The following is a 56,972-nucleotide window of genomic DNA, read 5'->3' on the forward strand; positions in this document are numbered from 1 at the left end:
GATGTAGATCCGCGGGTCGCCCGATGCGCTCGCAGCGGGAATTAAAGCCGACGGAATACCAGGCTCGCGTTGACGCCCCCGAAACCAAATCCATTGGAGATCGCATATTCCGTCGATATTCTGCGGGCCGATCCGCCGACAATGTCGATGCCGTCCGTTGCCGAATCAGGCTGCGTCAAGTTGAGCGTAGGCGGCGCAAGCTGGTCTCGCAGCGCGAGCACCGTGAAAATGGCTTCCACGCCGCCAGCGGCCCCAAGCAAATGTCCTGTCGAAGATTTGGTGGCTGATACGGCGGGACCTCGACCTGTTCCAAATATCGCCTTAATGGCCGCCAACTCACTGATGTCGCCTACGGGCGTGGACGTCGCATGGGCGTTCAAATGCCCGATCAGCCTGGGTTCAAGGTTCGCCTGCTGGATTGCCAGCTCCATCGCCCGACGTCCGCCGGCGCCGTCCTCGGGCGGAGACGTCATATGGTGTGCGTCGGCGCTCGTGCCATACCCCATCACTTCCGCAAGCGGAGTGGCGCCCCGCTGCAATGCATGCTCCAGGTCTTCTATGACGAGCATGCCGGCGCCCTCTCCCATGACAAAGCCGTCTCGCCCAGCATCGAACGGGCGGGACGCCTGAGCGGGTTGATCATTAAAACCTGTGGACATGGTTCTTGCCGCGGCGAATGCCCCCAGGCTGACGCGATCGATACAGGCCTCGGCTCCGCCACACACGGCAATATCGGCTTCGCCAGCGCGAATCAGGCGCGCTGCGTCGCCAATGGCCTGTGCGCTGGCAGCACAGGCAGTGACCGGTGCGCCCAGGGGGCCACGAAATCCGTGGCGAATAGATATATGGCCCGCCGCCATGTTGGCCAGGAAACTCGGAACGGTGAAAGGAGAAAGTCGCCTTGGACCCCGTTCGTCAGTAGTCCGGACGGCCTCCACAATCGCACCGAACCCACCTACGCCGGATGCCACGATTGTTGCTGTCCTTTGGCGGGCGCTTTCTGTTGCAGGTTGCCACCCCGATTGATTCAAAGCCTCTTGCGCCGCGGTCAACGCAAAGAGGCTGAAGCGGTCCATCTTCTTCTGGTCCTTGGGTTCCACCGCGAGAGCGGGATCGAATCCCCATGGGCAGTCTGATGTCAACACAGGCACGACGCCACCGACCTTCGATGCAATCCCTTCGGTGACGTCGCCAGGCAAACCGGCCAGGCCTGAATGCCCCTTCAAGAGGCGGTTCCATACGGATTCGACGCCACATCCCAATGGCGACACCATACCCATGCCAGTCACAACGATCCGTCTTGTGCTCAAACCATGCTCCCTTTTGACCGACGAAGAAACGCGCCAGAAATTGGCGCAACGCGCCATCTGACCGCTATCGCAAACTTCAGGCGTAGCAGAATTTCCCGATCAGTATAGGCGCAGGGCTAGCAGAGAACTGGCGCATCGCGCCAATCAATGTGCAAAATGCGCCATAATGGACGAACCATGAAATTGTCCTCGCAAAGCCCTCTCACGCTTTCCGCCCACTTCTTGCACGGGATGCTGCGCGTCATTCGTGCCCGTCACGGAGAAGGCGTAGCAGCACAAGCACTCGCCAGCGCCGCCATCCCCCTGTCCCTTCTCAATCAGCCTGACGCTCGAATGACACGTCAGCAATACGTCGCGTTGTACAGGACAGTCGCGGCGACGCTCGATGACGAGATGCTGGGACTATGGTCCAGGCCGATCCGGGGTGGCACGTTGAAGTACCTGATGCTCAGCTTGCTGGACGCGCCTACCGTGCTGGTGGCGTTCAATCGTTTTGTCCGCTTCTGGAATTTGTTGCTGGATGACTACCGGTTGCAGATATCAACGAAGAAGGATCTGGTGCGACTGGCTCTGGCGGAGCGAACGTCTGGCACACAGGTCACGCCACTTGGGCATGAGTTGATGATGAAGCTCGTTCACGGCATCGCATCATGGCTGCTTGGCAGGGAGATCAACCTCCATCGAGTCGAGTTCAGTTTCGCCAAGCCGAGGCATGTAGAGGACTACGCATTCTTGTTCCCAGGTCCAGCGCACTTTGATTCAGAGGCGACGAGCATTTATTTCTTGTACCAGGATTGTGCGGAGCCGTTCAAACGCGAGAAACACGAGCTATGGGAATTCCTGAAGCGTGCTCCCGGTGACTGGACATTCACCGCACTTCACTACGGATCCATTGTGGCTAAGACGCGCGAGTATCTTGAACAGAATATTGCGCAGCCGGTGACGATACAGGATCTTGCACAGGCGCTGCACACGTCTGTACGCACGCTCAACCGCAGATACGCAGAGGAAGGAACGCATTTCCAGCTGGTGAAAGACGGACTACGACGGGATATCGCAGTCCATCGGCTGACAAACTCGAACACGAGCGTGGCCGCGCTCGCATTTGATCTCGGCTTTTCCGACGCCACCGTTTTTTGCCGCGCATTTAAACACTGGACCGGCAGTAGTCCTACTGACTATCGCAAAGGCACCCGGCAGGGTGAATGACGTGGCGGTCCACACGCACAGAACAGCACTGCACGCCACGCCGTCCCAGGCGGGGGCGGCGTGGGACTCATCGCCTGACCAGGTCAGACGAAACCGCTTGTGACCCGCCAAAGAACACCGGCCTCAATCGAAGATCAGGCTTGTTTTGGCGCCGCTCGCTCGCGTTAGCGCGCGGCTGCCCTCGGGCCGAGGTAGTCGGAAGTGCGGCGACATTTCCTGACCACTCCTCCCACTCTAAATTCGCGCGCACCCGCTCGCCTCCATCACTTGATGGAGATCGACCAGAAATGCGCAGCATGGCGTGCCTGCATTGATCATGCCTGGACGGTTGGCTGGAGCGGGTGCCGCCGACGTTCGAGAGCTTCTCTTTCGACATCCTGAATAATCTCACCTCAGTTGGGTGCCGACGGTTTTGACCCTCCAATCTACAGATCAATTCGCTGCAAAGCGGCAAACGTCGATGGCCGCAGCGAAAGCGGGTGTTCGACTGGTTGATCGTGCGACTTTGCGCTTAAGATGAACTTCTGCGCGCATCACCTTGTGCACGCCCGCGAATGGCGGGAGCCAGGGCAGCGCCTGGATCAACGCCAACAGGTGTTTTCATCATGCATGCGAGCGTGCCCGCCGCGGTCGCCGGTCGTGCGGCTGCAATGAGGCCAAGGAGCGCGGCGCTGGCGACGTTTGGCCTGCCTGGCTGGTCGGCCCGGCTTCGCCACGCCTTGCTCGCAGCGGCATGCGCGCTGGGCGCGGCACCGGGCGCGCTCGCCGACACACCCGACAATACAGTCGATTCGGCCCACACGGCGGGCACCGTCACCACCGCGAGCCGCACCGGCCCCACCGTTTCGCCACGAGACGCCGCCGTGCGCCAGGTCGTGCTCGGAATCATCAGCTTTACGCACTGGCCGACGCCGCCTGGCCACCTGCACCTGTGCGTGACGGGCCGGCCCGACTACGCACAAGGCCTGGTCGACACGCTGCAGGCCGGCTCGACGCCGCTCGAGGTGCAGCATTTCCCCTTTGATGATTCCGCCCTTGGCGCAGCCTGTGAAGTCGTCTATCTCGGCGACCTGAACGGTGCCGAGAGACAGCGGGTCAGCGCCACCGTGGCTGGCCGCCCGGTCCTGACGATTGCGGAACACGATCCGACCTGCACCGCGGGCAGCATGTTCTGCCTGAATGTCGATGGCGAGCGCGTTACGTTCGACATCAATCTCGATGCCGTAGCGCGCAGCGGCGTACGCGTCCAGCCCAATGTCCTCAATCTCGCGCGGCGGCCGGTGACGCCATGAGACGGCCCACGCCCCCCGCTTTCCCTGCGCGCCCGACGCTGCAAAGCGTATTGCGCCGCGCGCATCTGCGTCTGGCGTTCGTTGCCGTCACGATGGCCGCAGTGTCGTTGATCATGGTCGCCGTGATCGCATTGCGTGCCTATGCCGGCAACAACCTGAACCTGCTGGCCCGCTCGCTCGCCTATACGGTCGAGGCGGCGTTGGTATTCGGCGACCGCATTGCGGCGACCCAGGCGATCGTGCTGATCGCCAAGGAAGAGGACGTGGCCGAGATCGTCGTCTCGGACAGCGCGGGTCGACCCTTCGCGGCATGGCAGTCGCCAGCCGCCAATGCGATCGCCAGGCTCGAGCGGTCGGTCGCCGACATTGCGCTGCCTGGCCCCGTCACCGTGCCGGTGGTCCACGACGGCGTCGTCGTCGGTTACGTCGAAGTGCGTGGCCAGGGGCACCAGTTCTTCGGTTTTCTGCTCGGCGGCGTCGGTGGCATCCTCGCGTGCCTCGCCGTTAGCGTGCTTGGCGCTTATGTCAGCTCGAAGCGCGTGCTGCGCAGCATCGTCGCTCCGCTGCACGCGCTGGCAGGCGTTGCCCACGCAGTGCGGCGCGAGCGTGCGTTCGAGCAGCGGGTCGAGCCCGCGGCAATCGCTGAACTTAACGAGCTCGGCAACGACTTCAACGCCTTGCTCGACGAATTCGAAGACTGGCAAAACACCCTGCGCCACGAAAACGCGTCGCTCGAACACAAGGCGACCCACGACGCGCTCACCGGCCTGCCCAATCGTTGGCAATTCGAGGCTCGCCTCATGCGTGCGCTCGACGAGGCCATGGTGACAAGGCAGCGCGTCGCCGTCCTCTATCTCGACTGCGACCGCTTCAAGGAGATCAACGACGGCCTCGGCCATGAAGCCGGCGATGCGGTGCTGATCGGTATCGCGGCGCGGTTGCGTACGCAGTTGCGCGAGGTCGATCTGGTGGCACGCCTCGGCGGCGACGAATTCGCCGTGATGCTGGCGCCGATGCGCGAACTGGCCAGCGCCACCCGTATCGCCGAGGACATACTGTCGAGCATGACACCGTCGATCACCCTGCCCGATGGCCGTACGGTGGCCACCATGATGAGCGTCGGGATTGCGCTGTATCCCGATCACGCGTGTGACGCGAACGGCTTGCTGCGGGCCGCAGATGCGGCGATGTACCGGGCCAAGCGAGCGCGGCCGGGCTCGTGGCAGTTTGCTGAAGGTGTCGCAGGACAGGCTTGACGTTATGGCATGGTCCACCAGCCGGATCTGTCGCAAGAATTTGCAACCGTGCGCGCAACGCCGGCGCGTTCGAGGGGAATGCGATGAAAAAACACTCGTCTCCTGCAGGTAGCTGGCGGATGGGCATCGGGAGCGCACTGCTCCTGTGTATGCTGCTTGGGGCCTGCAAGACGCCGCCGCTTTACCGTGGTCTGACGCAGACGCAAGTTCAGGCACTCACGTCGGCGGGCTTCGAGGAGACCGAGCAGGGTTTCGAGTTCGGCTCGACCGGACCCATTCTGTTCGACTTCGACCGCTATAACCTCAAGCCCGACAGCCGCAGGATTGTCGAGCACATCGGCCATACGCTTATGTCGGCGGGGCTGACCAGCGTGCGAGTCTATGGCTACAGCGACGCAGAAGGCGCGAATGCCTATAACTTCGAGTTGTCCAGACGCCGTGCGGAGGTCGTGGCGCTCGAACTGATCGACACCGGCCTGCCTGCCGGGGATGTCGAGATCATCGGGAAAGGTAAGCGTGATCCGGTGGCGGATAACCGCACGGAAGCCGGCCGGGCTCAAAACCGCCGGGTCGCGATTGTCGTCTCGCCACGCTGAGAGTCTATGGAAAATAACCGATTGCTCCAGTTCACGCAGACCTCATTCCCTGGCTGCCGGTTTCACGATGCCTTCCAGTTGATAAAGCTCGATCTTTCGATAAAGTGTGCTTCGCGAGACACCGAGCGCGCGTGCGGCTTGCGCGAGGTTACCGTGTGTATTGTGCACCGCGCGTGCAATGGCCAAACGCTCGGTTGCCTCGAGACTTGCCGCCTCGTCACGCAGCGAGGGGATGGCGCCGGACATCGAGATTTCGTCAAGCAATTCGACAGGCAAATCGTCGAGTGAAACGGCAGGTTCGCTGGACGTCAACAGCATATTCTCGATTACGTTGCGCATTTCCCTCACATTGCCGGGCCACGAGTAGGCACGCAGCACGGCCATCACCTCCGTGCCGAGTTGTCGTTCGGGGACACCATGGCGCAAGGCAAGCTTGCGGTTAAAGTGCTCGACTAGCAGATCGATATCGATGTCCCGTTCGCGTAGCGGCGGAATACGTAGGCGCGTAACACTGATCCGGTAATACAGATCGCGGCGAAAGCGACCGGACTCGACCTCTTCGCGCAGATTGCGATTGGTCATTGCCAGCAAGCGCACATCCACGCGGCGCGGTTGCGTATCGCCCAGGCGGTAAATGACGCCCTCTTCCAGTACGCGCAACAGAACGGGTTGAAGTTCGAGCGGCATTTCACCGATCTCGTCGAGACAAAGCGTCCCGCCGTGAGCCAGTTCGAAACGGCCGGGCCGCCCTTCCGTTGTCGCGCCGGTAAAAGCGCCACGCACGTGACCAAACAGTTCGCTGGCAATCAGTTCCTTCGATGCCGCACCGCAGTTATACGCGACAAACGGGCCGGTGCCGCCCTCTTCACCATGAATCGCGCGCGCGAACAACTCTTTGCCAACGCCCGTTTCACCCTCGATGAGCACCGGAACACGCCTGCTGGCAAGCTGACGCCCGCGATTGACGGCAGCCTGCATCGCGGAACTTTGCCCCTGGATTTGCGCGAAGCCGTTGCGCTGTGGATCAGCTTCGCCGCGACCGCCGAGTCGCACACTCACAGGCCGCGTCCTGGCCGGCACGACCAGCATCGCCCCAATCGGGCTGCCGTCGACGACGACAGGGTTGAACCATTCGGCGCTCAAGCCAGCGGGCAAATGCTGCGCCCAGTCTTCAACGGCAGAGGTCTCGCTCATGCCAGGAAAACGCTCGCCAATACCGACCGGCAACGTGACTCTGCCAGTGGTATGCACGAGCCGGCCACTGCGATCGATCGCGACCATCCCGGTCGCATCCGACGACGACACCCGCTGCAGGCAAAACGCCAGCAAACGCATATGTTCGCGAGCGGCCTGCTCGGCGAGCACCATTTCGATTTGACGCGCGGCGGTCACCGCCAACGTAAGATTGTTGATCTGATAAGTGGAAGGCGGCCCGGAAATATCGAGTACGCCGATCACTGCGCCCGTGCCCGGCTCGCAAATTGGCGCGGCCGCGCAACTCCATGCCTTGATGCCTTCGCAGAAGTGCTCCGACGCATGAATATAGGTCGGCTCGCGCGTAGCCAGCGCGGTGCCGATACCATTGGTGCCCGCACTGCCCTCGCACCAGTCGCCGCCAATCGTCAAATGGATTTTTTCGCCGGCCGCCTGCGTGCGCAAATCGCCGGCTGCTTTCAGGATGACGCCGTCCTGATTCGTGAGCAGCAAGATTGAATGTGAATCTGCGAACAGGTCGGCTGTGACAGTGAACAGGCGATCAGCCGCGGCCAGCAGATCGCGATGGCGCCAGAGCAGCGCCGCGACTTCGTCGCCATGTACCGCGATAGGCGCTGAAACCGCAGTCGGACTCACGCCTGAGCGCAAGCTGCGTTGCCATGAGTCGATGAGCGCCGGGGGAGCGGAAGTCGAGGATTCGCCCGCCAGAAAGCGCTCCCAGGCGAGCATCGTGCCCCGATCGGAGTGACGGAGGTTAGCGCGCTGCGCGTTGGCCACGATGCCACGCATCGCAGCCTGATGACCAGGATCCGACATGCTGCCAAGCTGATGTCTCCTCGCCACAACGTCCTCCTGGGCGATGGGTCAACGCGGAGCCGGGCCCTGCGGCCGGCTTCGTCATGACTAGCTAGAATATTGTGGCTGGACGAATCTTGCCGACTTCTATTTTTCAAACCCAGCAGCGAACGCGCTCGCAGTATATGCCTGAATTCTCAGCAAGTCTTTTGGGGGAAACACGGTCAGCAAACCGCGTACCCCGCCTTGCCTGGCGCTTTCGTTAATCTCTTTGTCACGCGTTTGTCAGCTCCCCCAACCGGGAATGCCAACGCCACATGTTTGCAGCACCAGCACGAGGTTGAACGATAAAACCACCAGCGCGGCCAAGGTGGCGATGACCGTCGTAACAGTGCGATTTGCGTAGTCGCCCATCACTGCATCGCAACGCGTAAACCACAGCAAGGCCGCCATCGGCAGCGGCAGCGCGAGACTCAAAACCACCTGACTCAAGATAAGTGCACGGGTTGCGTCGACACCGAGCGCCACCACGGCGAACGCGGGCACCATTGTGACGGCTCTGCGCAACCACAGCGGAAATCTGAAACCGACAAACCCCTGCATGATCATCTGGCCCGCCATGGTGCCCACCACCGAACTGGATACGCCCGAAGCAATCAGCGATATCAGAAAGATGCTCGCCGCGCCTGCGCCGAGCAGCGGCGCAAGCGTGCGGTACGCGTCCTGGATTTCAGCGACCTCGGCATGGCCATGATGAAACGCACTCGCAGCCATGATCACCATTGCCATATTGATGACGCCGGCAATGCTCAGCGCGACCATCACTTCGAGGTTCGAAAACTTCAATAGTTGCTTACGCTCCTTTCCGCTGCGCGCGACCACGCGATTCTGAGTCAGGGCCGAATGCAGGAACAACGTATGCGGCATGACCGTTGCACCGACGATACCGACCGAGATCGTCAACGCATCCCTGTCCGGCAGGCTCGGCGAAAACGCATGGAACAGAACGCTCGGCCAGACCACCGGCGCGATGAACAACTCGGCGAGATACGAGAGGCCAATGACGCCCACCAGTGCGCCGATAGCGAGTTCAAGGGGCCGAAACCCGGCGCTTTCGAACAACAGGAGTCCGTACGTCACCAACGCCGTAATCGCCATTCCCACGAGCAACGGCAGATGAAACAGCAATGCGAGCCCGATCGCGCCGCCGAGAAATTCGGCCAGATCGGTGGCCATGGCTGCGATCTCGCTCGCCCCCCACATCAACAGCACAACCGGTTTAGGGAACCGTTCCCGACACAATTGCGCGAGGTTTTTACCCGTGACAATGCCAAGTTTCGCCGACATCGCCTGAAACAACATGGCCACGAGGTTCGCCAGCACCACCACCCACAGCAACGTGTAGCCGTATCGGGCGCCCGCCTGAATATTCGTCGCGAAGTTGCCGGGGTCCATGTAGGCCACGGAAACGACAACGGCCGGACCGGCAAACGGCAGCAGCTTCAAGGCGCCACGACGGCGCCCTTCCAGCACCGCTCGCGCAGCAAGCATCGTGCGGGCAGTACTTGCCCCCGACGTCGCCAGGCTCTCTGGTCGAACGCGATCATCCATGCGTGCGCTCCCGTTGTTCCCGCGATTCGCAGGAGCGCCCTCCCGGGCAGGCAGGTATGGCGATCACGCTATGGCTTTGAGGATCGCACTGGCAACGCCGTGCATCAACGCAGCGGTCGTTGCGCTCACATCGCATAGCAAAACCGAAAGCCCACACAGCGTGATGCTCCAACCCAGCGTGACCTTGAGCACGCGCATCGTGGGCATCGCGCCAACATGCCGGACCGTCGTCGCAGTCGCACCGAAGTGACGGCTGGTATCTCTCGCCATTGTTCGTCTCCCCACGGCGGCGCCTGCCCGGTCTGCGCGGGCCGCGGCCATGCCAGACCGGCCTCCGGATACGGAAAGCCGGCTACGCCAGTCTTGTCTTCTATGCCCGGCCGAGCCGCTCGGCGCCTGCGCCCAACGCGGGGCCGGCGGTCGGATCGATCGTCTCCGGCTTTTTGGCGATCAGCGTCTGGGTGGTGAGAATCAGCCCTGCTACCGAGGCCGCATTTCGCACCGCACTGTAGCTGACCTTGACCGGATCGATGATGCCGGCTTCGGCGAGGTTCACGAAGGCGCCGCGACGCGCGTCGAGCCCCATTCCGGGTTTTGCGCGTACCGCTGCGCTGACGATCGCCGCGCCGTCGAGGCCGCAATTCGTGGCAATGTGAAAGAGCGGCTTTGCCAAGGCGCTTTGCAAGAGCCGCGCACCTTGCTGCACGCTGCCATGGCTACGCGCGATGACACCCTCCAGTTCGGACGAGACCTGCAGCAAGGCCATGCCGCCACCCGGCACGACACCTTCGGCAATCGCCGCGCGCGCCGCGTGAATCGCGTCGTCGATCAGATGCAGCCGGCGCTTCTGTTCGACCGGGGTTGCGCCACCCGCGAGAATCAGCGCGGTGCCGCCCGACAGCTTGGCGAGCCGCACCTGAAACTTGTCGCGCTCGACATTCTCCGGCGCCATCTCGTACTGGCGCGCCACCTGTTGCCGGCGCGCTGCTACTGCCGTGGGATCGCCGCCACCTGCAGTGATGATGGTCTGGTTCGACGAGATGCGTACCTGGCGCGCGCTCCCCAGGTCGCCCAATTGCGTGGCTTCGAGCTTTCCGCCCAGGTCGCGGGCAACGACCTTGCCGCCTGTCACGATGGCGATGTCTTCGAGCATCGCCTTGCGCCAGTGTCCGTACTCCGGTGGATGAATCGCCGCTACGGGCATGCCGCCGTTGTCGCGCCATGCGAGCAGCGTCATCACGCAGGCTGGCGCCACCTCTTCGGCGATGATCAGCAGCGGCCGTTTGCTCTGCGTCGCGAGGGCCTGCAGCGCGGCCACTTCCTCCTGCGACTGCAGCCGCTGATCGGTCATCAGAATGAGCGGGTTGTCCAGCACCACCTGCATTCTTTCGATGTCGGTCACCATGTGATGAGACAGGTAGCCGCGATCGAACGCCATCCCGTCCACCACTTCGAGACGGGTTTCGACGGTATTGCCGTATTCCACATCGACGATGCCGTCGGCGCCCACGCGTTCCAGTGCTTGCGCCACAAGGTTGCCGGTAAACTCGTCGTTGGCTGCCACCACAGCCACGGCGCGCACTTCGTCGCTGCTGCGCAGGGGCGTTGCCGAGCGCTTGAGCGAATCGATTGCCTCTTTGACGGCCAGTTCCAGCCCCTGCACCAGTTCGACCGGGTTGGCGCCCTGCGAGAGGCACGCGAGGCCCTCCTGAACCAGTGCGTCGGCGAGCACAGTCGCGGTGGTCGTGCCGTCACCGGCGACTTCGTTGGTCTGCCTGGAGACTTCGCGCACGACTTGCGCGCCAATGTTCTCGAATGGATCTTCGAGCTCGATCTCGCTGGCAATGCTCACCCCGTCGCGCGAGATGATCGGCGAGCCGATTGGCCGGTCGATGATCGCGTTCATTCCACGCGGGCCCAGCGTGCCTCGCACTGCCTTGGCCAGTTTCGCGATACCCCGACCTAGCGCCATGCGCGCTTCGTCGTCATGCAGCATGATATTCGGCATGATCCTGTCCCTCCTGATCCGGTTAGTTCTGGTTGCTCTTGTTTACTCTGCTGCGCGAGGCGCCTCTCGTGCAGGCGCGAACGACCCGCCGGGCTTCGCATCGCGAGTGCGCACGAAGTGCACCGGTTTGATCTCGACTGCCGGTGCGGATGTGCAACCCTCGCCGTAGCGGGCAGCCAGCAGACCGCGGCAAAGCGCGCCGTTGAATTCGGCATTGACGCCGACCCTTCGCAACGCTCGCAGGTATGCGCCTAGCTCGTCTGCAACCAGCGCTTCACCTTGCGCGTCGACGAATGCCAGCGCCTCTTCCTGCTCTGCTTCGGCATTGGCACCACGCCCTGCAACGAATCGCCGCTCGACGTATCGCGCTACGAGCCGCCACGTTTTCTCATCGTCCGTGCTCTCACCTGCCAGCTCTGACAACTGCGCCATGCTCAGGCACACCAGCTTTGCGGGCTCGTTGCCTTGCCCCAGCAGCCAGCTTAAAAGCGCCTCCTGCCGCCGCTGGAAAGCCTTGACGAGAAAAATGCGCCGTACGTCCTCCACCTCGCCATTGGCCTCGCCGCCGAAGGTCTGCTGGAACGATCGTCCGGCGGCTACACCTCGATTGATTTCGGCGGCGTACATATGCTCGTCGAGCGTAATAGTGATGTTCGTCGCCCATGGCAAGCCCGCTATCGCCCGCCGCATGTCGTCGGCCATCAGGTAGGCGAAATTCGCCGCGCACCAGTAGGTCGGCAAGCGGAAACCGATCGACACACAGCCGCCCTCGACCTCGACCGTGGTGACGAACCCCAGCTCCGTCACCGACTCGTCGAGTTCAGGGTCAGCAACCGTCGCGAGCCGGGACCAGACCTCGGCGACGCGGCCCGATGCGACCTCCGCCCCGATTGCGGCCGAAGCTTGCACAACGAGCGGCGTGCTCATGCGCCTGCCGCTGCCGGTTGCCGGACATCCTCCAGCAAGGCCTTTTGCGCCTCGACATCGATGCCATACAGGCGCGCCGCGTTGAGCCCGAGGATCTTTTTCTTGGCCGTCAATGACAACTGCACACCGGTTTCCTTGCTGACCGACTCGGGCAATTCGAAGGCCATGAATTTTTCGATCAGCCATTTCGGCGACCAGATGCCGTAGTCGCTGCCGTAAAGAATCTTGTCCTCGCCGATCCAGAACAGCAGCTCCGAGATCACATGCGCGAAGTATTCCGGCCGCGTATGAATGAACGGCAGCACCACGGCGAGGCCGCCGTAGACGTTCGTCTCCTGGGTCGCGATCCAGCAGAAGTCGTCGAGTCGCGGCAAACCACAGTGCTCGACAATGAAATTCAGGTTCTGAAAACTGGTCGCGGCATCGTCGACATCGGCCACGTCGAACGCGTCGCGATTCAGCGGCAGAATCGTCGGTCCCTTGTGAACGTGGATGTTCTTGATCCCCAACTTCTCGCAGCGTTCGAAATAGCGTTGCACACCTGGGTCCGACAGCTTGTAGCCTTTGCTGTCGCCGCGCCATTCCGCCGTGTAAAGCTTGACGCCCTGAATCTTGTAGAGCGACGCAAGCTCCTCGAGTCGATCGAGGCCGGCTTCCCCATCGCGTGGATCGAACGCACCGTTGACGATAAAACGGTGCGGATACTTCTTCTTCAAGACGTAGTTGGCCTCGGTCGTGTTGAAGCCGTTTTTGTAGAAGTCGGTCAGATACGTTGGCTGACAGATCGCCATGTCGTCGTAACCCGTGACGAAGAGGTCGTCGACCATCGCCTCCTCGCCGTATTTGTCGAACTTCTCCTTGGGCCACAGATACTCCTTGGGGCTCAGGTTCGAGTGATACGCATAGAAGCAGTCAATGAATTGCTGGCCGTGCACGTTCTTGACGTTGGCCTTGCTGCCGTCCCATAGATGAACGTGGCCGTCGATGATGAAGACTTCTTCACCGTCCGTGGTTCGATACATGGCATTCGTCTCCTTGGTTGTACGAACGGCCCTTCGCCATAGCGGGAAACGGGCCGTATGGTTGGATCGGGGGGTGTTCGCTCACTCGTAAGCCATCGCATCGTCCATATTGCCGAACAGCACGACCGTCTCGTCGTCGATCATCACCATGCGCCCGTAATGGGTCGAGGTGGAAATCTCGAACAGATGCGGCGTCATCTCGCGGCCTAGCGCTTCGCTGATTTCGCCCATCTTGAACTCGATCTTGCCCTGGCCGTCGATGCGAATCATCGCTGGCAGATACGTCACCGTGATGCCCGGTTTCGCAGCCATCAGTTCGGCGATCGCGCGCGCCTCGACGCTATCGTTCATCGTCACACCGCATTGGTGCGAGATGGTCTGCTCGAAGCGGACGTCCTTCATCGACTTGAAAATGTTGTCGGTATGCACTGACATTGCGTACTCCTCTGCGCGGTGGATTCGAATGGTTCGAGCGGCGCTCAAGCGCGGATCGACGAAGGAAAGTGAACGCCGATCTCTCTCGCGATCATCTCCGCCCGTTCTATCGCGCTGTTCAGACAGTCGTTGAACTGGGCCGTTTTCACGTGCGGAATCGACCAGATCGGCTGCAACTGCTTCGCAGCGGCCAGAGCCAGCACGCCGTGTTCCTCCAGCCACGCGCCGAACAGCTTGCGATTGGCTTCGCCGTACTGCGGGTCGTTCGTGAGCATATGGAACAGTTCGACCGCGTTGGCCAGATTGCGCTCGTAGTCGCCTTCCGCAGCCGACACGACGGTCGGCGTCAGAAAGTCGTTTTGCGCCGCTGCGACCTGCATGATGAATCCGCTGCGAAACAGGTCTGCAACGAGCGGTTCGAACACAACGTTCACGGCGAAGTACTTCTCGAGAAAGTCGGTGGCCCCGCCGATGGCTTCCACCGCACGACGCGTGTCCTGCCAGATGGGATCGCTCAGCCAGTGCTGCTTGCCCGCATCGAGGTCGAGATTGGGCAGGTCGAGCGCGATCTCACCCAGGTAGAGTGTCAAATCCTGAGCGAAGCGCAGTTTGTACGACGCATTGGTCAGGATCGCGCTATTGATCATCTGCGTGTAGCCGTAGCGCTGCGCATGCATCGTGGAGGTGCCCAAACCGAACTCGGCATGCTTGTATGCGCCCAAATGCGCTTCCAGCACCTTGATCCACGTTTTGTCGAAGCGCTTGACTGCCCCGGAGCGCCGCGCGTTCTGAATCGCGCCGCTGATCATCCCGACGATGGTCGACTGACGCTGGTAGTGCGTGCGCTCCCACTCTTCGTCGACGGCGCGGAACTTGTGCCAGTCCGAGCTTTTGGCAGCCGTCCACGTTTGCGAATATGTCGGCGTGCCGTCGGCGAATGAAAGAATCCAGTCTTGCAGCAGATAGCGATGCGGATCGGGCTGCACGTCTACGGTCATGTCTTCGTAGTGGCTGGCCTTGCGGCCCTTCGGCTCGAAGTAGTTGTACTTGCGGCTGTCCCAGCCGGCAAACTGGGCCGCGCCGGCCGCGCCCGATTTCACCGGCGACTGCTCTGCCAACGTACTCATGTTAGTCCTCCTTCACGTTTCGGTTATGGACATCCTGTCAGCGAACCGCCTGCGTAAACTTGTCGAAATACAGCCGCTCGGGCGCGACACCGGCCATTTGAAGAACCGGCATCACCGCCTCGATCATGGGAGTGGGGCCGCACGCGTAGGCGTCGATCTCACCCGCGAGCGCTTCCTCTCGCAGGGTGCGCCCGACCACCTCGTGGATAAAGCCGGTCTCGCCCGTCCAGCCGTCATCCGGTTCGGCGTTCGAAAGCGCCGGAATAAAGCGGAAATCCGGCAGCCTCTGCTCCAGGTCCGCGAACTCGTCGAGATAGAACAGATCGCGCCGGCTGCGCGCACCGTAGAAAAAGCGGATGGGGCGCTCCTCACCGCTTTGCACGTGATCGCTCAGGATCGACCACAGCGGCGACATGCCTGACCCTCCGCCGACGAGCACCATGGGTCCAGGCTGATCCTCGCGCCGGAAGCAGGTGCCGTACGGGCCCTTCGCAATCAGCCTGTCCCCTGGACTGAGCCCGCCATCCAGTTGCGACGAGAACGCCCCGTTGGGATACTTCTTGATGATGAATTGCAGCGTCGATTCACCGTCGGGCGTATTGGCCATGGAAAACGATCGCGTGATGCCCGCGCCCGGAATCGTCAGGTCGACGTATTGCCCGGCCCAGAAGCGCAAAGGCCTCGAAAGCTTCACCTCCAGCAGCCTGATGTCGTGCGTGAGCGCCGTGATCTTCGTGAGCGTCGCGTCATATTCGCTGACCGCGATCGAGCGGCGCATCAGGTCTTCGTCGTAGTTCAGCAGTTCGACGGTCAGATCGCTATAGGCGAGCGTGCGGCATAGCAGGATATGGCCGGATTCGCGTTCGTAGTCGGGCAGCGCGAAGGTCGAATACTTCTTGAGTTCGACATCGCCTTCAATGAGCAGCGACTTGCAGCTGCTGCACTGCCCCTCCTTGCATCCATGCATCACCGCGATGCCTTGGCGAAACGCGGCGTCTAGCACTGTTTCGCCTTCCGCCACCGACATCTGCACGCCGACTGGCTCGAAGTACACGGTATGGAATATCTTGTCGTCGCCCTGGTCCGCCATCTCGCGCCTCGTTTCTTGCGTGTCGCTCATCGTGTGCTCCTCATCCGTCCGGCGGCAAACTGCGCGCCGCCGGACCGGACGCCCTGGTCAGCTCACCGGATTGATCTTGAAGCCGGCGCGATACTCGGCGATGTGTTTCTCGCGCTGTTCCGGCGTCATGCCCCGCAGCAGGACAAGCGGGCTCTGGATCGTGTAGCCGCGTACATGGTCGAGCGTCCACATTTGCCGGTCGTCGAAGCGCAGATGCGGTTGCGGCACGAGCGTCTTGCCGTCGCTGCGCACGAAGCCCAGATCCTTGATGCAATCGGCGAGATCCCAACCGTGGTAGCACTCTTCCCATTGGCGGCGCCCGCTGAAGCGCCCCATTGCCGGTGTCGGTCTGCCTTCGTATTCGTCGGCGAACGCGACCTTATGCGTCCAGCGGCACAGCTCCGAGCAATAGGTGTACAGCTGGCCGTCGACTTCATCGACCACGAAGTCTTCGCGAATCAGGCAAGGCACGAGACAACTCCAGCAACGGTGTGGATAGACGTACCCGTTTTCCTGATCGAACAGCATGTTGGTTTCGCCCGGCACGCTCTTCTTCGCATACCACTTCCAGTAGTCGCCAAATTCGGCGTACCAGCCGGGGTACTTGTGCTCGAACCATTCGAAGTCTTTTTCGGTCTGTGCTTCGATGCGCCAGAAGTTCACCGGCCAGCCCACTGAGAAGAACTGCGCGACCTTGTGAACATAGTTCTGCTTGACGATGCGATCCCAGGCAGCAGCGACGTCATCGTGATGAATCTTGATGCCGTACTTTTCCAGCGGCAGCATGTAGGTCCGGTAGTAATCCTCGTAGATCCACCGGTGCCACAACTCGGCGTACGATTCCTTGTTCTTGTCGCGGTCCGTGGTGCCGTATTCGATGAAGGTGCCAATCGCGGCGTCGACGATCGCATGGTTCTGCCAGAATGCGTAGCGCAGATCGCGCTCGAGCAGGAGATGGTTGTCCGGATCGTTGATGATCGACATGACCAGAGAGTGGCCATTGCCGATATGGCGGCTTTCATCCGACTGCACGGAAAGGAATACCGTCGGCAATGCATAGTCGCCGTTGCGGGCAGCCTCCGAGGGCATCGCCACAAACAGCGTATTCGTGAACGCCGTTTCGGCCACCACCTGCAGGAACACGTTGGCAGCCGTCACCGCGTCGCCAGTGAGGAAGCCCTCGGCGAACTGGCGGCCGATCGTGGTGGCATAGCACTTGCCAAACGCGGCTTCCGTAATATCGAACCCGGCCGGATCGATGTAGTTTTCCATGTACCACTTTTTCAGGTTCATCTGGATCGTGGAGTGCCGGAACTCGTCGACCATCTGCATCGTAAAGCCGGTGCGCAAATCTTCGCCGGGCGCGAGCCGGCCGAGCATCGCCATTGAACGCGCAGCCGAGATTTCGGGGAACGGAATGATCGCGAGGAACAGCTTCATCCATTCCACCCAGCGGGGCTCGACGTTGCGGAACATGTCGCCGCGCAATGCCGCGTCGAGTGCGCCGTACACGCGGTTATCCTTCTCCTCCTGCATCGGGAAATAAGAGCGCAGCACCTGTTTCATCGGGTCGCGTGGCGCCTTGCTGATCTTGTAGTCCGTCGGGAAGGTCATGGCTTCCTGGACGTAACTCGGAGTCCAGCCAAGATCGGCAACGCGGCGCGCCGCTTCGCCAATGCTGATACCGCGCTGGGACGTGATCTTGTTGAGCGTTAATCCATCAGACATTGAGCTCTCCTGGTTTCATTTCGATAACTGCCGCAATGCGACGCTTCGGGCAGAGCCGGCTAGCGTCACGACCAGAGTCAACAACGCGGGCGGGCCGTCTCGTTGGCAAGCGAAAAGGTCGGAGAAAAATCGAAGTGCAGGCCTGCTGGGCCTGACTTCATGATCGTGTCTCCTGCTGTTTTCGTTTTGCGCTTCTTGACGTCAACGCTTTCGGATTGACCTGTGCTTATAGAGCGATAAGCGTGCCAGACGTCGTTATTTCTTCCGGGTCAAGCCTGGTAATGGGCACAGACGCTTGCTATAAAATCTCGCAGTGCGCCATGTTTTGTTCTGCGACAAAGCCGGTTCACGATGCTGTCCGATATTGGGACGTCCGGTTGAATCGATTCTTAATGTAAATTCGGATACCTTATTGAATGAAACGAATATCGAAGTACGGTGCGTGGCACATCTACCGGGCTACGTCACCTTGGCTTTCAGTGGCAAGAATCGCGCTTTGACCGCTATTTCCGGGGGATTTTCCTTCAGCGACAAAGCGTGCCGTGAGGATGAGCGCCCCTAGTGCGAAATCCTTGCCGTACGCCTCGATCATCTCGTCCGCCATCGCGCCCAGGCGCTCGAAGTATTGTTCCCTGGAAGTGAGTCCGGTATTCATGGTCGTCTCTCTTTGAATATGTGGGAGGGAGCACTGCCGGCTTACCTGCGCCGTCCGAAGCGAAACAATTCTTCCGGCAGAAACACCAGCGCCAGCTCGCCCGCCTCGGTTCCCAGCGCGAGGCGTCGACCGTCCGGCGCCCAGGCGATCGCGCTTACGGCACGGTTGCCCGAACCCTTGATGAGCAAGATGTCGCTGCTGCCTGGCTGACACAGCAATACCTCGCCGCTGTGATACGCGACGGCTATGAGCGGATGAACGGGATGGCAGGCTGCGATGCTGACCGGCGTCTTGCCCGCGATACCGCATTCATGCGGCTCGTCATTGGCTCTGGGCGGATCGAACCGCCAGCACACCGCGCGCATGCCGCCGCTCGTGGCGAGAAAGCGGCCATCAGCGGAAAACGACAACGAACGCGGCTGCCCGGGGTAGCCGCCCATGTCGATGTCCGCGCCATCGGGCAGCCGCCAGCCGTGCAAGGCGTTTTCCTCCATGCCGGTCACGAGATAGCGGCCGTCCGGACTCCACACCACGTTGCGGTGATAGCCCGGCCACACAAGCTGACGCTCGCGCAGCGTGTCGGCCGCCCATAGCGTGACGCCGCCGTGATGCGAAATGGCCAAACGCTTACCCGCTGGGTCGAACGCCATGAAGGTCGCCGATCCCGGCAGCATCAGACACGCGGGTTTCGGTCCCAGCCAATGGACCCTGCGGCCGCTGGCATAGGCTCGGCCACCGACCGGACTCGCCGCCACCCGGTCGATCCATGCTCCGGCCTCATGCGCGACGAGTTCGCTCGTGCCATCGAGCCGCAGATGGACGAGGCGTCCGTCGTCGCCACCGCTGAGGAATCCCCCACCGGGGTCGGCGGCAAGCGCCAGGCACGTGCCCTCGTGCACGCTGAAGCGCGCGAGCGGCGCAGGCGGCGCTTGCGCCTGCACGAACTCGACGCCGCCGCTCTCGCGTGGCTTGAGTCGAGGACCGCCCGGCCAGCCACCCGTGGCGAGCGCAAGCGTGCCGTCGCCCAGCGCGAATCCAGCGCATTGCCCCGACGTGTCCCACACGACATCGACGACAGGCGCGTCGCTTTGCCAGCGCGCCCCAAGCAGATCGATCAGAAATTGCGGCGCGTTCATGCGTCGATCTCGCAGTATCGAATGCTTTCGCGCAAGTCGCGCTGGTCGAGATGGCGGCCGATAAATACCAGGCGGCTATCGCGCGGCTCGCCGTCTCGCCACGGTCGATCGAAGGCGGTATCCATCGTCATGTGCACGCCCTGAAACACAAAGCGGCGCTCCGATCCGGCGAGATCGACAATACCCTTTGCACGCATCAGGTCCTGGCCTTGCTCGGTCACCAGTTGCTGCAGCCAGGAGAGAAAGCGTGTTCGTTCGAGCGGCCGCTCGACACGCAGCGATACGCTATCGATGCCGTGGCTATGGTGGCCTTGCTTGACAGTCGCGCCAGCGCGAAACGGCACCGCTCGATACGTCCGCTCGCCGCGCGGCGCGTCGCTGCCTTCACCCGGCGACGCGACAAGCTGCAGGCGCTTGAGATCGAACGCGCCGCGATCGAGCAGCGCGGCAAGCGGGATTTCGCAGCGCACACTGGTCAACCATTCGGCAGTCGGATTGATGCGCCGCACGGCGTCCCGCACCGAAGCGAGACCCGCCGCATCGACAAGGTCGATCTTGTTGACCAGCACGATGTCGGCCTGCGCGAGCTGCTCCGCAGCCTCACGGCTGTCCGCGAGGCGCGCGGCCAGATGCGCCCCGTCGGCTACGCAGATCACGCTGTCAAGCCTCGTGCGCTGGCGGATCTCATCGTCGATAAAGAAGGTTTGCACCACCGGCGCGGGGTCGGCCAAACCGGAAGTCTCGATCAGAATCCCGTCGAAGCCATCCTTGCGCTTGACCAGCGACGACACCACGCGAATCAGATCGCCGCGCACCTTGCAGCAGACGCAGCCATTATTCAATTCGATGACCTCGTCCTCTGCGCCGACGACGAGGGCCCCGTCAATGCCGATGGCCCCGAACTCGTTGACGATCACGGCATAGCGCCGGCCGTGCTGCTCGCGCAGAATGCGATTGAGCAACGTGGTTTTGCCAGCGCCGAGAAAACCGGTGAGCACGGTAACCGGAATGCGGTTCATTGCCAGCCCCCTTGTGTGCCAGACGTCATTCGGCTGTCGAGGCGACCCAGTTCGCTTTCAAGCCGATCCCGCTCGGATTCGATCGCCCGCAACGCGCTTTCGGCCTCGCGAAAACGCCCGCGCAATTGCTCGATATGCGCCGCTCTTTCCGGTGAGGCGCCATCGCGCTCTTCGCAGGCGAGTGCGCATGCCAGTTCGATCTCTGCGCCCGCGCGTCGGCTTTCCCCGCGCAAATGGCGGGAATTCAGTTCGGTTAGCGCAATGATCAAATGCATGCGCTCGAAAAGCGAGGCTGCGTCGCGCTCCATGGTCACGGCATTCTCCACGCTGAAGTCGTCCCGTCGAAACCGTTACGGAATCAACACCGCCCGCCCTTTGACCTTCCCGTGATGCAGATCCTTGAGCGCCTGGTTCGCCTCGCTCAAGCGATACTCCCGTGTGGACAGGTGGACGAGTCCACGATCGGCGAGCGCCATCAGTTCCACGAGTTCGGGATACGTGCCGACCAGATTGCCGACAATGGTCTTCTCGCTGGTGATCATGTCGATGGTCGGTAATTCGATTTTTCCGCCATAACCCACGATGTAATAGAAGCCGCCGTTGCGCGTCATGGCGAGACCTTTGGCGATCGCGTCTCCTTCGCCAACAAAATCGATGACGGCTTCCGCGCCATTGCCACGGGTAAGTTCCAGGACGTGTTCGACTTCTTCTCCGCCGCCCTTGACCGTGTGATGCGCGCCGCACTCCTTCGCAAGCTGCAGCGCAACATCGGAGCGATCGACCACGATGATTTCAGCCGCGCAGAGTGCCTTTAAAACCTGAATGCCAATATGCCCGAGGCCTCCGGCGCCGATCACGACGGCAAACTGGCCAGGCAGCAAATGGCGCGAGGCTTTTTTTGCGGCGCGGTATGCGGTCAAGCCAGCGTCCGTATAAGGCGCAACGTCCTTCGGTGCGAGCGATTTCGGCAACTGGATCAGCGAGCGCTCGCCCGTTAGCAGATACTGCGCGTAGCCACCGTTCGCGTTGATACCGGGAAAGCGGCTGTCCGTGGCGTGCATATCGTCACCGCGCCGGCAAGCGAGACAATGTCCGCTCGTCACCAGCGGATGGCAGATGACCGGATCGCCCACCTTCACACTCTCCACGCCGCGCCCCACCTCTTCGACCCAGCCGGCATTTTCATGACCCATGATGTAGGGCAGCGCCACATCGACCTTGCTGCGCCAGATGCCTTCCACGACGTGCAGATCGGTGCGGCACACACCCGCACCGCCAATCCTCACGACGACATCGGTGGGCCGCACGATCTTGGGATCGTCCACCTCTTCGTAGCGCACGAATTCTTCGCGAGTCAGCGACTCATCGTACTGATGCAGCACGGCAGCTTTCACTTTTTGTCTCCTCCGTTCAAGAATGGCCGGACAATGCACGAGCCATCGGGGCTAGCGTTGTTGCGCACGTCGAGAGCCGGTTACGCAATGTCCATGCCAAAAGAAATAGAAAGCACCGAAGCCGTCCGCAGTCGATGCGCTGGCTTAGAGAAGATGTGTCACCTGCAGCGGCGAACCAGCGGACCACCCAGCGAACCCGCCGACCAACTGTCGCAAAATCGGACGCTCAACGAGCGTGAGGATCGACAGGGTGTCCGAAAATGAGACGCGCCCAGCGGAAAGTGCGTGCACGACGACGCCGAACGCAGTGGCATTCGAGGGTAAGTCCCGACACCGATTTAGCCGGCCATTACCTGCCATCCGTTCGCGCGCCTAAACTGACATCACTGCGCACAACGCAAGCCACCCGCAGTGGCCACCGCCGCAGACCGAGGAGACAACGCATGCCCAAGCTTGTTCACACGATGATTCGCGTGCAGGACCTGTCGCGCTCGCTCGACTTCTACGACAAGGTTTTCGACTTCAAGGTCTCGCACCGGCTCGACTTCCCCGATTTCACGCTCGCCTATTTGCGCAACGACGAGGCCGACACGGAAATCGAACTCACCTGGAACAAGGGACGCGCCGATCCGTATTCGCACGGCGACGGGTACGGCCATGTAGCCTTCGTCGTCGACGACGCAAAGGCCGATCGACAGCGCCTTCTCGACATGGGTCTAGCGCCAAACGACCTGCGCGAATTCCACGCGGACGACGGCTCGCTGATCGCCCGTTACTTCTTTATTCAGGACCCGGACGGCTACAAGATCGAAGTCCTGGAAAGGCATGGCCACTATCGCTAGCGGCCGTGCGCAGGGCCGCGTTTGTTTGATGCATGGCATGAGACCAACACAGGAGACAACAATGAGCCCCACGATCATACCGATAGCGCACGAACCGGACGCGCACGCGGTGGAAAGCGCAATGCGCATCAAGCTCACGCGGCGCGAGTTGCTCAAAGGCACGGGAGTCCTGACGGGCACGCTGGCGCTGACTTCCACGCTCGCGATGTTCGCGCCCAGCCGGGTCTGGGCCCTCGAGCTTCAGGGCCTCGACACGCACCAGGGCGACGTCCTGCTCGCGTTCACGCGCCAGCTCTATCCGCACCCCACACTCGACAATGCGGTCTACGCGCTCGTCGTCAAGGACCTCGACGCAAAGGCGCAAAAGGACCCCGCCGTGCGCAAGCAACTGGCCGATGGCGTAAAGCAGCTCGACGCGAGCGCCGGCGGCTCGGACTGGTCCAGGCGCGAGAGCGCGGCACAGGCGCGCGACGTCGCCGCGCTGGCGGGCACGCCTTTCTTCACTACGGTGCGCAGCACGGCAATCGTCTCGCTGTACAGCAACACGCTGGCTTACCAGCACTTCGGCTATGGGGCGGCCGAGGGCGACGGCGGCTACCTGTACAAAGGTTTCAACAACTTGTCCTGGCTGCCCAACCCCCCTGCCGACGAGAGCGGTCCGCTTCCCAAAGATAGTTGAGCACAGGAGACAAAACATGGATCTGAACCAGAAGCGCTTCCCGCTCAACGACAGCAACGTGGTGGTCGTCGTGGGCTCCGGCGCGGGCGGCGGCACGCTCGCGAACGAACTCGCCCAGAAAGGCATCGACGTCGTCGTGCTCGAAGCGGGCGCCATGCATACGCAGGCTGACTATGTGACCGACGAATGGGGCTCGTTCCAGTTGCTCTCGTGGCTGGACAATCGCACGACCTCGGGCACGTGGCGCGTCGCCAAGGACTTCCCCAATCTGCCCGCGTGGATCTGCAAGACGGTGGGCGGCACGTCAACGCACTGGGCCGGCGCGAGCCTGCGAATCCAGCCGCACGAATTCAAGGCGCGCACGACCTATGGCGACATTCAAGGCGCGACGCTGCTCGACTGGCCGCTCACGCGCGAGGAACTCGACCCGTACTACGACCGCGCCGAGAAGAAGCTTGGCGTCACCCGCACCAACGGGCTGCCGGGCCTGCCGGGCAACAACAACTTCAAGGTGATGGCGGCAGGCGCGACGAAGGTCGGCTACACGCAATGCAACACAGGCCACATGGCGATCAACAGCGTGGTGCGCGACGATCGCAGTCACTGCTTCCAGCGCGGTTTCTGCTTTCAGGGCTGCCGCACCGGCGCGAAATGGTCGACGCTCTATACGGAACTGCCGCGCGGCCAGGCCACGGGCCATCTTGAACTGCGTACGCAAGCCCATGTGGTGCGCATCGAGCATGACACGCGAGGCAGAGCCACCGGTGTCGTCTATTACGACGCGCAGGGCAAGCTGCAACGCCAGAAGGCGCGAGTCGTGGCAGTCGCGGGCAATTCGATCGAGACGCCGCGACTGTTGCTGAACTCGCATTCCGGAAAGTTTGCCAATGGCCTCGCCAATGCTTCCGGGCAGGTCGGGCGCAACTATATGCGGCACACAACGGGCTCCGTGTACGCGACGTTCGACCAGAAGGTGGACATGTACAAGGGCACGACAATGGCCGGCATCATCGAGGACGAGGCGAAGAACGATCCGAAACGCGGCTTTGTCGGCGGCTACCACATGGAAACCATCTCGCTCGGACTGCCGTTCTATGCCGCGTTCCTGAATCCAGGCGCCTGGGGACCGTCGTTTGCGCAAGCCATGGATCAGTACGCTTACACGGCCGGCATGTGGATCGTCGGTGAAGACATGCCGCGCGCCAACAATCGCGTGACGCTCAACGACAGCGTCAAGGATCAATACGGCCAGCCCGTCCCGAACGTCCATTTCGACGATCACCCGAACGACGAAGCCATGCGCGAGCATGCGTTCAAGCAGGGTTCCGCGGTGTACGAGGCGGTCGGCGCGAAGACGGTCTACCGCGTGCCGCCCTATCCTTCGACGCACAATCTCGGCACCTGCCGGATGAGCGCGAGGCCGGAGGATGGCGTGTGCAACGCGCATGGACAGACGCACGACGTGGCTAACCTGTTCGTGTCCGACGGCAGTCAGTTCACCACGGGCGCCGCCGAGAACCCGACGCTGACGATCGTCACGCTCGCGATCCGCCAGTCCGATTACATCGCAGGGCAAATGAAGCGCCGCGCGATTTGATGACAGGCGCCCCTTGGCTGGCAAACGCGGCTCGGGAGGGTTGCGTTTGCCAGCCAGGAAGCTTGCGCGTATGTTGGCAGGGCAAGACTTCTCCCAATGAAGACTGAAGGAGATCGAGCATGTGCAGAATCTACGTCAACGCAGACCCGATCCTCTACGAATCGCGCACGCGATCGTTGCGTATTCACGGCGTAATCACGACCGTGAGGCTGGAAAACCTGTTCTGGGATGTGCTGCAGGAAATCGCCGCGCGCGAAAACATGACGACGAGCCAATTCGCGGTCAAACTGTACGACGAACTGATTGCGCTGCGCGGCGAGCCGCCGACCAACTTCGCATCGTTTCTGCGGGTGTGCTGTTTGCGGTACCTGTCATTACGCTCCGCAAAGGAAGATGCGCCTGCAAGCCCGGCGATGCCGGGCAGCGACTTGCGGCCGCGCATTCTGAAAACGGTTTGAACCGGCTTTGAGCCGGGACGTCCATTTTCATCGCGTCGAACGCAGGGATGTCGAAACCCGGCACGCGCCAGTCGAGGTACTGCTCGCGCGGGTCGCACACCGTGACCGCCGCAAACGGCCGCGCGAACCGGTGACACTGGCGATGCCCGAGGCAAACCGTCATTGCGCCTCTTGCTGAGCCGCCTGCTCAATGAGCGCAGCCACTTCCTGCGGGTGCGACTCATACACCGAGTGGCTCGCACCATCGATTTCCACCGTCTGGGCGTGAGCGCGCTTCGCGTACATGCGCTCGAGGTCCGGGTTGATGATCTTGTCCGCCTTCGCGACCATATAAAACGCCGGCTTGGTCTTCCATGCCGGATCAGGGATCTGCGCAGCGAATACGCTTGCCGAAGTCGGCATTTGTTCGTGGGCTTCGAATTCGGCCTGAGCGATCGGAAGGTCGGCCGCGAAATCGCGCGGATAGTCCGCCGGGTTCAGATAAAGATAGTCGTCCGCCGTTTTCACGATGTCCTCGTGGGGCGTCGCGTTCGGATAACGCTTGCCATTCGAGACTTCGGTTTCGCCGGCATCGAGTGCATGAGCCGCAATGTAGACAAGCGACTTCACGTGCTCGTCGTTGCCCGCCTCGGTGATGATGGCGCCGCCGTAGCTATGGCCGACGAGCACGCACGGGCCGTCGAGGCTGTCGATAACACGCTTCGTCGCTGTCACATCGTCCTTGAATGACGTGAGCGGCTCTTGCACGAGCGTCACGTTGTAGCCGTCCTTTGTGAGAATGTCGTACACCGGACGCCATCCGGCGCCACCCACGAAAGCGCCGTGCACGAGGACAACGTTCTTGATGGGCGCGGCTTGCGCCGTCGTCACGGCGCCAGCGACCAGACAAAGCGCGGCGGCTGCGTGTGCAATAGCGGAACGGAAAGTGGGCAAAGACATGGAAGCTCCCTGGAATGGCGTGAAGTGGATCAATCGATTAACAACACGGCCAGTCTAAAAAGCGGTCTCGAACGAGAGGGTTACCCAGTCATTACGAAAAAATGACGTCGCTGCATCGGTGAGTCGAATCAAAGGGCCGGAAGGCTTGTTATTTTCTTGTAACGACTCGGTAACCCTGCCGATCGAGGCGCCTCCCTACACTGCAACCACGCAGTCACGCTTTGCCTCGCTTAGCCAAGTTTCAAGTTGTCCCTCCTAAGCCTGTCTTCGCGTCCATGCACAGTCGATGCTGCGGCCTTCTTTCCCGACTCATCCGCTTTTCAGGTACATAGGAGTATTGATCATGTCCAAGCTTCTTCTCAGCGTTCTCGTTGCGGCTTCCGCCGTCGCCGTTCCGGCCTATAGCTTCGCGCAGTCCGCCCAACCCCTCACCCGCGCAGAAGTCCGTGCGGACCTCGTGCGCGTCGAGCAAGCCGGATACAGCCCGGGCCGCGGCGACGATATCAACTATCCGGCCGACATTCAGGCAGCCGAGGCCAAGGTCGCAGCGGGCCAATACGCACAAAATTCCGCGCAAACCGATATGGGTGGCGTATCGATGGCGAGTACCTCGGCTGCTGGCTCGCGCACGCGTATGCCTTCACAGTCCGACTGTGTTGGCCCAGCCAGCTTTTGCTCGGTCTTTTTCGGTAGTTGAGCCGGCGGGCGCGCTGTACCTAATGAGGCGGTGCACCCTCCAGTGACGGCGCACCGATCTCGCCCGTTGCCAGGGCGAGCGTCGCGGCAGCGGAAAGCGCGGCGCTGTAGCTGTCCGCATACGCGTTCTGCGCGGCGAGCAGCTGGTTCTGCGTGAGGAGCGCGTCGGTAATGGTGCCGACGCCGTGCCGGTACGCGGAGAATGCCGCGTCGTAGGTCGTCTGCGCGGCTTCGACCAGCGCCTTCGCGGCGTCGTTCGACGCGAGGCTCGTGGAAAGCCCGTTCTGCGCGGCCACGATCTGCCTGACCGCTTCCTGCTTCGTATGGGTCAGCTGCGCAGATGCACTGTCCGCATCGTTGCGCGCCTGCATCAGCACGGCGGAACGCAAGCCGCCGTCGTATAAGGGAATCGTCACGCCGAGGAAGATGCTGCCGCTGCGGCGGCTGCCGTTCAGGTTCACCGTGGCCGCCTGATCGCCAACCGGCGGAATCGCGGTGATCGACGTCGTGCCGGTACCGTATGCGGCCGCGGCGGAGAGAAAGATCTTCGGCATGAACGCCGATTCGGCGGCGCGGATCTTCGCCTGGTTGGCCTCCTCCAGCGCGTAGGCGCCCTGCACGTCCGGCCGCCGCGCAATCGCATCGGCGACGATTTCGTCGACGCTCTGATGCAGCGCCGGCGTGAGCGTGCGTGCCGGCAACGCAGCGATCTGAGGCTTCGACAACGGCGAAATGCCGAGCGCGGAGACGAGGCTCAGATAGCTGTCGCTCACGGCGCCGTCGGCCTGCACCTTCAGCAGATTGGCTTGTGCGCGGTTCTGCGTGGCCTGTGCGACTTCGACCACCGTGCCCACGCCCTGCTTTCGCCGGGCGCGCGCGGCGCTGAGAATGCCGTCCGCGTTGTCGAGCGCCTGCTGCGCGGTATGCTCCCTTGCGCTGGCGGCTTCGTAGGCGTAGTACGCGATGCTCACCTCGTGGATCACGTGCTGATGAACCGACGTGAACGCGACGTTCGCCGCCAGGGAAAGCTGCTTCGCCGCGTCGAGGCGCGCGCGGCGGCCACCGAAATCGAATAGCAGCCATTGCAGCGACAGCACCGAAACGCTGCCGTGAATGTTCGAGCTGGTCGAGGTGTTGCCGAGCAGCGGCGTCGACGTCGCGCCGCTCGCCGCCTCGTAGCCGCCCATGGCGGTGGCGGTAAGCTGCGGCAAATACGCGGTCTTCGCAACGCCCGCCGCGAGCGCCGCGTTGCGTGCGTCGTTCCAGGCGATGCGCGTGAGCGGGTTCGTGGACTCCGCGAGATCGATCAGCTCGGGCAGCGTGTACGCGTGGTTCGCATCGAACGCCGCGGCGGGTTCGATCGAGGCCAGCGCGGCGCTGCGCGGCAACGTGTAGCCAGCCTGCGCCGCGTCGCTGGCGTTACGTGGCGGGCCGGGCACGATGTTGCCGTCGGCGTCCGTCTGCGGCTGCCACGGTCGGTCCGCCGCGGGCGGCGCGAGATCGATCGACGACGTCGCGCAGCCCTCGAGGCCCGAGATAGCCAACGCGGCAGCCAGTGTGGCGGCCAACGTGGCAGTCAACGCGACAAGCCGGGGCATCGGTTCAGGGGCGCGCATCGGTCGTCGTCTCCCCGTCCGAAGCTGGGCGCGCGATGTCGGCGATCTGTCCAAAGCGCTTCGCGATAACGTTGTGGAGCGCATCGAGTGCGGGGTCGGCCGTGCGGTCCTTTGCGGCCTCGGCGGCATGCTGTGGGGCCTGCAAGTGCGCGTCGTCGCCAGGTGCGAGACGCTGTGCGATTTCACCCAGCCGCGCTGCGCCCGCCCGTCCTGCCGCGAGGACCAGCGGCGCCTCCAGCGCCTCGAGCTCCGCGAGCGCGCGCCGCCGGCTCGCCACCCAGTCGGGCTCGGGGCGCACCCACGATGGCTCGTAGTGAATCAGGCCGAGATCCTGGCGCAGTCCGCCGTACTGGGCCAGCGCACCGCCCGCGAGCGCGCTGCGCGTCCGGGCGTCCGTTGCCTGCGCGATGCGGGTCCACTGCGCAACGAGCGCCTTGAGCGTTGCGTCGATGCGGCTCGCGATGCTCACGGGCCAGACGCGCGTAAAGACCAGATAGATCACGACGTTGCCGATCAGGATGCCGATCACGCGGTCGCGTGCGAGCGTGAGGTCGAACGCGGGCGCCGCGCCCTGGATCACGCACAGAAAGAACGCAAACGCGATCTGCATGCCCGCGTACGAGATCCGCGCCGACCCCATCGCCACCCATGCGGCGAGCCACGCGCCTGCGAACACCAGCGCCATCAATTCGCCCGCCGAGGTGAGACGCGGCGTCACGAACACGATCGCCGCCGTGCCGAGCAAAGCGCCAATGAGACAGCCCGTGATCCGCAGTGTCGACTTCTCGACGGTCTCGGCCGTGGTGTTGAGCGAGACCATATAGCAGGTGATGAAGCACGTATGGATGCCCTGCCAGTCGAGCTGCTGATACAGCACGTAGCAGAACATCGCCGCAGCCGTGGTCTTCAGCGCGTAGCGGATGTGATCGGGATTCGAAAAGGCATCGGCGTCGAAAAAGCCGCGGCGCGCGGGCGGCCCGGCGGTTTTCTCATGAGCAGGCGCAGGAACCGGCGCTGCGGCGGCCTCAGCAGACGGCACCGCGAAGCCCTCCAGCGCGGCGCGCAGGTCTGCGAGCACGAGCGCCTGTAGCGCGGTTGGCTCAGGCACCTTTGGCACGTCGAGCGTGACGTCCACAGGGTAGCCGCCCGCTTCGAGCATCGCGGCCATCTGCGTCATCGTTTCGGCAAGCTGCGCCGCGCACGCGTCGGGCAGACGCGCGCCGGGTTCGCTCGCCGCGAATTCCGTTGCGACCAGAATCGCCGTTGTGGACGCCGCCGCCTGGCGCAGCGGCGCAGCGTCGGCCGGCGCCAACGTGCCTTCGAGCTTCGAGAGCTTGAGCCACGCGAGGATCTGATGATCGCCCTCGCGCATGCATGCTTCGAATGCGGCGCGCTCCTCGTCCGTCGCCGTACCCGTGAGGCGGCGCGCGGCGAGCTTCAGGCGCCGCGCAAGCTGCGAGGTGGCGAGCCGGCGCGGCGACGGCGCGCTCACGAGGTTCACGACGATCGCCACGCCAATCGGAATTGCGACCATCAGCCACGCGTACAACAGGCCGCGCGTGGCCGCTTCGCCGACCGGCGCGAGGCCAAGCTCGTCGAGCCCGAAGCCGACGATCATCGCAAGAATGGCGCCGATTGGCCGTAGCTTGCTCGCCGAGGTGGCGAATAGCAGTCCGAACGATAGCAGCGCCATGCTCGCGACCCGCAGCGGCGGCTGGTCGATGGTGAGGATTGCGAAGATCATCACGATGCCGATGATCACCGTCACGATCAGCATCAAGGCGAACGACATGACGATGCTCGTCATACGGTCGGGCCGGTTCAGGAAGAACACGATATACACGGAAGTCGCGGCATCGGGCGTGGCGTAGCCGGTCGTCACGAGCACCGTGAGCGCGCAGATCAGCGCAATGCGCGTGACGATCGCGGCGCGCCCCGGAAACGGCGCGAGCAGCTTCGCGATTTCCCGCGGACCGGGCCGCCTGATGTCACCGGCAAGACTGGCCATGCCGGACCTCGACAATCGCACTGGCGCCAATGCGCACCAGCTTGTTGACCGGCGCGTCGATGCGCACGCGAACCGGAAAACGTTGGGCCACGCGCACCCAGTTCACCGACTGCTGCACGTACGGCAGGCTGCGCGGCAGGTTCACGCGGTCCGTGTCCAGGATCCCGGCGCCAATGCCGATCACCTTGCCGCTCATCGGCTGTTTTCGGTCGATCATCGAGTACACGGTCGCGCAGTCGCCGACTTCGATCGCGCCGAGCGCCGTCTCGCGAAAATTCGCCACCGCGAACCATTCGCCCGAATGCACCAGCGTGAAGATGGACTGGTTCGGCGCGACCGTCTCGCCCGCGAGAATCGTCAGACCTGCCACGTAGCCGTCGAACGGCGCGCGCACGACCGTGTCGTCGAGCGCGCGCTGGGCGATCGCGAGCGCGGCCTCGCGCGCATGCAGGGCCGCTATGGCGTCGGCGTCGTCGCCTATCGTCTGCGCAGAAGCGCGCTGTTGCACCTGCGCCTGCGCGAGCGAAACGCTCGCGTCGCGCTGCGCCACAACCGCCTGGTCGAGTTGCTGTGCTGAAACATAGCCTTGCGCTGCGAGCGGACGCAGCCGGTCGACGCTGCGCGCCGCGAGGTCGTAGTTGTGCGTGGCGCGGCGGGTCTGGTCGGCTGCGATGGTCGCGTTCGATGTTTCGCCGATCAGCGTGCGGCGGCGCGTGGCGAGCGAGGCGCGCGCCAGTTCGACTTCGGCCTGCGCCTGCGCAACGCCGAGCCGGTACGGCACCGGGTCGATCTCGAACAGCACGTCGCCTTTCGCGACATGCTGGTTCTCCTCCACGGGAACGCGGATGATCCGGCCGCCCACGGGCGACGCGACGTGAACGACGTCCGCGTCGATGGACGCGTCGTCGGTGGACGGATAGCGCGACGAGCGATCGTACGCATACCAGAGTGCCGCCGCGCCGAGCAGGACGATTACGGCCGCAATGACGCGGCCCTTCCATGCATGTCGAGGATTCTGGCCGGCCATTTTCATGTCAGAGCTGCCCCGTTCCCCACAGCCAGGCCAGCACCCCGACGACGATGCCGATCGAGGTACACACGGAAAGCTGGTACGGCACCCGGCGAACCCAGCCGGTCCCGACGAACACGCGATGCGCGACGATCGCGCCCACGACGCCGATCACGGCGCTCACGAGCCAGTACGGAAAGTACGCGCCGAAGAGCGACCAGGACGGCGCGCCGCGGGCCACGCAACCCGCAAGCGGCATGAAAGCCAGGCATGAACAAACGACAGCGCATCTGGGCCATGTACGTTGTTTCATCGCTTATTCGATGCTTCGTGACTGGAATACATGCTGAATTCCACTCGTACGAACAACCCATGCGCGCACCGATGGGTTGCGTCCCGCATTCCCGATTCAAGGCAGCCCATCATAGCGCGGTTTGCCGCACCGCCGCCCATGGGGTGCTTATCGGCCCCGCTGCTCGCGCTGCCGCGGAAACACGAGCGTAAAGCGCGTCACGCCGTTGCTGCTCGACGCGCGCCACGCGCCGCCGTGCAGCTGCATGATGCTGCGCACGATCGAAAGCCCGAGCCCGCTCGACTCCGATGAGCGATGCCGCGACGGATCGGCCCGGTAGAAGCGATCGAAAATCCGTTCGAGATGATGCGGCTCGATCGTCGGCCCGCGGTTCTCGACATGCAGCGTCGTGGCCTCCGGTCCCTGATCCGCCACGGTCGAGATTGCCGAGCCCGGTTCCGCATACCGCAAGGCATTCGCAAGCAAATTCCCCAGCGCGCGGCGCAGCAGATCCGGGTCCGCGCACACGTCGCCCTCGCCGCGCCACTCGAGGCTCACGTTGCGGTCCTCCGCGAGACCTTCGAAGTACTCCTGCATACGCTCGAATTCCACGGCGAGCGGCAACGCCTTGCGCTCGATAGCGTTGTCGGCCTGCTCGGTGCGCGCCAGAAAAAGCATGTTGTCGATCATCTTCGACAGGCGCTGCAGTTCCTCGTAATTCGAGCCGAGCAACCGCTGGTAGTACACGGTGTCGCGCGTCTGGCTCAGGCCGACTTCGGTCTGCCCCAACAGGTTGCCAATTGGCGTGCGCAGGTCGTGCGCCATGTCCGCCGACACTTGCTTTAACTGCGTGAACCCGCGTTCGAGCCGGTCGAGCATGCCGTTGAACGCGGCGATCAGGGCGTCGAGTTCGGGGGGCGCGGCGCGCTGCTCGATGCGCGTCGACAGCGTGCTGATGCCGATCGCCCCGGTTTGCGCGGCGAGCACGCGCAATGGCTGCATATTGCGGCGCGCGACGACGAAAGCGAGCAAGGCGGCGATGGTCGCGCCCGCGGAGGCGAATAGCAGTATCCGGTTGCGGTAGGCCCGCAACAACAGCGTGCGCTCGGTCAGCAGGCGGCCTGAGAGGATCTGCAGATCCTGCTTCCCGGCTGCGTCGTGCGCCGCGGCGGCGACGTAGATGAACGGCGTTCCATCGGCCGCAAGCGTATGGCGGACGGCGCCGAGCGTGAGTGGCGCGTCCACCGGCACAGGCGTCACGTCGGGCACCGCCCTGTGCCCGGGATTCACCGTAATGAGCGGCGCCTCACCCGGAAAGCCCACGATCAGCAGCGATTCCGTATTGCCGAGCATGTTCGCGAAGAGATGAGGCTTGTCCCGAATCAGCTCGCGCACGTCGACATCGTTCATGAGCGTGCGAAGCTGGTCCACCCGCGTCACGAGCGCCGCGTCGTCGCGCACACCCAGTTGCTGCTCCAGGCCGCGGTATAGCAAGGCGCCGAGCAAAGCCATCGCCGTAAATACGATAAGGGCGTACAACAACGCAAGGCGCGTGGTGAGCGAAAGCCGCATCATGCTTCGTACTCGAAACGGTACCCCACACCGTGTATCGTATGAATCAGGCGAACGGTGAAAGGGTCGTCGATCTTCTGCCGCAGCCGGCGCACCGCGACATCGACCACGTTGCTATCGCTGTCGAAATTCATGTCCCACACGCGCGAAGCGATCAGGGCGCGCGAGAGCACCTGGCCTTGATGCTCCAGAAAGAACGCCAGCAGGTTGAATTCCTTGTTGGTGAGCGTAAGGCGCACGCCGCCCCGGTCGACGCGCCGCTTCGGCACATCCACGCGCAGATCCCCGACTTCGAAGACCTGTTCATCCGGCTTTTGCGGCTGACCGCGCCGCAATATGATGCGGATGCGTGCGAGCAGCTCGGCAAACGAGAATGGCTTGACGAGATAATCGTCGGCGCCGAGATCGAGGCCCTTCAGGCGGTCTTCGAGCGTGCCGCGCGCGCTCAGGAACAACACCGGCGTTTTGGTGCGTGCGCCGAGCTTCTTCATGACGGTCCAGCCGTCCATCTCCGGCATCATCACGTCGAGCAGGATCAGGTCGTAGCCCATTTCCTGCGCAAGGTGCAGGCCGTCGATGCCGTTCGTGGCCACGTCCACCACGTAACCGGCTTCCGTCAAGCCGTTCTGGATGTACTCGCTGGTCTTCGCTTCGTCTTCGATGACGAGGATTTTCATGGCGTCGGATTCCTGCACGTTGATGCGCGTGTCACTGATTCTGTGCTCGTTTGCGCCCTTATACCAGCCGGGCATGCTTGCAGTCTAAGCAGTGTGCGCTAACAGGGCCGTTACCCAATCATTACAAGGAAATGACAAACGCCGCCGTCGCAAACACTCAGGTCTGCGACGGCGGCGTGTGCTATTTCCTGCGCGACAAGCGCGCGTCATCAATGCTGCGGAATCTTCCCGCCGAGTTCGTCGTCGACGAACGCGCGGACGATATCCTTGAACGACGCATCGCCTTGCAGGCCGAGCTGCGTTGCGCGCGCGATGTCCCATTGCGCGGGCCAGCTGCCGACGATCTTCTCGACGCGCTCATCCGCCTTCCATTCGATCCGTGCTGCGACGGCTTCGCCCGCCACTTCGCGCAGGGCGGCGATCATCTCGTCGACCGTCACCGACACGCCCGGCAGATTCACCGTGCGCCGGTTGCCGAGCGCCGCGCCGTCGATCTCGCAGCCCGCGATCAGGCATTCGATCGCCTTGCGCGGCGACAGCAGCCACAGCCGCGTCGAGCCGCTCACCGGGCACACGGCCGGCTGCCCGTTCAGCGGCTCGCGAATGATGCCGCTGGCAAACGAGGACGCCGCCGCATTCGGCTTGCCCGGCCGCACGCTAATGGTGGGCAGGCGCAGCACGCGGCCATCGACAAAACCGCGCCGCGAGAAGTCGTTGAGCAGCAACTCGGCGACAGCCTTTTGCGCGCCATACGACGACTGCGGATTCAACGCGGTTTCATCGAGCACGACATCGGGCAGATCGCCGCCATAGACGGCGACCGAACTCGTGAACACCACACGCGGCCGATGCCCACGCTCGCGGCACACGTCGAGCAGCAGGCGCGACGCGTCGAGATTGATGCGCATGCCGAGATCGAAGTCCGCTTCCGCCTGGCCGCTAACGATCGCCGCGAGATGAAAAATCGCTGCCGTCCTGTCGTCGATCAGACGTTCGAGCACGCTGCGCTCGGCAATGTCGCCGACTTCGACACGCACGCGCGCGTCGTTCGGACCCGGCGCCGCGACGACGTCGAGCAACACCAGTTCGGTGATCGGCTCGCGCTGTCCGTGCGCGCCCGTTAGTTCGCCGCGCGCCAGCAGTTCGCGCGCGAGACGCTGGCCGAGAAATCCCGCTCCGCCCGTGATCAGTACTTTCATGTTGCTGTGGTTCCTCAGTGTGTCTTTCGAATGCGCTCAGGCGCGCGCCTTCACATACGGCCGGATCCATCCCAGCCCTTGCGATGTGCCCGCGCGCGGCCGGTATTCGCAGCCGATCCAGCCGTCGTAGCCGAGTTCGTCGATTAGCGAGAACAGATACGGGTAGTTCACTTCGCCGATATCCGGCTCGTGCCGCTCGGGCACGCCCGCAATCTGGATATGCCCGATGCCCTTCATGTCGCGCTTGAGCTTGACGGCGAGATCGCCTTCGACGATCTGGCAGTGGTACAGATCGAACTGCACTTTCAGGTTTGGCGCGCCGACTTCCGCGCAAATCGCCTGCGCGTCGTCTTGCCGGTTCAGAAAGAAGCCGGGAATATCGCGCGTATTGATCGGCTCGATGACGACGGTAATGCCGTCCGCCTGGGCGGCCTTCGCCGCATAGGCGAGATTCTTCAGATACACGTCGCGGTGCGCGGCGCGCGACTGCTCCGGCTTGATCAAGCCAGCCATCACATGTAGCTTGTCGTTGCCGAGCACGCGCGCGTATTCGAGTGCCGTATCGACGCTGCGGCGAAACTCGTCTTCGCGGCCCGGCAACGACGCGATGCCGCGCTCGCCTGCCGCCCAGTCGCCCGGCGGCGCGTTGAACAGCGCCTGCGTGAGACCGTTTTCAGTCAGCCGCGCCTTGATGTCGGCGGCTGGAAACTCATAGGGGAACAGAAACTCCACGGCCTCGAAACCGTCGCGCGCGGCGGCGGCGAAACGATCGAGGAACGCGTGTTCGTTGTACATCATCGACAGATTGGCGGCGAAGCGTGGCATCGAAGCAACTCCTTAAATACGCGTGTTTAGCGGTTCACGAGCCGCGCGGGCGTCAGCCAGACGGCGAGCGCGCCGATCACGAGCATGGCGGCCAGCACATACATGCCGGACTGCGTGCTGTGCGTGAGATCCTTAAGATAGCCGATCATGTACGGGCTTGCGAAGCCCGCCAGATTGCCGATCGAATTGATGATCGCGATGCCCGCCGCCGCCGTCGCGCCGGACATGAACGCCGTGGGCAGCGACCAGAAGAGCGGCGCGCAGGTCAACACGCCCGCAGCCGCGATCGACAGGAACACAATCGACACGGCCGTGTTGTTCGCGAACGAAGCCGCGACCGTGAAGCCGACCGCGCCCGCGAGCGCCGGCCCGATCAGATGCCAGCGGCGCTCGCGGCGCTTGTCCGCGCTGTGACCCATGATGTTCATCACGACGATGGCAACGAGAAACGGAATCGCGCTCAGCAGGCCGATTTCGAACGCGCCCGTCACGCCCGTCGACTTCACGAGCGTCGGCATCCAGAACGTGAGCCCGTACTGGCCCGTGACGAACGCGAAATAGATCAGCGACATCCACCACGTGCGCGGGTCGCGGAACACCGCGCCAATCGAATGCGACTTCGCCTCTTCCTGCGGCTGCGCGGCGATTTCGTCGGCGAGCAGTTGCTTTTCGCGCGGCGTCAGCCATTTCGCGCCGGCGATGCCGTTGTCGAGATACAGGATCGTCGCGATACCGATGGCGATGGCAGGTACCGCTTCGATCAGGAACATCCATTGCCAGCCCGCGAAGCCGTGATGGGAGTCGAAGGTCTGCATGATCCAGCCCGACAACGGATTGCCGAAAATGCCCGAAACCGGAATCGCCGACATGAACACCGCGATGATCTTCGCGCGGCGATGCGACGGGAACCAGTACGTGAGATACAGAATGACGCCCGGATAGAAACCGGCTTCGGCAAGACCGAGCAGGAAGCGCAGCACGTAGAACTGCGTGGGAGTCCGAACGAATACGAACACGGCGGAGAGCAAGCCCCACGTGATCATGATGCGCGCAATCCAGATGCGTGCTCCGAGCCGGTGCATCAGGATGTTGCTGGGCAGCTCGAAGAGAAAGTATCCGACGAAGAACACACCCGCGCCGAGACCGAATACCGTCTCGCTGAACGCGAGGTCCTGCGACATCTGCAGCTTTGCAAAGCCCACGTTGACGCGGTCCAGATACGCGACCACGTAGCAGAGCATCAAAAATGGCACGATGCGCCAGAACACCTTGCCATAGGTGCGTTCGATTTCGGCCGCGCCGGGTTGCCCGGCTGCGGCGGCGGTGGATGCAGGGCGAACGGATGCCGCCTGATAGCTTGCCATGCGTTGTCTCCTTCGGGGTGGCGCTGGTTACAGGCCGTCCTCGTTGCGTCGGACGGCCCTCCGGCTTTCTGTCTAAGGTGGGTAATACGGAGCGTGCGCGTGGGTGCGCGGCAAGCTCGATGGGCTCGAACGCGCTACCAGCGCGCGCCGAAGACCGTGCGCAACTCCTCGAGCGCGGTGTCGCTGAGCGGCGCGGGACGCGGGTTCGTCATCAGCCACAAGCGCGCCGTCTCTTCGAGTTCTTCGATCACGTACGAAGCCTGCGAAACGGAGCGCTCCCAAACGACCGGCCCGAGCCGTTCGAGCAGCACGCCGCGCACGCTTTCTGCGAGCGAGGCGATTTGTTGCGCGACTTGCGGATCGCCGGGACGGCGGTAGCGAATCAGCGGAATGTGGCCGACTTTCATCACGTAGTACGGCGTGATGGGCGGCAGCACGTCGGCGTCGCTCCAGACGCCTGCGAGCGTCAGTGCGACGAGATGAGTGGAATGCGTGTGCACGATGCCGCGCGCTTCGCGGTTACGCTCGTACACGCCGCGATGCAGCGCCAGCGTTTTCGACGGCTTGCCGCCGGAAACCGCGTTGCCATTCAGGTCGACCTTCGCGATCTCCGCCGGATCGAGCCGGCCGAGGCAGGCGTCGGTCGGCGTGATGAGCCAGCCGTCGTCGAGCCGCGCGCTGATGTTGCCCGCGCTGCCGACCGTGTAGCCGCGCGCGTACAGGCTTGCGCCCGTCACGCAGATTTCTTCGCGGACGCGGGCTTCGCCGCTCGTGTGAATGGCTGCCGTCATTGCGCGTCTCCGTCAAGCTGACGCAGCGCCTTCGCGAAGAAGTCGACCGCGCCGAAGTTGCCGGATTTGAGCGCGAGCGCAAGCGGCTCCCCGCCTATCGTGGCGGTGGCGGGCACGCCCGGATCGATCTGCTTGCCGATGCGCAGCATGTCGACGCCCAGCGCCTGCACCACTGCGCCCGAGGTCTCGCCACCGGCGACAACGAACTTGCGCACGCCGAGATCGCGCAGACCGCGCGCAATCGCCGCGAGCGTGCGCTCGACCAGCTCGCCCGCCTGCGCGACGCCGAGTTCGCGCTGCGTCGCCTTCACTTCGTCGGGCGACGCCGTTGCGTAGATCAGCACGGGCTGCGGCTGCGCGGCGTTCATGTGCTCGCGTGCAAAGGCCAGCGCGTGTTCGACGACAGGCTCGCCGCGCGCCGCCGCGAGCGGATCGATGCGGAACGCGGGGCGCGTTTCGCGCCAGGCGGCCACCTGGGCATTCGTCGCCTTCGACGCACTGCCCGCCAGCACTGCCGACGCGCCGTCGATACGCGGCAGCTCGCCTGCGTTGGCGGCATCGGCGAGCAAACCGGCGCGGCGGAAATTCGCGGGCAGACCGAGCGCGACGCCCGAGCCGCCCGTGATCAGCGGCAGGTCCGCGCAGGCTTCGCCGAGCGTGTAGAGATCGGCGTCGGAGACCGCATCGGCAATCGCCATGCGCACGCCATCGGCGCGCAACGTGTCGATCGAGGCGCGCACGGCTTGCGCGCCCTGCGCCACCGCGTCATAGCGTACGAGGCCGACTTTCGAGCGCGTCTGCCGTTGCAGCACGCGCACGAGGTTCGCGTCCGTCATCGGCGTGAGCGGATGATGCTCCATGCCCGACTCGTTCAGCAGCACGTCGCCGACGAACAGATGCCCGCGATAGATCGTGCGGCCGTTTTCCGGAAACGCGGGGCAAGCGATCGTGAATGGCGCGGTTCCGTCGATGCGCGACAGCGCGTCGAGCAGCGCGTCGGCCACGGGCCCAATGTTGCCTTTATCCGTCGAATCGAAGGTCGAGCAGTACTTGAAGAAGAACTGGCGGCAGCCTTGCGCGCGCAGCCATTCGAGCGCGGCCAGCGACTGCGCCACGGCGTCGGCGGCATCGATCGTGCGCGACTTCAGCGCGACCACGAGCGCATCGGATTCGATGCGCGTGTCGGCGGCGGGCACGCCGATCGTCTGCACGGTGCGCATGCCGCCGCGCACCAGCATGTTCGCGAGATCGGTCGCGCCCGTGAAGTCGTCGGCGATGCAGCCGAGCAGCGGCTTGCTGGCGGAGGCGTTCAGGTTCGTCATATCGTTGCGCCCTTCTCGCTTACCGCTTCGCCGGGACATCGATGCCCGGGAAAATCTTGATGACGGCGGAATCGTCTTCGCCGCCGTGGCCCGCCGTCGAGGCCATCATGAACATCTGATGCGCAGCCGCCGAGAGCGGCAGCGGAAACTTCGAGCGTCGCGCGGTATCGAGCACGAGGCCGAGATCCTTCACGAAGATGTCGACGGCCGACAGCGGCGTGTAGTCGCCGTTGAGAATGTGCGGCACGCGGTTCTCGAACATCCACGAGTTGCCGGCGCTATGCGTGATCACGTCGTAGAGCGCGTCGGGATCCACGCCTTCGCGAAGACCCAGCGCCATCGCTTCGGCGGCGGCGGCGATGTGCACGCCCGCGAGCAACTGGTTGATGATTTTCACCTTCGAGCCCGCGCCGTGCTGCTCGCCCAGCCGATACACCTTGCCCGCCATCGCGGCGAGCACGTCCTCGCACGCGGCATACGCGGCAGCGGGGCCGGACGTCATCATGGTCATTTCGCCCGACGCGGCGCGCGCCGCGCCGCCCGACACGGGGGCATCGAGCATGTGCAGGCCGGCCGCTTCCACGCGACGGCCGAGGTCAATGGCGAAGTCCGGCGCAACCGTTGCGCACGCAATCACCACGCCGCCCGGCTTCATCGACTTGACCGCGCCGTGCTCGCCGAACAGCACCGTTTCCGTTTGCGCGGCATTCACGACGAGCGTGACGACCACGTCGCACTGCGCGCCAAGCTCGGCAGGATTCGCGCAAGCCGTGCCGCCGTCGGCGACGAACTGGTCGAGCACTTCGCGGCGCACATCGCACGCATGGACATTGAAGCCGCCGCGCAGCAGCGAACGTGCGACACCCATGCCCATCGCACCCAGACCGATCACTCCGACATTTCTCGACATACCCTTTCCTCTACGAACAATGCAGCAGACAGCGCGCCGCGCATGGCGCTGGCGAACGCGTCTGCAAATCAGCAGATACCGGCTTCGGCCAAACGGCGCGCCGCGTTGTACATGTGGGTTTGCGCGGCGTTGCGCGCCGCCATGGGGTCGCCTGCGCGGATTGCCGCGGCGATCGCTGCGTGTTCGTCGCGCACCTGACGCGAGAAGTCTTCGCGCAGCGCCTCGTTGCGGCGCGTGACGACCGTGCCCGCTTCAAGGTATTGATTGAGAAACGTCAGCGTCTTCAGGAAGTACGGGTTGCCCGTTACGGTGGCAATCGCCCGGTGAAACGCGACGTCTTCGGCAACGCCGTCGCGGCCCTCGGCGACGGCTTCATCGATCCTCTTGAGCGCGGCGTCGATGGCCATCATGTCGGCATCGGTGCGGCGCATCGCGGCTTCCGCCGCGACTTCGGCTTCGATCGCGCGGCGCACCGCGAGAATCTGCAGGACCGAGCCGCCTTCCATCGCTTCCGCATAGTCGATGCGCAGCGGCCGGATCGCGCCATGCGCCGATACGTAGACGCCGCTGCCCTGGCGCGGCTCGACCACGCCCTCGTTCTTCAAGCGCGAAATGGCCTCCCGGATTACCGTGCGGCTCACGCCGAACTCCTGAGCGAGCACGGCTTCGGTCGGCAGCTTGCCGCCGCGCGCGAACGTGCCTTTGTCGATCTGGGCGAGCAGTTGTTGCGCGACGGTGTCGCTCAGCGCCCGCGTGGGAATTTTCTCGAACATATCATCAGATTCGCCATGTCATCGGGTCATCATACAAATTTTGACGCGCGAATCGACATTGGGGTGAACCCTTAAGCGGCTCGTTTGAGCCCGTTTCAAAGGGAGGCGCCCCGTCTCTCGACGGGCGCGCCTCCTTTCGCTCACTCGGGAAGGTCGTCCACTTCGATATCGAGGAGCGCCATGCTCATCGACTTGCCATGCGCGTCGAGCGCCAGCGAGCGCGTGACGCCTCCGCCGAGCGCGTTGCCGAGCACGAAATTGAATGCGCCGAGAAGCGGCAGTTCATAGCGCACGACGTCGCCCTTGACCACGTCGGCGAGGTGAGCCTTGACGCGCTCCGGCGTGAGGACGTTGCGCAGATGGGCGTAGTGCTTCGCGTCAAAACAGATCACCGAAATATTCAGCGTATTGCCTTTGTCGCCGGTGCGGCCGTGGGCCAGTTCACGCAGTTTCATCGCTTGCCTCGACAAATTGGAAAGCCGCACTCACCTGTTCGCGCGGCAGCAGCACGGACTGCACGGCGAGCACCTCGCGCGTCGATTTGGTGACGCCGCCGCCGCCCGCAGGCCCGTTGGTGTAGAGCGTTTCGACCTCGTTGCCGATGCGCGCCGCTTCCTTTGCGTTCGCCGCGCGCCCCGCCACGCGAACGCGCACTTCGTACGGTTCTTCATGATGGGCCGCAAGGGCATCGCCATAAAGCGCATTCACGCCGATCAGGTCGAAGCGCAGTTCACTCGTCTCGACGCCCGTGATCGCCAGACGCTCCCGCACGATGTCGAGCGCAAGCCGCGCACGCGCGAGCGCACCCGGCCCGCCATAGGAAATCTGCCCCTCTCCGATGTAGCCGTCGACATACGCGACCGACACCTTCAGCGTGCCGGTTCGAGCGCTGCCGCGTCCGCCTGTCACGCGCACGCGGTCATGTGCCTCCTGTGCGACGCGAACCTCGGAGAAGTCTGCGACGACATCGGGTTGAAAGTAGCGTTGTGGATCGTGAATCTCGTAGAGCAATTGCTCCTTGCATGTCGCCTCGGTCACGCGCCCGCCCGCATGCGGCACCTTCGTGACGACGACGCTTCCATCGGCACTCACCTCGCCAATCGGAAAACCTAGCCGCGCGAGATTCGCTACGTCCTTGACGCCGGGATCGGCGAAGTAACCGCCCGTCACCTGCCCCGCACATTCGAGCAAATGGCCGACGACCGTCGCCTGCCCGAGCGTGTTCCAGTCGTCCATGCGCCAGCCGAACTCGTGAATGAGCGGCGCCGCGAACAGCGACGGGTCCGCGACGCGCCCCGTCAGCACGATATCCGCGCCCGCCGCGAGCGCTTCGACAATCGGCGCCGCGCCGAGATACGCATTCGCCGAGACGATGCGGTCCGTGTAGCGGCTCACATCGTCGCCGGACTCCTCGAAGCGCAGTTGGGATTGCAGGACGACATCGAGCACATCGTCGCCGGTGACGGCCGCAATCTTCAGTCCGCTCAGGCCAAGTTCCTGCGCAATTTGCGCGGTCTTGATCGCCGCAGCGCGCGGATTGGCGGCGCCCATGTTCGAGATGATGCGCACGCGCTGGCTCACGGCGACCGGCAGTACGGCGCGCATGCGCGCTTCGAGCAGCGGATCGTAGCCAAGTTCGGGATGGTGGCGGCGCGTCTGCTGGGCGATCGCGACCGTACGTTCCGCGAGGCATTCGAATACGAGGTAGTCCAGCGCGCCGTGCTCCGCGAGTTCGACAGCGGGCTCGATGCGATCGCCCGAGTAGCCAGCGCCCGCGCCTATGCGTACGCGTTTGGGTGATTCGGTCCGGTTCATGACGTCAACGACTCCTGTTTACAACGCAAACACGCCCAGCACGACGCACGCGATCGTCATGACGATCGATGCGCCAAACAGCAGCGGGAACGTGAACTTCTGATGATCGGCGAGATCGATGCCGCACAGGCCGACGACCAGAAACGTCGCGGGCGTGAGCGGACTCACGGGAAAACCGGTAGTCATCTGGCCGAGCAGCGCGGCCTGGCCGATGTGCACCGCCGGCACGCCCAGCTGCGACGCGACTTCGGCGATAACCGGTAGCACGCCGAAATAAAACGAATCGGGGTCGAACAGCATCGAGAGCGGCATCGACAGCACGCCGAGCGCAACCGGAATCTGCCCCGCAAACGATGGCGGCACGAAGCCGACCGCCGCTTGCGCCATCGCCTTGAGCATGCCGCTGCCCTGCATGACGCCGGTAAACACGCCGGCTGCAAGCAGGATGCCCGCCATCATCAGCGCGGCGCGCGCATGGGCGTCGATGCGCTTTCGCTGCATGTCGACGTTCGGGTAATTCACCATCAGCGCGATGCACAGGCCCACCATGAACATGATCGCGGGCGGAATCTTCTCGCCCATCACGACCATCGTGCCGAGCACGATGATCGTCAGCACGATGTTGAACCAGAAGTTCTGCGGGCGGCGCAGCGCTTGCTCCTCGGGCGTGAGTTCGCGTTTGGGCACCGGCACAGCGCCGTTCGCAGACGAATAACCGAGGCGCTTCTCCTCGCGCCAGCCGAGCCACCAGGCCATGCTGAACACGAATACGAGGCCGATTGCCTGCACCGGAATCAGCGGGTTGAACAGCGCGGAAATAGGCAGATGCAGCGACGCCGATGCGCGGATCATCGGCCCCGTCCATGGCAGGAAGTTGATGCCCGCCGCCATCGAAACGGCCGCCGCGAGCACGCGCTTGTCCATATTCAGGCGCTCGTACAGCGGCAGCATCGCGGGGATCGTGACGAGAAAGCACACGGCGCCCGAGCCGTCGAGGTGTATGAGCAGCGCGAGCAGCGTCGTGCCCACCACGATACGCGTCGGCTTGGTGCCGACCGTGCGCAGGATGCGGTCGATGATCGGATCGAGCGTGCCCGCGTCCGTAATCGTGCCGAAATAGAGAATCGCGAACACGAACATGCCGACGACGGGCGCGAGGCTCTTCAATCCGTCGACAACGAATTTGCTCGTCTGCAAGCCGAATCCGCCAATCAGCGACGCGGCGATCGGCACGATGATGAGCGCGACGAGCGGCGACATGCGTTTTGAAAGAATCGCGGCCAGCAACACCACGATCGTCACGAGCCCCAGCAAAGGCAGCATGTTGTGTCTCCAGTCTTGTCTTTTAGTGCGGACCAGCGTAAGTTCGGCGATGCAATAACGCAATTGAAATGAATTGATCGCAGCAATCACAGTTCGTTATGGATCTCAATCTCCGCGACATTCGAGCTTTCGTGACCGTGGCGCACGCGGGCAACTTCACGCGCGCGGCGGCCCGGCTGCATTTGTCGCAGCCCGCGCTGACCGTGCAGATTCGGCGTCTGGAAGAAACCGTGGGCGCGCGACTGTTCGATCGCAACAGCCGCAGCGTCGAACTAACGCAAACGGGACGCGAATTGCTGCCTATCCTGACGCGATCGCTCAGTGACATGGAGCAGGCCCTGCGGGACGCGCGCGCCCTGGGCGACGGTTCGAGCGGCACGGTGCGGCTCGCGTGTCTGCCGACCTTCGCGGCCAGCGCGCTCCCCGAACTCATTCAGGCGTTTCGTCTACGCGTGCCACAGGCGCGCTTTCAGGTTCGCGATGTCGTCGCGAGCGCCGTCAACGCACTTGTGCGCAATGAAGAGGTCGATATTGGCCTGACGGGCGGCCACAGCGTCGATGCGACGCTCGATGTTCTGCAGACAGGCGAGGACCGGCTCGTGATCGTGTGTCCGAAGACCCACCCGCTTGCCCGCAAGCGCACGGTGACGGTGGACGACTTCGCTTCGATGCCGCTCGTGCTGACCGCGCCGGGAACCAGCGTGCGCGCGGTGGTGGATGCCGCGCTGTCGAACGCGCGTTGCACGCCCGATATCGCGTGCGAGCCGATGTACATGATGACCGCCGTTGCGATGGTGCGCGGCGGCCTGGGGATTTCGGTTCTACCGGAATCGGCGCGTGAAGTGCATGCCGAGCGCGGCCTCGTCACTAGGCCGATTGACGATCCGGCATTCGTGCGCCCGATCGCGCTCGTCAAGAAGCGCGGCCGCACGCTGCCTCGCGTGACGGAGGACTTTGTGAGCACAGTCGATCTTGGCGGCGAGAGGCCGGGCTGAGCGCAAATTGTCGCTTTGCGGTGGGCACCGCCCTAAGTTCACTTAGCGCATTGTTTTGCGACTGCCTTTCGCCGCCCACGCCAGTACCAGGCACGAAAATGCATTGAAAGCGAAAAGGCCCTTCGCGCCCAGCACGGTCATGAACATGGATGCGATGGCAGGCCCTGTCATGCCGCCCAATGAGAACAGCACCAGCAACAGCGAAGAGATCGCCACACGCAATTGCGGATCGATACGGTCATTGGTGTCGCCCGCGACAAGTCCATACTGCGTGAACGTCACCGCGACATACGCAATGGCGCCAATCCAGAGAAACGCACCTTCGTGAAGTACGACGAGCGCCACGCTCAGCGCCGCCGATAGCAACGCTATCCGGAACACGAGCACACGCCGCGCATAACGGTCGGAAAGCCGCCCTATCGGCCGCTGCGTAAACAACGCGCCGAGTAGACAGACGCCCATGAATAGCGAAAGATTGGTCGTGGCGAAGCCGGAACGCACAAGAAAGACGGGCATCAACGAAAAAAAGCTGCTGTAGAGAAACCCCGCGAGAATGCAGCCCGGCACCGCAAGCGACGTCGCACGGGTCAACGCTCGCAGGACCTCGATCCAGCTATGCCCGCGCAACGGTTCAATCGCGCCGCTATTCGCCGTCCTGGGCCAGCCCGACAGCAACGCCACAGGAATGATCGCCGCTGAGAAAAGTCCAGAGGCAAGCGCAAATCCGGTTGTAGCGCCCGGGCTGCCGATATTCAGCAATAATTGCCCCGCGCACAGCGAGAAATAGTTGACGGTGGAGTAGGTGCCGAATATGCGCCCTCTATTGGCATTCGACGCCGTGCCCTGAATCCAGCTTTCGATAGACGAAAACAGGCCCATGAAAGCGAAGCCGGTCGCGAGACGAATCAACGCGAGCGTCGGTGCCGAGTCGAACGCTCCGAACGCTTGCGTGAGAATCGCGGCCAACGCGGCGAAGGCGATAAAGACCCGATGCTGGCCAAACCGGTCGATTAAACGTCGCGCGGTAAATGCGCCGAGCAAAAAGCCAAGGTAGTAGCACGACTGGATGAGTCCCACCATGAGCGTGGATTCGCCGTGGCGCACGAGACGCAGCGGAATCAGCGTCTGGAACAGCCCATTGCCGAGAATCAGAAAGCCCGCGCCGAGCAGCAGTCCCGCAAGGGTTCGGTATTCGCTGGGGGTTTGCGAGGCAGCGGCCGGAGCGGCCGGTAGTGGCGCGGCGTGACCGGGCGTGTCAAGAGGAAGGTTCGATTCCGCGCTGCCCGTGCGATCGTGTGGCGGTTCTTGCAGCAATAGCGTGCTGGCGTCACCTTGTGCTTCTCTCATTCTTACCGTCCGTAAAGCAGATGCGCAGGGCGCACGTCCCTCGATCAATGACGCCACGATTCGTTCAAGCGAAGCACGGCAGCGGCGTGTATCGCCAGAGTCGGTCAGCGTCATCCAGAATTCGGCCGCACGCGAAATCAATCACGAAACGTAATAAAGAAAGTAACGGCCCGTGATGCTCACGCGCGCGGGCACGAGAGCCGAAGATCGCCCGGCATTGCATGTTGTCGCGCGAATATCACCCCCTCTTATTATCTGAATAAGATCCGCCGATCGTTTCGCGGCCGATTTTTTTGACCTACCTACTCTGCGAGCGCATGGCGTCGCCAATGGCTTCGCCGGCTTCGTTCTTCTTTCAACCGCAGAGACCTTCACATGCAAAAACACATTCTTGCAGCGGCTATTGCGCTCGCATTCACTACTGCTGCGCACGCCCAAAGCTCCGTCACGCTATATGGATTGATCGATGTCGGCGTCCTCTATGCCAACAATGCCGGCGGCCATAGCCAGTATCAGATGAGCAGCGGCAATATCCAGGGCAGCCGCTGGGGCTTGCGCGGCAACGAAGACCTGGGTGGCGGGCTCAAGGCGCTGTTCGTGCTCGAAAACGGTTTCAACGTGGCGACCGGCAAGCTTGGCCAGGGCGGCGACGAATTCGGACGCCAGGCCTACGTGGGACTGTCGTCGGCGAATCTCGGCACGATCACGCTCGGCCGCCAGTACGATTCGATCACTGACTTCACGTACATGTTCGAAGCGGCGAACGTGTGGTCGCCGTACTTTGGCGCGCATCCCGGCGACCTCGACAACCTGAACGGCACCAACCGCGTGAACAACGCGATCAAGTACAAGAGCCTCTCCTACGGCGGCTTCACGTTCGGCGGGCTTTACAGCCTAGGCGGCGTGGCGGGCGACTTCACCCGCAACCAGATCTGGTCGCTCGGCGCGAACTACACGCGCGGGCCTCTGGTGCTCGGCGTGTCGTACCTCAACGCCAGGGACCCGAACTACTCGTACTTCGGCAACAACTCGACCTCGAGCACCACGGCGTCGAACATGACGTCGAGCCGCGTCTACTCCGGTTATGCGTCGGCGAAAACGCAGCAGGTTATCGTCGCGGGCGCGCAATATACCTACGAAGCCGCGACCTTCGGCGTCACGTACAGCAACACGCAGTTCAAGGACATCGGCGCGCTCGCCGGGCTGCCTGCCACGGGAGCCGGCGGCGACGCGAAATTCCACAATGTCGAGGCGAACTTCCGCTATCAGCTCACGCCTGCGCTGCTGCTGGGCGCGGCTTACGACTACACCAAGGGCTATGGCGTGAACGGCGCGACATATCACCAGGGTGTGATGGGCGCCGATTACTTCCTCTCGAAGCGCACCGATTTGTACGTCGACGCGGTCTACCAGCACGCATCCGGCACCGATTCCACGGGGGAAAAGGCGGTCGCGAACATCAACTTCCTCACCGCTTCGACCACGCAAAACCAGGTCATGGCGATTGTCGGGATGCGGCACCGGTTCTAGAACGCGCGAACGCCGGCGTATTTGCGTAAGCGGTGCTTATGGTTAGGAAAAGAGCCGCTTAGGCACCGGCGTTTCGCAACGGGTTCGGCTACCTTAGGACAACGCGCGCCGCGCTCAAGGCCGGCGCGCCGCTGCCAGCGAAACACGCGCGCAAGCGAACCCGAGGGTATTGAACATGCAGAGCCTGGCTTTCGGGCACGTTTTTCGTGCCGATTCACCGCTTGTCATCGTCACGCCGCATAGCGGCAGCCGGATTCCGGGCGAGTTGCTGAGCAGCGCGTCATGGACCGCCATCGAGGGACGTATGGCCGATCCGGCGGGCCTCGCCCTCGAAGCCCTCGCCGCGAAGCGCGGCATCACGACGATCAGTGCGCGCTACCATCCTTGCGTCATCGACTTCAACGTGGCAACGGAAAGCCGTCCGCTATCGTTGCGCCTGAGCCGAAGCGGCCTGTGCCGCACGCACACTTCGCGCGGCGAGCCGCTCTACGACGACTCGCACCCGCCTTCCGAGCGCGAGGTCGAAGCCCGCGTCGAACAGTACTGGCGTCCCTTTCATGCGGCCGTGGCGGCGGAAATCGAACGCTTGCGCAGCCTTCACGCCAACGTGCTGCTGCTCGTTTCGCACGCGAGCTACTGGCTCTCGCCTTACCGCAACCAGAGCGGCGCGCTCGACTGCAACGTCGGCAGCAATCGCGGCCGTTCGTGCGACCGTCAACTCGTGTCCGCGCTCACCGATACGGTTGGCGAGCACGGCCGCTCGTGGGTCGTGAACGGCAAGGTCGCGGACGTGTTCGCGGCGCAGCACTACGGCGCGCCCGACGAGGGCATCCACGCCGTCGAAATGGAGATCGCGGGCCGCTGGCGGGCAGCGCTCGAATACGAGCGCGAGCAGGCAGAAGGCGCCGAAGCGGTTGCCACGCTCAGTGCGCTGCTCGATGCGCTCGAGGGCGCGCTCGCACGCTTTCCGCGCGCGCCAACGCTCGCGCCGTCGCACGCAACGTCAACCCACGCCGACCGGCTGCCAAAGTAACGGCAACGCGCGATTCCCTAATATTTACGCTCAGGCAACCGTGTTAGCATTCGTGCTGTCACGTTGCAGGCGACCATGAAAGAAAGCGCACCTGAACAGTATCCAGACTGGGATTTACTCGCAAGCTGGGTGGCCGTCGTCGAATCGGGTTCGATTTCAGACGCGGCAAGCCGCCTCGCGATCTCGCAAGCCGGCGTCTCACAACGCATCAAGGCGCTCGAAACCATCCTCGACACCACGTTGCTCGATCGCGCGACGCGCCCCGCGCGTCCTACCGCCGCCGGTCAACGCCTGTTCGAACATGCCACCGTGCTGCTGCAAGGCGCTGACCAGATGGTCGAAGCCGTGCGCAACGTCACGCGCGCCAAGCGCGTTGTCGTGCGTCTCGGATGCGTCGATTCGTTTGCGGCCACCATCGGCCCGATCATCATCAAGGCGCTCGCGGGCACGTCGCATCAAATCCGTTTGTGGTCGGGCATCACGCCCACGCTCGACGCGCAGCTCGAGGCGCGCCAGCTCGACATGGCCGTGACGACCACCGAGCTTTCGCAGGTGCCCGGCATTCGCCGCCAGAAGCTGTTTTCGGAGCCCTACGTGGTCGTGCTGCCGCGCAGCTTCGAAGTGGACCGCTTCACGACGCTCACCGAACTGAGCCGCCAGCTTCAACTCATCCGCTACAGCGCGCGTTCGGTTATCGGCCAACACGTCGATGCCTATCTCGCCGCCAACGCCGAAAACATCGAGCGCACCTGCGAATTCGACGCCACCGACCCGATGCTCAGTCTCGTGGCCGCCGGTCTCGGCTTCGCGGTGACCACGCCGCTGTGTCTGTGGCAGTCGCGCCATTACGTGCCCGATCTGCGCGTGGTCGCGCTTTCGTCGTTCTCGCGGCACGGCCGGGCTTACCAGGGCCTGAGCCGTTCGTTCTTTCTCGCCTCGCGCGAGAACGAACTCGGCCATCTGCCCGCCGATCTCTACGATCTGCTCAAGCGCGCGTTCGAGCGCCAGGTGTCGCGCGATATCGCCAAAGCGCTCGCGCTCGCGCCCGAGGATGTCTGTATCGCCGACGAGCAATGATGCGCGCCGCGCGTTGGCCGCATGTTCCGCCGCTTCCATAACCCTCGCCGATCCAAAGCATAAGTCGAGGTTTAGCAACGGGCGGTTTGCCGCCTTGCCACTAGTCTGGACACTGAGCTTCGCCTTCGGCGCAAAGCGGCGCGCGCGGCGTGCCGCTGCATGCGAACCGCTACGCCGGCGGCGTTTTCGAATCCCCTTCCCTTAGGAGCCAGTGTGATTTCAGGTCCTCAATTCCCGCAGCCCGCGAACGAACCCGAAGTGCATTTCGGCGCGGGCACGCAAGCGCAAGCGGAGTTGCGCCAGGCGCTCGAACAGCGCGACGTGGTCGAGATCCCCACCGTGATCGACGGCAAGCGCTACTTCTCGAACGACGTCGTCGAAGTGCGCGCACCGCACGACACGCAGCGCCTGCTCGCCCGCATCCACCGGCCCACTGAAGCCCAGGTCCAGGAAGCGATTGCGAGCAACAAACGCGTGGCGAAAGATTGGGCCCGACTCACGCACGCGAGCCGCGCAACGATCCTGCATCGCGCCGCCGAGATCATCGCCACGCGTTCGCGCATGAAGATCAACGCAGCGACCATGCTCGGCCAGAGCAAGACCGTGGAAGAGGCCGAGCCGGACAGCGCCTGCGAGTTGATCGATTTCCTGCGCTTCAACGCCTACAACGCACAACGCGTGTATGCGGAGCAGCCGATGTCGGTCGCAACCGCCGCGAACCGCGCCGACTGGCGTCCGCTCGAAGGTTTCGTCTACGCCGTCTCGCCGTTCAACTTCACGGCCATCGGCGGCAACCTGACCACGGCGCCCGCCATCATGGGCAATACCGTGCTGTGGAAACCCTCGGAAAAGTCGGCGCTCGCCAATTACATCTTCTTCGAAGCGCTCGAAGAGGCGGGCCTGCCGCCGGGCGTGATCAACTTCGTGCCGGGCGAAGCCGAACTCACCACACGCGTGGCGATGGCCTCGCCCGATCTCGCGGGTATTCATTTCACGGGCTCGTCGGCGGTGTTCCAGTCGCTCTGGAAGGGCGTGGCGTCCAAGGTCGATTCGTTCCGCACGATTCCGCGCCTCGTGGGCGAAACGGGCGGCAAGGACTTCGTGCTCGCGCATGCGTCGGCGCATCCGTCCGAAGTCGCCATCGCGCTGATTCGCGGCGCGTTCGGCTATCAAGGGCAAAAGTGCAGCGCCGCCTCGCGCGCCTATATTCCGCGCAGCCTGTGGTCCACCGTGCGCGAAGAATTGCGCGCGCGCCTTGCCGAGCTGAAAGTGGGCGACGTAGCCGACTTCAGCACGTTCATGGGCGCCGTGATTTCCGAAGCCTCGCATAACAAGCTGAGCCGCGTGCTGGCCGCGGCAAAGGACGACTCGGCTGTCACCTTCGTGAGCGGCGGCAAGACGTGGTCGGAACCCGGCTACTTTGTCGAGCCGACCGTGCTCGAGGTGAGCAATCCGAAGCACGCGCTGATGACCGAGGAACTGTTCGGGCCGATCCTCTCGGTGTATGTGTACGACGACAACGCATGGGACGACACGCTCACGTTGATCGACGCGACGAGCCCGTACGCCCTCACCGGCTCGATCTTCTGCACCGACCGCTTCGCGCTGCATCAGGCCGAGGACGTGCTCGTGAACGCCGCGGGCAACCTCTACCTCAACGACAAGCCGACCGGCGCGATGATCGGCCAGCAGCCGTTCGGCGGCGGCCGTGCGAGCGGCACGAACGACAAGGCCGGTTCGTATCTGAACCTGCTGCGCTGGGCCTCGCCGCGCGTCGTGAAGGAAACCTACCTGCCCACGCGCGAGTGGCGTTTCGGCGTGTAAGCGCCAGGCGCGGTTCATCGTCCCGGTGATCGCCGGGACGCATGAAAAAAGGGCTCATCGCGACGATGAGCCCTTTTGCTTTACATGTTCGGATAATTCGGCCCGCCGCCGCCTTCGGGTGTGACCCACACGATGTTTTGCGTCGGGTCCTTGATATCGCAGGTCTTGCAGTGAACGCAGTTCTGCGCATTGATGACTAGCGTGCGATCGCTCGCGCCTTCATCGCCCGTGAACTCGTAGACGCCCGCCGGGCAAAACCGCGCTTCAGGCCCCGCGTAGCGGTCGAGATTCACACGCACGGGCACGCTCGCATCCTTGAGCGTGAGATGAGCGGGCTGGTTCTCTTCGTGATTCGTATTCGAGAGAAACACCGAAGAAAGCCGGTCGAACGTGAGCTTGCCGTCGGGCTTCGGATAGGCGATCGGCTTGCACTGCGCTGCCGGCCGCAATGTTTCGTGATCCGAATGATGATGGTGAAGCGTCCATGGCACGCGTCCACCCAGCACCTTTTGCTCGAGGCCGACCATCATGCTGCCGAGATAGAGGCCCTTGCTCATCCATTGCTTGAAATTGCGCGCACGATGCAGTTCTTCCTTGAGCCACGATTGCTCGAAGGCCTCGGGGTACGCCTCGAGCGTGTCGTTGCCACGCCCCGCTTGCAACGCGTCGAACGCCGCTTGCGCCGCCATCATGCCCGAGGCGATCGCCGCGTGGCTGCCCTTGATGCGTGAGGCGTTGAGCATGCCCGCCTCGCAACCCAGGAGCGCGCCGCCCGCGAACACGAGTTTGGGCATCGACATGAGGCCGCCCGCCGCAATGGCGCGCGCGCCATACGACAGACGCCGGCCGCCTTCGAGAAAGCGCCGGATCGCCGGATGCGTCTTGTAGCGCTGAAACTCCTCGAACGGTGACAAATACGGATTCGTGTACCCGAGCCCCACGACGAACCCCACCACCACCTGGTTGTCGTTCAGGTGATAGAGAAACGAGCCTCCGTAGGTGTCGCTTTCGAGCGGCCAGCCCGCGGTGTGTATCACGAGGCCCGGCTGATGCAAGGCCGGATCGATCTCCCAGAGTTCCTTGATGCCGAGCCCGTATACCTGCGGATCGGCGCCCTCGTCGAGTTTGAAACGGCCGATCAGCTCGCGGCCAAGATGGCCGCGCGCGCCTTCCGCGAATAGCGTATAGCGCGCGTGCAGTTCCATGCCCAGCTGGAAGTTCGCAGTCGGCTCCCCGTCCTTGCCGACGCCCATATTGCCCGTCGCCACGCCCCGCACTTCGCCGTGCTCGCCGTAGAGCACTTCCGCCGCTGCGAAGCCCGCGAAGATCTCCACGCCCAGCGCTTCAGCCTGTTCCGCGAGCCAGCGTGTCACATTGCCGAGGCTCACGACATAGTTGCCGTGGTTCTTGAAGTTATCGGGCAGCAGCCAGTTGGGCACCGGCTTCGCGCCGCCTTCGGAAAGGAAGAGAAAACGGTCTTCGGTCACCGGTACGTCGAGCGGTGCGCCGCGCTCCTTCCAGTCGGGAATCAGCTCGGAAAGCGCGCGCGGGTCCATGACCGCGCCCGAGAGCGTATGCGCGCCGATGGCCGAACCTTTCTCGAGCACGCACACGCTCACATCAGCGTTGCGTTCTTGCGCCATCTGCTTGAGGCGGATGGCGGCGGAAAGACCGGCCGGCCCTCCACCGACAATGACGACGTCATACTCCATCGATTCGCGCGGGCCAAACCGCGCTGCGAAGTTCTTCGTGTCCATTTCAACCGATATCTGACTGTGCGGGACGGCTGCGGCTCGCACACACATGCAAGGGCCGCAGCCTTGTGGAGTTCCCGGCACGCGCCGCGCGAAGCGGCACGACCGGCCTGAAACCCATCCTACGTTGCCGGATAGCGGATGCCTGCGACATCACCGGCGCTTATGCAGCAATCAAGCCCGCGTTGGTCTTGCGATGGCGTGAATTCAATGCGGCGACGCGAGCGCGTCCAGGCGCTGCGATTCTGTGCGCGTGGCTGCGAATGCGACTGGGTCAGTCCCGCGTAAGGCAAGCGCCACCCAGAACTGCGCGGATAGCGCCCGAATACCACGCGCACGGCCTGTGCGCGGTGGCAGTGCGACGCCCGCTTCTACTAAGCATCGATCCTGCTTATATTGGCGCGCCGCGGTTTATGGCGTCTCACACTTCGCCCCATACCCTTTGCTCAGGAAAGGACGCGAAACCGTGGACAAATATGATGTGGTCGTGATTGGCGCTGGCGTGATCGGCAGCTCCGTCGCATTTCAACTGGCGAAGCTCGGCGCGAAGAACGTGCTCGTGCTCGATCGCGGCACGATTGGCGCCGGGACGACCTCGCAGTCGTCCGGCATCTTGCGGACCCATTATTCCGTCAAGGAAAACGTGGAACTCGCGCTCAAGAGCTGGGAAGTCTTCAACAACTTCCCGGCCTATCTCGGCGACGAAGAAGCGTCCTGTGGACTCGTGAAGTGCGGCTACATGATCGTGGCGAGCGAAGGCGACAAGCTCGAGCCGCTGCGCGCGTCGCTCGATCAGCAAAAGGCCCAGGGCGTGCCGCTCGAATTGCTCGACGCGAAAACCGCGCATGAACTGCTGCCGATCGCCCGCTTCGACGACGCCGCGCTGATCGGCTACGAGCCCGAAGCCGGTTTCGCCGATGCGTATCTCGTCGCCACCAGCTTCGCGCGCGCCGCGCGCCGCGGCGGCGTGACGATCCGCGAGAACGTCGCGGTCAACAAGATCCTGTTCGAAGGCAACCGCGTGGTCGGCGTATCGACGAGCGCGGGCGACTTCGCAGCGGGCGTCGTCATCAGCACACAGAACATCTGGACGCCTGAACTTGCGGGCTGGACCGGCCGCAACCTGCCCGTGATGCCCGAACGCCACGCGGTGCTCGCGCTCGAATGCGACGCGGCGAAGTACACCTTCTCGATGCCGGTATTCAAGGACCTGGCCTCGCCCGGCATGCTCTATTACCGCAGCTACGGCGGCAGTCAGATGCTGGTGAGCGAAGGCATCGTGGGCGAAAAGCTCGCCGCCGCCGAAACCGAGCAAGGCGACATTCCGATGGACTACGTGGTCGAAGTCGGCGCGCAAGTGGCCGAGCGCTTCCCGGCCTACGAAACGGCGGGCATCGCGTCGTCGTGGACCGGCGTCTACGACGTCACGCCCGACTGGAATCCGGTGCTCGGCCGCCTGCCCGGCATCGAAGGCCTCGTGGTCGGCTACGGCTTCTCGGGCCACGGCTTCAAGCTTTCGCCGACGGTGGGCCGCGTACTCGCCCAGGAAGCGCTTGGTCTGCCGACCGATGTCTCGCTCGGCCCGTATTCGATCGAGCGCTTCGAAACGGGCGCGCTGCTGACGGGCAAATACGGCCTTGGCGCCGTGTCGTGAGCGTGCGTGACCCCGTGCCGATGAACACCGCCAACGTACGCGCGCTCGCCGCGCTGCCGCGCGAAGCGTGGCGCAACGGCGGCGGCGTGACACGCACGCTTGCCACGAACGCGAATGCAAACGCAGACGCATGGCGCGTGAGCATCGCCGAAGTCGAGCGCGATGGCCCGTACTCCCGTTTTGCCGGCATGACGCGCGTGTCGTTCGTACTGCGCGGCGCAGGCGTCGTGCTGCGCGAAGGCGCGCTGGAAGTGTCGCTCACGCCGAACGAAGCCGTGGAATACACGGGCAACGCAGCGTGGGACGCGCGCCTCGTGGGCGGCGCAGTCACGGTGCTGAACGTGATGAGCGCGGCGCAAAAGTATCGCGTCGCGGTGCGCCCACTCGGCGCGAGCGTGACTGTCGACGCCGGCGGCGTGGCGCTCGTGCTGGCGCTCGATGGCGCGTGCGATATCGGCGGCAGCTTAGCCGGACACACGCGCCTCGCATCGGGCGAATACGCCACGTTCGCCGACGTGCGCGCGCCGCTGGCCGTCGCGCCCGCCACGCCAGGCGCGCGCATCGTGCTCGTCACGTTATCGCCTGTCGCATCACCATGAACGAATATCGTTGAGTATTCCGAGGAAACCAGCATGAAAGTGATTACCGCAGTCAAGCGCGTCGTCGATTACAACGTGAAGGTCCGCGCGAAAGCGGACGGCAGCGGCGTCGATATCGGCAACGTCAAAATGTCGATGAATCCCTTCGACGAGATCGCCACCGAAGCGGCCACGCGCCTGAAGGAAGCGGGCCATGCCACGGAAGTCGTGGCCGTCTCGTGCGGCGTCGCGCAAAGCCAGGAAACGCTGCGCACCGCGCTCGCCATCGGCGCGGACCGCGGCATCCTCGTGGAAACCGCCGTGGAATTGCAGCCGCTTGCCGTCGCGAAGCTGCTGAAGGCCGTGATCGACAAAGAGCAGCCGCAACTGGTCATTCTCGGCAAGCAGGCCATCGACGACGACGCGGGTCAAACGGGCCAGCTGCTCGCCGCCCTGCTCGACTGGCCGCAGGCGACGTTCGCGAGCGCGATCGAAATCGGCGATGGCACGGCCACCGTCACGCGCGAAGTGGACGGCGGTCTCGAAGTCGTCTCGCTGCGCCTGCCCGCCATCGTGACGACCGATCTGCGCCTTAACGAGCCGCGCTACGTCACGCTG

Annotated in this window: 52 protein-coding genes (1 of these 52 running past the window's edge); 17 read left to right on the forward strand and 35 right to left on the reverse strand. The window is 63.5% G+C overall.

The window, feature by feature from the left end:
- Positions 1–41 precede the first annotated feature (41 nt).
- Positions 42–1,280 (reverse strand): beta-ketoacyl-ACP synthase II, encoded by a 1,239-nt coding sequence (gene fabF, locus U5A65_RS37855; protein ID WP_415766367.1) that lies wholly within the window; start codon positions 1,278–1,280, stop codon positions 42–44.
- 207 nt (positions 1,281–1,487) lie between these two features.
- Here fabF and U5A65_RS37860 point away from each other — a divergent pair, with 207 nt between their 5' ends.
- The 4 genes from U5A65_RS37860 to U5A65_RS37875 all read left to right on the forward strand — a co-directional run bounded on the left by U5A65_RS37860 (position 1,488) and on the right by U5A65_RS37875 (position 5,663).
- Positions 1,488–2,519 (forward strand): AraC family transcriptional regulator ligand-binding domain-containing protein, encoded by a 1,032-nt coding sequence (locus U5A65_RS37860; protein WP_321949424.1) that lies wholly within the window; start codon positions 1,488–1,490, stop codon positions 2,517–2,519.
- A gap of 605 nt (positions 2,520–3,124) precedes the next feature.
- On the forward strand, positions 3,125–3,811 hold the full coding sequence (locus U5A65_RS37865; protein ID WP_321939040.1) for a YfiR family protein: 687 nt from the start codon (positions 3,125–3,127) through the stop codon (positions 3,809–3,811).
- Positions 3,808–5,067, forward strand: a complete 1,260-nt coding sequence (locus tag U5A65_RS37870; RefSeq protein WP_321939041.1) for a diguanylate cyclase domain-containing protein — start codon at positions 3,808–3,810, stop codon at positions 5,065–5,067. The genes U5A65_RS37865 and U5A65_RS37870 overlap by 4 nt, the downstream gene beginning before the upstream one ends.
- Before the next feature lie 83 nt (positions 5,068–5,150).
- The gene (locus tag U5A65_RS37875; protein WP_321939043.1) at positions 5,151–5,663 is read left to right on the forward strand and encodes an OmpA family protein; all 513 of its coding nucleotides are present in this window, start codon (positions 5,151–5,153) and stop codon (positions 5,661–5,663) included.
- Positions 5,664–5,705: 42 nt separating this feature from the next.
- Here U5A65_RS37875 and U5A65_RS37880 read toward each other — a convergent pair whose 3' ends face one another.
- The 15 genes from U5A65_RS37880 to U5A65_RS37950 all read right to left on the reverse strand — a co-directional run bounded on the left by U5A65_RS37880 (position 5,706) and on the right by U5A65_RS37950 (position 21,855).
- The gene (locus U5A65_RS37880) at positions 5,706–7,694 is read right to left on the reverse strand and encodes a sigma-54-dependent Fis family transcriptional regulator (RefSeq protein WP_321949457.1); all 1,989 of its coding nucleotides are present in this window, start codon (positions 7,692–7,694) and stop codon (positions 5,706–5,708) included.
- A 264-nt stretch (positions 7,695–7,958) separates the two neighbouring features.
- Complete coding sequence (locus U5A65_RS37885) at positions 7,959–9,284, reverse strand: Nramp family divalent metal transporter (RefSeq protein WP_415766351.1); 1,326 nt, start codon at positions 9,282–9,284, stop codon at positions 7,959–7,961.
- 63 nt (positions 9,285–9,347) lie between these two features.
- Positions 9,348–9,554, reverse strand: coding sequence for a hypothetical protein (locus U5A65_RS37890; protein ID WP_321916265.1), 207 nt, complete (start codon positions 9,552–9,554; stop codon positions 9,348–9,350).
- A gap of 100 nt (positions 9,555–9,654) precedes the next feature.
- Positions 9,655–11,292 carry a molecular chaperone GroEL gene (locus U5A65_RS37895; protein WP_321949426.1) on the reverse strand — a complete coding sequence of 546 codons (1,638 nt, stop codon included), beginning with the start codon at positions 11,290–11,292 and terminating at the stop codon, positions 9,655–9,657.
- 42 nt (positions 11,293–11,334) lie between these two features.
- A complete protein-coding gene (locus tag U5A65_RS37900) occupies positions 11,335–12,219 on the reverse strand; it encodes an iron-sulfur cluster assembly protein (RefSeq protein ID WP_321949427.1) in 885 nt (294 codons plus the stop codon).
- Positions 12,216–13,241 (reverse strand): amidohydrolase family protein, encoded by a 1,026-nt coding sequence (locus U5A65_RS37905; protein WP_321939050.1) that lies wholly within the window; start codon positions 13,239–13,241, stop codon positions 12,216–12,218. Before U5A65_RS37905 ends, U5A65_RS37900 begins: the two co-directional genes overlap by 4 nt.
- Positions 13,242–13,322: 81 nt before the next feature.
- Positions 13,323–13,676: an MmoB/DmpM family protein gene (locus U5A65_RS37910; RefSeq protein WP_321916269.1), complete on the reverse strand. Its 354-nt coding sequence runs from the start codon at positions 13,674–13,676 to the stop codon at positions 13,323–13,325.
- Positions 13,677–13,720: 44 nt separating this feature from the next.
- Positions 13,721–14,803 (reverse strand): aromatic/alkene monooxygenase hydroxylase subunit beta, encoded by a 1,083-nt coding sequence (locus U5A65_RS37915; protein WP_321939052.1) that lies wholly within the window; start codon positions 14,801–14,803, stop codon positions 13,721–13,723.
- Between the two features lie 37 nt (positions 14,804–14,840).
- Positions 14,841–15,923 carry an NADH:ubiquinone reductase (Na(+)-transporting) subunit F gene (locus tag U5A65_RS37920; RefSeq protein WP_321949428.1) on the reverse strand — a complete coding sequence of 361 codons (1,083 nt, stop codon included), beginning with the start codon at positions 15,921–15,923 and terminating at the stop codon, positions 14,841–14,843.
- 57 nt (positions 15,924–15,980) lie between these two features.
- On the reverse strand, positions 15,981–17,651 hold the full coding sequence (locus tag U5A65_RS37925; RefSeq protein ID WP_321939055.1) for an aromatic/alkene/methane monooxygenase hydroxylase/oxygenase subunit alpha: 1,671 nt from the start codon (positions 17,649–17,651) through the stop codon (positions 15,981–15,983).
- Between the two features lie 451 nt (positions 17,652–18,102).
- Entirely contained in the window at positions 18,103–18,306 is a 204-nt protein-coding gene (locus U5A65_RS37930; RefSeq protein WP_321949429.1) for a hypothetical protein, read from the reverse strand.
- A gap of 41 nt (positions 18,307–18,347) precedes the next feature.
- Complete coding sequence (locus U5A65_RS37935; protein WP_321949430.1) at positions 18,348–19,442, reverse strand: WD40 repeat domain-containing protein; 1,095 nt, start codon at positions 19,440–19,442, stop codon at positions 18,348–18,350.
- Entirely contained in the window at positions 19,439–20,461 is a 1,023-nt protein-coding gene (locus tag U5A65_RS37940) for a GTP-binding protein (protein WP_321949431.1), read from the reverse strand. The genes U5A65_RS37935 and U5A65_RS37940 overlap by 4 nt, the downstream gene beginning before the upstream one ends.
- The gene (locus U5A65_RS37945) at positions 20,458–20,769 is read right to left on the reverse strand and encodes a hypothetical protein (protein ID WP_321949459.1); all 312 of its coding nucleotides are present in this window, start codon (positions 20,767–20,769) and stop codon (positions 20,458–20,460) included. Before U5A65_RS37945 ends, U5A65_RS37940 begins: the two co-directional genes overlap by 4 nt.
- A 42-nt stretch (positions 20,770–20,811) precedes the next feature.
- Positions 20,812–21,855 carry an NAD(P)-dependent alcohol dehydrogenase gene (locus U5A65_RS37950; protein WP_321916276.1) on the reverse strand — a complete coding sequence of 348 codons (1,044 nt, stop codon included), beginning with the start codon at positions 21,853–21,855 and terminating at the stop codon, positions 20,812–20,814.
- Between the two features lie 443 nt (positions 21,856–22,298).
- Between U5A65_RS37950 and U5A65_RS37955 the strand changes: the two genes are divergently transcribed.
- The 4 genes from U5A65_RS37955 to U5A65_RS37970 all read left to right on the forward strand — a co-directional run bounded on the left by U5A65_RS37955 (position 22,299) and on the right by U5A65_RS37970 (position 25,431).
- Positions 22,299–22,697 (forward strand): VOC family protein, encoded by a 399-nt coding sequence (locus tag U5A65_RS37955; RefSeq protein ID WP_321916277.1) that lies wholly within the window; start codon positions 22,299–22,301, stop codon positions 22,695–22,697.
- Positions 22,698–22,758: 61 nt separating this feature from the next.
- The gene (locus tag U5A65_RS37960; RefSeq protein WP_321939059.1) at positions 22,759–23,376 is read left to right on the forward strand and encodes a twin-arginine translocation signal domain-containing protein; all 618 of its coding nucleotides are present in this window, start codon (positions 22,759–22,761) and stop codon (positions 23,374–23,376) included.
- A gap of 16 nt (positions 23,377–23,392) precedes the next feature.
- The gene (locus U5A65_RS37965) at positions 23,393–24,973 is read left to right on the forward strand and encodes a GMC family oxidoreductase (protein ID WP_321949432.1); all 1,581 of its coding nucleotides are present in this window, start codon (positions 23,393–23,395) and stop codon (positions 24,971–24,973) included.
- 119 nt (positions 24,974–25,092) lie between these two features.
- Positions 25,093–25,431 (forward strand): ribbon-helix-helix domain-containing protein, encoded by a 339-nt coding sequence (locus U5A65_RS37970; RefSeq protein WP_321916280.1) that lies wholly within the window; start codon positions 25,093–25,095, stop codon positions 25,429–25,431.
- A 159-nt stretch (positions 25,432–25,590) separates the two neighbouring features.
- Here U5A65_RS37970 and U5A65_RS37975 read toward each other — a convergent pair whose 3' ends face one another.
- Positions 25,591–26,370 (reverse strand): alpha/beta hydrolase, encoded by a 780-nt coding sequence (locus U5A65_RS37975; protein WP_321949433.1) that lies wholly within the window; start codon positions 26,368–26,370, stop codon positions 25,591–25,593.
- Between the two features lie 343 nt (positions 26,371–26,713).
- On the opposite strand from U5A65_RS37975, the gene U5A65_RS37980 reads away from it, so the two are divergent.
- A complete protein-coding gene (locus U5A65_RS37980; protein ID WP_321916283.1) occupies positions 26,714–27,067 on the forward strand; it encodes a DUF4148 domain-containing protein in 354 nt (117 codons plus the stop codon).
- Between the two features lie 19 nt (positions 27,068–27,086).
- On the opposite strand, the gene U5A65_RS37985 is transcribed toward U5A65_RS37980, so the two are convergent.
- The 16 genes from U5A65_RS37985 to U5A65_RS38060 form a co-directional block, all read right to left on the reverse strand.
- Positions 27,087–28,682 (reverse strand): TolC family protein, encoded by a 1,596-nt coding sequence (locus tag U5A65_RS37985; RefSeq protein WP_321949434.1) that lies wholly within the window; start codon positions 28,680–28,682, stop codon positions 27,087–27,089.
- Positions 28,669–30,690 (reverse strand): FUSC family protein, encoded by a 2,022-nt coding sequence (locus U5A65_RS37990; RefSeq protein ID WP_321949435.1) that lies wholly within the window; start codon positions 30,688–30,690, stop codon positions 28,669–28,671. The genes U5A65_RS37985 and U5A65_RS37990 overlap by 14 nt, the downstream gene beginning before the upstream one ends.
- The gene (gene mdtN / locus U5A65_RS37995; protein WP_321949436.1) at positions 30,671–31,723 is read right to left on the reverse strand and encodes a multidrug transporter subunit MdtN; all 1,053 of its coding nucleotides are present in this window, start codon (positions 31,721–31,723) and stop codon (positions 30,671–30,673) included. The genes U5A65_RS37990 and mdtN overlap by 20 nt, the downstream gene beginning before the upstream one ends.
- Before the next feature lies 1 nt (position 31,724).
- On the reverse strand, positions 31,725–31,958 hold the full coding sequence (locus tag U5A65_RS38000) for a hypothetical protein (RefSeq protein WP_415766357.1): 234 nt from the start codon (positions 31,956–31,958) through the stop codon (positions 31,725–31,727).
- 201 nt (positions 31,959–32,159) lie between these two features.
- A complete protein-coding gene (locus U5A65_RS38005; RefSeq protein WP_321949437.1) occupies positions 32,160–33,566 on the reverse strand; it encodes a heavy metal sensor histidine kinase in 1,407 nt (468 codons plus the stop codon).
- Positions 33,563–34,240, reverse strand: a complete 678-nt coding sequence (locus U5A65_RS38010; RefSeq protein WP_321916289.1) for a heavy metal response regulator transcription factor — start codon at positions 34,238–34,240, stop codon at positions 33,563–33,565. The genes U5A65_RS38005 and U5A65_RS38010 overlap by 4 nt, the downstream gene beginning before the upstream one ends.
- A 209-nt stretch (positions 34,241–34,449) precedes the next feature.
- Entirely contained in the window at positions 34,450–35,439 is a 990-nt protein-coding gene (gene denD / locus U5A65_RS38015; RefSeq protein ID WP_321939071.1) for a D-erythronate dehydrogenase, read from the reverse strand.
- Positions 35,440–35,475: 36 nt separating this feature from the next.
- Complete coding sequence (gene otnI, locus U5A65_RS38020; protein WP_321949438.1) at positions 35,476–36,264, reverse strand: 2-oxo-tetronate isomerase; 789 nt, start codon at positions 36,262–36,264, stop codon at positions 35,476–35,478.
- Positions 36,265–36,290: 26 nt separating this feature from the next.
- Complete coding sequence (locus U5A65_RS38025; RefSeq protein ID WP_321949439.1) at positions 36,291–37,628, reverse strand: MFS transporter; 1,338 nt, start codon at positions 37,626–37,628, stop codon at positions 36,291–36,293.
- Between the two features lie 134 nt (positions 37,629–37,762).
- A complete protein-coding gene (locus tag U5A65_RS38030) occupies positions 37,763–38,419 on the reverse strand; it encodes an aldolase (RefSeq protein ID WP_321949440.1) in 657 nt (218 codons plus the stop codon).
- Positions 38,416–39,732: a 3-oxo-tetronate kinase gene (gene otnK, locus U5A65_RS38035; RefSeq protein ID WP_321949460.1), complete on the reverse strand. Its 1,317-nt coding sequence runs from the start codon at positions 39,730–39,732 to the stop codon at positions 38,416–38,418. The genes U5A65_RS38030 and otnK overlap by 4 nt, the downstream gene beginning before the upstream one ends.
- A gap of 28 nt (positions 39,733–39,760) precedes the next feature.
- Positions 39,761–40,651 carry an L-threonate dehydrogenase gene (gene ltnD / locus U5A65_RS38040; RefSeq protein WP_321916294.1) on the reverse strand — a complete coding sequence of 297 codons (891 nt, stop codon included), beginning with the start codon at positions 40,649–40,651 and terminating at the stop codon, positions 39,761–39,763.
- A 68-nt stretch (positions 40,652–40,719) separates the two neighbouring features.
- Positions 40,720–41,424 carry a FadR/GntR family transcriptional regulator gene (locus U5A65_RS38045; RefSeq protein WP_321916296.1) on the reverse strand — a complete coding sequence of 235 codons (705 nt, stop codon included), beginning with the start codon at positions 41,422–41,424 and terminating at the stop codon, positions 40,720–40,722.
- Between the two features lie 140 nt (positions 41,425–41,564).
- Positions 41,565–41,879, reverse strand: a complete 315-nt coding sequence (locus tag U5A65_RS38050) for a hypothetical protein (protein WP_321916297.1) — start codon at positions 41,877–41,879, stop codon at positions 41,565–41,567.
- The gene (locus tag U5A65_RS38055; RefSeq protein WP_321916298.1) at positions 41,866–43,239 is read right to left on the reverse strand and encodes an acyclic terpene utilization AtuA family protein; all 1,374 of its coding nucleotides are present in this window, start codon (positions 43,237–43,239) and stop codon (positions 41,866–41,868) included. Before U5A65_RS38055 ends, U5A65_RS38050 begins: the two co-directional genes overlap by 14 nt.
- A gap of 18 nt (positions 43,240–43,257) precedes the next feature.
- Entirely contained in the window at positions 43,258–44,562 is a 1,305-nt protein-coding gene (locus tag U5A65_RS38060) for a citrate:proton symporter (protein ID WP_321949441.1), read from the reverse strand.
- Positions 44,563–44,660: 98 nt separating this feature from the next.
- Between U5A65_RS38060 and U5A65_RS38065 the strand changes: the two genes are divergently transcribed.
- Positions 44,661–45,557: a LysR family transcriptional regulator gene (locus tag U5A65_RS38065; protein WP_321949442.1), complete on the forward strand. Its 897-nt coding sequence runs from the start codon at positions 44,661–44,663 to the stop codon at positions 45,555–45,557.
- A gap of 42 nt (positions 45,558–45,599) precedes the next feature.
- Here U5A65_RS38065 and U5A65_RS38070 read toward each other — a convergent pair whose 3' ends face one another.
- Positions 45,600–46,904 carry an MFS transporter gene (locus U5A65_RS38070; RefSeq protein WP_321949443.1) on the reverse strand — a complete coding sequence of 435 codons (1,305 nt, stop codon included), beginning with the start codon at positions 46,902–46,904 and terminating at the stop codon, positions 45,600–45,602.
- 375 nt (positions 46,905–47,279) lie between these two features.
- On the opposite strand from U5A65_RS38070, the gene U5A65_RS38075 reads away from it, so the two are divergent.
- The 4 genes from U5A65_RS38075 to pruA all read left to right on the forward strand — a co-directional run bounded on the left by U5A65_RS38075 (position 47,280) and on the right by pruA (position 52,368).
- Positions 47,280–48,434: a porin gene (locus U5A65_RS38075; RefSeq protein ID WP_321916304.1), complete on the forward strand. Its 1,155-nt coding sequence runs from the start codon at positions 47,280–47,282 to the stop codon at positions 48,432–48,434.
- A 175-nt stretch (positions 48,435–48,609) separates the two neighbouring features.
- On the forward strand, positions 48,610–49,467 hold the full coding sequence (locus tag U5A65_RS38080; protein WP_321916306.1) for an N-formylglutamate amidohydrolase: 858 nt from the start codon (positions 48,610–48,612) through the stop codon (positions 49,465–49,467).
- A gap of 75 nt (positions 49,468–49,542) precedes the next feature.
- Entirely contained in the window at positions 49,543–50,544 is a 1,002-nt protein-coding gene (locus U5A65_RS38085) for a LysR family transcriptional regulator (RefSeq protein WP_321916307.1), read from the forward strand.
- A gap of 213 nt (positions 50,545–50,757) precedes the next feature.
- On the forward strand, positions 50,758–52,368 hold the full coding sequence (gene pruA, locus U5A65_RS38090; protein WP_321949444.1) for an L-glutamate gamma-semialdehyde dehydrogenase: 1,611 nt from the start codon (positions 50,758–50,760) through the stop codon (positions 52,366–52,368).
- Positions 52,369–52,448: 80 nt separating this feature from the next.
- Here pruA and U5A65_RS38095 read toward each other — a convergent pair whose 3' ends face one another.
- A complete protein-coding gene (locus tag U5A65_RS38095; protein WP_321949445.1) occupies positions 52,449–54,125 on the reverse strand; it encodes an electron transfer flavoprotein-ubiquinone oxidoreductase in 1,677 nt (558 codons plus the stop codon).
- Between the two features lie 463 nt (positions 54,126–54,588).
- On the opposite strand from U5A65_RS38095, the gene U5A65_RS38100 reads away from it, so the two are divergent.
- The 3 genes in view from U5A65_RS38100 to U5A65_RS38110 are tightly spaced (at most 33 nt apart) and all read left to right on the forward strand, a layout consistent with a single transcriptional unit that may run on beyond the window.
- The gene (locus U5A65_RS38100; protein WP_321949446.1) at positions 54,589–55,776 is read left to right on the forward strand and encodes an FAD-binding oxidoreductase; all 1,188 of its coding nucleotides are present in this window, start codon (positions 54,589–54,591) and stop codon (positions 55,774–55,776) included.
- Positions 55,773–56,375 carry a HutD family protein gene (locus tag U5A65_RS38105; protein ID WP_321949447.1) on the forward strand — a complete coding sequence of 201 codons (603 nt, stop codon included), beginning with the start codon at positions 55,773–55,775 and terminating at the stop codon, positions 56,373–56,375. Before U5A65_RS38100 ends, U5A65_RS38105 begins: the two co-directional genes overlap by 4 nt.
- A gap of 33 nt (positions 56,376–56,408) precedes the next feature.
- On the forward strand, positions 56,409–56,972 hold the 5' portion of the coding sequence (locus tag U5A65_RS38110; RefSeq protein ID WP_321916316.1) for an electron transfer flavoprotein subunit beta/FixA family protein. 186 nt of this gene lie beyond the right edge of the window; only the first 564 of its 750 coding nucleotides appear in the window; it begins with the start codon at positions 56,409–56,411; its stop codon lies off the right edge, out of view.

It is taken from the genome of Paraburkholderia sp. J10-1, from assembly GCF_905220165.1.
Classification (GTDB): Bacteria; Pseudomonadota; Gammaproteobacteria; order Burkholderiales; family Burkholderiaceae; genus Paraburkholderia.

Excerpts from the sequence above, each read along its gene's own strand:
- fabF (WP_415766367.1), bottom strand. The coding sequence starts at position 1,280 with ATGGGTATGGTGTCGCCATTGGGATGTGGCGTCGAATCCGTATGGAAC.
- U5A65_RS37860 (WP_321949424.1), top strand. The coding sequence starts at position 1,488 with ATGAAATTGTCCTCGCAAAGCCCTCTCACGCTTTCCGCCCACTTCTTG.
- U5A65_RS37865 (WP_321939040.1), top strand. The coding sequence starts at position 3,125 with ATGCATGCGAGCGTGCCCGCCGCGGTCGCCGGTCGTGCGGCTGCAATG.
- U5A65_RS37870 (WP_321939041.1), top strand. The coding sequence starts at position 3,808 with ATGAGACGGCCCACGCCCCCCGCTTTCCCTGCGCGCCCGACGCTGCAA.
- U5A65_RS37875 (WP_321939043.1), top strand. The coding sequence starts at position 5,151 with ATGAAAAAACACTCGTCTCCTGCAGGTAGCTGGCGGATGGGCATCGGG.
- U5A65_RS37880 (WP_321949457.1), bottom strand. The coding sequence starts at position 7,694 with ATGTCGGATCCTGGTCATCAGGCTGCGATGCGTGGCATCGTGGCCAAC.
- U5A65_RS37885 (WP_415766351.1), bottom strand. The coding sequence starts at position 9,284 with ATGGATGATCGCGTTCGACCAGAGAGCCTGGCGACGTCGGGGGCAAGT.
- U5A65_RS37890 (WP_321916265.1), bottom strand. The coding sequence starts at position 9,554 with ATGGCGAGAGATACCAGCCGTCACTTCGGTGCGACTGCGACGACGGTC.
- U5A65_RS37895 (WP_321949426.1), bottom strand. The coding sequence starts at position 11,292 with ATGCCGAATATCATGCTGCATGACGACGAAGCGCGCATGGCGCTAGGT.
- U5A65_RS37900 (WP_321949427.1), bottom strand. The coding sequence starts at position 12,219 with ATGAGCACGCCGCTCGTTGTGCAAGCTTCGGCCGCAATCGGGGCGGAG.
- U5A65_RS37905 (WP_321939050.1), bottom strand. The coding sequence starts at position 13,241 with ATGTATCGAACCACGGACGGTGAAGAAGTCTTCATCATCGACGGCCAC.
- U5A65_RS37910 (WP_321916269.1), bottom strand. The coding sequence starts at position 13,676 with ATGTCAGTGCATACCGACAACATTTTCAAGTCGATGAAGGACGTCCGC.
- U5A65_RS37915 (WP_321939052.1), bottom strand. The coding sequence starts at position 14,803 with ATGAGTACGTTGGCAGAGCAGTCGCCGGTGAAATCGGGCGCGGCCGGC.
- U5A65_RS37920 (WP_321949428.1), bottom strand. The coding sequence starts at position 15,923 with ATGAGCGACACGCAAGAAACGAGGCGCGAGATGGCGGACCAGGGCGAC.
- U5A65_RS37925 (WP_321939055.1), bottom strand. The coding sequence starts at position 17,651 with ATGTCTGATGGATTAACGCTCAACAAGATCACGTCCCAGCGCGGTATC.
- U5A65_RS37930 (WP_321949429.1), bottom strand. The coding sequence starts at position 18,306 with ATGAATACCGGACTCACTTCCAGGGAACAATACTTCGAGCGCCTGGGC.
- U5A65_RS37935 (WP_321949430.1), bottom strand. The coding sequence starts at position 19,442 with ATGAACGCGCCGCAATTTCTGATCGATCTGCTTGGGGCGCGCTGGCAA.
- U5A65_RS37940 (WP_321949431.1), bottom strand. The coding sequence starts at position 20,461 with ATGAACCGCATTCCGGTTACCGTGCTCACCGGTTTTCTCGGCGCTGGC.
- U5A65_RS37945 (WP_321949459.1), bottom strand. The coding sequence starts at position 20,769 with ATGGAGCGCGACGCAGCCTCGCTTTTCGAGCGCATGCATTTGATCATT.
- U5A65_RS37955 (WP_321916277.1), top strand. The coding sequence starts at position 22,299 with ATGCCCAAGCTTGTTCACACGATGATTCGCGTGCAGGACCTGTCGCGC.
- U5A65_RS37960 (WP_321939059.1), top strand. The coding sequence starts at position 22,759 with ATGAGCCCCACGATCATACCGATAGCGCACGAACCGGACGCGCACGCG.
- U5A65_RS37965 (WP_321949432.1), top strand. The coding sequence starts at position 23,393 with ATGGATCTGAACCAGAAGCGCTTCCCGCTCAACGACAGCAACGTGGTG.
- U5A65_RS37970 (WP_321916280.1), top strand. The coding sequence starts at position 25,093 with ATGTGCAGAATCTACGTCAACGCAGACCCGATCCTCTACGAATCGCGC.
- U5A65_RS37975 (WP_321949433.1), bottom strand. The coding sequence starts at position 26,370 with ATGTCTTTGCCCACTTTCCGTTCCGCTATTGCACACGCAGCCGCCGCG.
- U5A65_RS37980 (WP_321916283.1), top strand. The coding sequence starts at position 26,714 with ATGTCCAAGCTTCTTCTCAGCGTTCTCGTTGCGGCTTCCGCCGTCGCC.
- U5A65_RS37985 (WP_321949434.1), bottom strand. The coding sequence starts at position 28,682 with ATGCGCGCCCCTGAACCGATGCCCCGGCTTGTCGCGTTGACTGCCACG.
- U5A65_RS37990 (WP_321949435.1), bottom strand. The coding sequence starts at position 30,690 with ATGGCCAGTCTTGCCGGTGACATCAGGCGGCCCGGTCCGCGGGAAATC.
- mdtN (WP_321949436.1), bottom strand. The coding sequence starts at position 31,723 with ATGAAAATGGCCGGCCAGAATCCTCGACATGCATGGAAGGGCCGCGTC.
- U5A65_RS38000 (WP_415766357.1), bottom strand. The coding sequence starts at position 31,958 with ATGCCGCTTGCGGGTTGCGTGGCCCGCGGCGCGCCGTCCTGGTCGCTC.
- U5A65_RS38005 (WP_321949437.1), bottom strand. The coding sequence starts at position 33,566 with ATGATGCGGCTTTCGCTCACCACGCGCCTTGCGTTGTTGTACGCCCTT.
- U5A65_RS38010 (WP_321916289.1), bottom strand. The coding sequence starts at position 34,240 with ATGAAAATCCTCGTCATCGAAGACGAAGCGAAGACCAGCGAGTACATC.
- denD (WP_321939071.1), bottom strand. The coding sequence starts at position 35,439 with ATGAAAGTACTGATCACGGGCGGAGCGGGATTTCTCGGCCAGCGTCTC.
- otnI (WP_321949438.1), bottom strand. The coding sequence starts at position 36,264 with ATGCCACGCTTCGCCGCCAATCTGTCGATGATGTACAACGAACACGCG.
- U5A65_RS38025 (WP_321949439.1), bottom strand. The coding sequence starts at position 37,628 with ATGGCAAGCTATCAGGCGGCATCCGTTCGCCCTGCATCCACCGCCGCC.
- U5A65_RS38030 (WP_321949440.1), bottom strand. The coding sequence starts at position 38,419 with ATGACGGCAGCCATTCACACGAGCGGCGAAGCCCGCGTCCGCGAAGAA.
- ltnD (WP_321916294.1), bottom strand. The coding sequence starts at position 40,651 with ATGTCGAGAAATGTCGGAGTGATCGGTCTGGGTGCGATGGGCATGGGT.
- U5A65_RS38045 (WP_321916296.1), bottom strand. The coding sequence starts at position 41,424 with ATGTTCGAGAAAATTCCCACGCGGGCGCTGAGCGACACCGTCGCGCAA.
- U5A65_RS38050 (WP_321916297.1), bottom strand. The coding sequence starts at position 41,879 with ATGAAACTGCGTGAACTGGCCCACGGCCGCACCGGCGACAAAGGCAAT.
- U5A65_RS38055 (WP_321916298.1), bottom strand. The coding sequence starts at position 43,239 with ATGAACCGGACCGAATCACCCAAACGCGTACGCATAGGCGCGGGCGCT.
- U5A65_RS38060 (WP_321949441.1), bottom strand. The coding sequence starts at position 44,562 with ATGCTGCCTTTGCTGGGGCTCGTGACGATCGTGGTGTTGCTGGCCGCG.
- U5A65_RS38065 (WP_321949442.1), top strand. The coding sequence starts at position 44,661 with ATGGATCTCAATCTCCGCGACATTCGAGCTTTCGTGACCGTGGCGCAC.
- U5A65_RS38070 (WP_321949443.1), bottom strand. The coding sequence starts at position 46,904 with ATGAGAGAAGCACAAGGTGACGCCAGCACGCTATTGCTGCAAGAACCG.
- U5A65_RS38075 (WP_321916304.1), top strand. The coding sequence starts at position 47,280 with ATGCAAAAACACATTCTTGCAGCGGCTATTGCGCTCGCATTCACTACT.
- U5A65_RS38080 (WP_321916306.1), top strand. The coding sequence starts at position 48,610 with ATGCAGAGCCTGGCTTTCGGGCACGTTTTTCGTGCCGATTCACCGCTT.
- U5A65_RS38085 (WP_321916307.1), top strand. The coding sequence starts at position 49,543 with ATGAAAGAAAGCGCACCTGAACAGTATCCAGACTGGGATTTACTCGCA.
- U5A65_RS38095 (WP_321949445.1), bottom strand. The coding sequence starts at position 54,125 with ATGGACACGAAGAACTTCGCAGCGCGGTTTGGCCCGCGCGAATCGATG.